The sequence below is a fragment of the Paenibacillus sp. FSL H3-0469 genome (genome assembly GCF_038051945.1).
Lineage (GTDB): Bacteria > Bacillota > Bacilli > Paenibacillales > Paenibacillaceae > Paenibacillus_AQ.
On the sequence record NZ_CP150302.1, the window covers coordinates 3,632,130 to 3,686,455 of the forward strand.

At 48.2% G+C, this 54,326-nt stretch carries 79 protein-coding genes, 1 pseudogene and 1 other annotated feature (2 of these 81 cut by a window edge); of the genes and pseudogenes, 8 read left to right on the forward strand and 72 right to left on the reverse strand.

The genetic code is table 11. From position 1 onward, the window contains the following. The 3 genes from NSS83_RS15840 to NSS83_RS15850 form a co-directional block, all read right to left on the reverse strand. A protein-coding gene (locus NSS83_RS15840; protein ID WP_341348609.1) for a phage terminase small subunit P27 family crosses the window boundary here: on the reverse strand, positions 1–353 show its 5' portion. 184 nt of this gene lie to the left of the window's left edge; the window shows 353 of its 537 coding nt (coding positions 1–353); its start codon is at positions 351–353; its stop codon lies beyond the left edge, outside the window. A 142-nt stretch (positions 354–495) separates the two neighbouring features. Further along, on the reverse strand, positions 496–795 hold the full coding sequence (locus NSS83_RS15845; RefSeq protein ID WP_341348610.1) for an HNH endonuclease: 300 nt from the start codon (positions 793–795) through the stop codon (positions 496–498). A gap of 50 nt (positions 796–845) precedes the next feature. Then, positions 846–1,121: a hypothetical protein gene (locus NSS83_RS15850; protein WP_341348611.1), complete on the reverse strand. Its 276-nt coding sequence runs from the start codon at positions 1,119–1,121 to the stop codon at positions 846–848. Positions 1,122–1,594: 473 nt separating this feature from the next. On the opposite strand from NSS83_RS15850, the gene NSS83_RS15855 reads away from it, so the two are divergent. The 3 genes from NSS83_RS15855 (at position 1,595) to NSS83_RS15865 (ending at position 2,568) form a co-directional block, all read left to right on the forward strand. Next, positions 1,595–1,816: a helix-turn-helix domain-containing protein gene (locus NSS83_RS15855; RefSeq protein WP_341348612.1), complete on the forward strand. Its 222-nt coding sequence runs from the start codon at positions 1,595–1,597 to the stop codon at positions 1,814–1,816. A 151-nt stretch (positions 1,817–1,967) separates the two neighbouring features. Further along, entirely contained in the window at positions 1,968–2,102 is a 135-nt protein-coding gene (locus tag NSS83_RS15860) for a hypothetical protein (RefSeq protein WP_341348613.1), read from the forward strand. Positions 2,103–2,319: 217 nt separating this feature from the next. Beyond that, positions 2,320–2,568, forward strand: a complete 249-nt coding sequence (locus NSS83_RS15865) for a helix-turn-helix domain-containing protein (RefSeq protein WP_341348614.1) — start codon at positions 2,320–2,322, stop codon at positions 2,566–2,568. An 845-nt stretch (positions 2,569–3,413) separates the two neighbouring features. On the opposite strand, the gene NSS83_RS15870 is transcribed toward NSS83_RS15865, so the two are convergent. The 12 genes from NSS83_RS15870 to NSS83_RS15925 all read right to left on the reverse strand — a co-directional run bounded on the left by NSS83_RS15870 (position 3,414) and on the right by NSS83_RS15925 (position 8,724). Next, entirely contained in the window at positions 3,414–3,929 is a 516-nt protein-coding gene (locus tag NSS83_RS15870; RefSeq protein ID WP_341348615.1) for a sigma factor-like helix-turn-helix DNA-binding protein, read from the reverse strand. A 55-nt stretch (positions 3,930–3,984) separates the two neighbouring features. Next, positions 3,985–4,194, reverse strand: a complete 210-nt coding sequence (locus NSS83_RS15875; RefSeq protein WP_341348616.1) for a hypothetical protein — start codon at positions 4,192–4,194, stop codon at positions 3,985–3,987. Positions 4,195–4,313: 119 nt separating this feature from the next. Then, complete coding sequence (locus NSS83_RS15880) at positions 4,314–4,577, reverse strand: hypothetical protein (protein WP_341348617.1); 264 nt, start codon at positions 4,575–4,577, stop codon at positions 4,314–4,316. Between the two features lie 42 nt (positions 4,578–4,619). Continuing rightward, positions 4,620–4,910 (reverse strand): hypothetical protein, encoded by a 291-nt coding sequence (locus tag NSS83_RS15885; RefSeq protein WP_341348618.1) that lies wholly within the window; start codon positions 4,908–4,910, stop codon positions 4,620–4,622. A 536-nt stretch (positions 4,911–5,446) separates the two neighbouring features. Continuing rightward, positions 5,447–6,379, reverse strand: coding sequence for a DnaD domain protein (locus NSS83_RS15890; protein ID WP_341348619.1), 933 nt, complete (start codon positions 6,377–6,379; stop codon positions 5,447–5,449). Next, positions 6,372–6,758: a hypothetical protein gene (locus NSS83_RS15895; protein WP_341348620.1), complete on the reverse strand. Its 387-nt coding sequence runs from the start codon at positions 6,756–6,758 to the stop codon at positions 6,372–6,374. The genes NSS83_RS15890 and NSS83_RS15895 overlap by 8 nt, the downstream gene beginning before the upstream one ends. Continuing rightward, complete coding sequence (locus tag NSS83_RS15900; RefSeq protein ID WP_341348621.1) at positions 6,751–6,918, reverse strand: hypothetical protein; 168 nt, start codon at positions 6,916–6,918, stop codon at positions 6,751–6,753. Before NSS83_RS15900 ends, NSS83_RS15895 begins: the two co-directional genes overlap by 8 nt. 103 nt (positions 6,919–7,021) lie before the next feature. After that, positions 7,022–7,201, reverse strand: coding sequence for a hypothetical protein (locus NSS83_RS15905; protein WP_341348622.1), 180 nt, complete (start codon positions 7,199–7,201; stop codon positions 7,022–7,024). Between the two features lie 2 nt (positions 7,202–7,203). After that, complete coding sequence (locus NSS83_RS15910) at positions 7,204–7,899, reverse strand: ORF6N domain-containing protein (RefSeq protein WP_341348623.1); 696 nt, start codon at positions 7,897–7,899, stop codon at positions 7,204–7,206. Continuing rightward, entirely contained in the window at positions 7,896–8,150 is a 255-nt protein-coding gene (locus NSS83_RS15915; RefSeq protein ID WP_341348624.1) for a hypothetical protein, read from the reverse strand. Before NSS83_RS15915 ends, NSS83_RS15910 begins: the two co-directional genes overlap by 4 nt. A gap of 36 nt (positions 8,151–8,186) precedes the next feature. Beyond that, complete coding sequence (locus NSS83_RS15920) at positions 8,187–8,504, reverse strand: DUF771 domain-containing protein (RefSeq protein WP_341348625.1); 318 nt, start codon at positions 8,502–8,504, stop codon at positions 8,187–8,189. Continuing rightward, positions 8,473–8,724 (reverse strand): helix-turn-helix transcriptional regulator, encoded by a 252-nt coding sequence (locus NSS83_RS15925; RefSeq protein WP_341348626.1) that lies wholly within the window; start codon positions 8,722–8,724, stop codon positions 8,473–8,475. Before NSS83_RS15925 ends, NSS83_RS15920 begins: the two co-directional genes overlap by 32 nt. Positions 8,725–8,922: 198 nt before the next feature. Between NSS83_RS15925 and NSS83_RS15930 the strand changes: the two are divergent. The 3 genes and pseudogenes from NSS83_RS15930 to NSS83_RS15940 form a co-directional block, all read left to right on the forward strand. Continuing rightward, positions 8,923–9,111, forward strand: a pseudogene (locus NSS83_RS15930) (helix-turn-helix transcriptional regulator); the annotation flags it as partial. 285 nt (positions 9,112–9,396) lie between these two features. After that, positions 9,397–10,281 (forward strand): ImmA/IrrE family metallo-endopeptidase, encoded by an 885-nt coding sequence (locus NSS83_RS15935; RefSeq protein WP_341348627.1) that lies wholly within the window; start codon positions 9,397–9,399, stop codon positions 10,279–10,281. A 12-nt stretch (positions 10,282–10,293) separates the two neighbouring features. Then, positions 10,294–11,505, forward strand: a complete 1,212-nt coding sequence (locus NSS83_RS15940) for a site-specific integrase (RefSeq protein WP_341348628.1) — start codon at positions 10,294–10,296, stop codon at positions 11,503–11,505. Between the two features lie 100 nt (positions 11,506–11,605). Here NSS83_RS15940 and rpsI read toward each other — a convergent pair whose 3' ends face one another. The 35 genes from rpsI to NSS83_RS16115 all read right to left on the reverse strand — a co-directional run bounded on the left by rpsI (position 11,606) and on the right by NSS83_RS16115 (position 29,759). Beyond that, positions 11,606–11,998: a 30S ribosomal protein S9 gene (gene rpsI, locus NSS83_RS15945; RefSeq protein ID WP_036692433.1), complete on the reverse strand. Its 393-nt coding sequence runs from the start codon at positions 11,996–11,998 to the stop codon at positions 11,606–11,608. A gap of 20 nt (positions 11,999–12,018) precedes the next feature. Continuing rightward, a complete protein-coding gene (gene rplM / locus NSS83_RS15950; RefSeq protein WP_341348629.1) occupies positions 12,019–12,456 on the reverse strand; it encodes a 50S ribosomal protein L13 in 438 nt (145 codons plus the stop codon). 232 nt (positions 12,457–12,688) lie between these two features. Then, positions 12,689–13,468, reverse strand: coding sequence for a tRNA pseudouridine(38-40) synthase TruA (truA, locus tag NSS83_RS15955; RefSeq protein WP_341183742.1), 780 nt, complete (start codon positions 13,466–13,468; stop codon positions 12,689–12,691). 157 nt (positions 13,469–13,625) lie between these two features. After that, entirely contained in the window at positions 13,626–13,991 is a 366-nt protein-coding gene (gene rplQ, locus NSS83_RS15960; protein ID WP_019908254.1) for a 50S ribosomal protein L17, read from the reverse strand. Positions 13,992–14,033: 42 nt separating this feature from the next. Next, positions 14,034–14,978, reverse strand: a complete 945-nt coding sequence (locus tag NSS83_RS15965) for a DNA-directed RNA polymerase subunit alpha (protein WP_036692422.1) — start codon at positions 14,976–14,978, stop codon at positions 14,034–14,036. Between the two features lie 131 nt (positions 14,979–15,109). Beyond that, complete coding sequence (rpsK, locus tag NSS83_RS15970; protein ID WP_020427052.1) at positions 15,110–15,505, reverse strand: 30S ribosomal protein S11; 396 nt, start codon at positions 15,503–15,505, stop codon at positions 15,110–15,112. A 19-nt stretch (positions 15,506–15,524) separates the two neighbouring features. Next, positions 15,525–15,893 (reverse strand): 30S ribosomal protein S13, encoded by a 369-nt coding sequence (rpsM, locus tag NSS83_RS15975; protein WP_036721817.1) that lies wholly within the window; start codon positions 15,891–15,893, stop codon positions 15,525–15,527. 19 nt (positions 15,894–15,912) lie between these two features. After that, positions 15,913–16,026, reverse strand: coding sequence for a 50S ribosomal protein L36 (rpmJ, locus tag NSS83_RS15980; protein WP_003322638.1), 114 nt, complete (start codon positions 16,024–16,026; stop codon positions 15,913–15,915). 53 nt (positions 16,027–16,079) lie between these two features. Then, complete coding sequence (gene infA / locus NSS83_RS15985; protein WP_018753971.1) at positions 16,080–16,295, reverse strand: translation initiation factor IF-1; 216 nt, start codon at positions 16,293–16,295, stop codon at positions 16,080–16,082. A gap of 2 nt (positions 16,296–16,297) precedes the next feature. Beyond that, complete coding sequence (locus tag NSS83_RS15990) at positions 16,298–16,606, reverse strand: KOW domain-containing RNA-binding protein (RefSeq protein WP_341183741.1); 309 nt, start codon at positions 16,604–16,606, stop codon at positions 16,298–16,300. Positions 16,607–16,617: 11 nt separating this feature from the next. Beyond that, positions 16,618–17,370, reverse strand: a complete 753-nt coding sequence (gene map, locus NSS83_RS15995) for a type I methionyl aminopeptidase (RefSeq protein ID WP_341183740.1) — start codon at positions 17,368–17,370, stop codon at positions 16,618–16,620. Positions 17,371–17,374: 4 nt separating this feature from the next. Then, on the reverse strand, positions 17,375–18,019 hold the full coding sequence (locus tag NSS83_RS16000; protein WP_341016393.1) for an adenylate kinase: 645 nt from the start codon (positions 18,017–18,019) through the stop codon (positions 17,375–17,377). 98 nt (positions 18,020–18,117) lie between these two features. Further along, on the reverse strand, positions 18,118–19,416 hold the full coding sequence (gene secY, locus NSS83_RS16005) for a preprotein translocase subunit SecY (protein WP_341183739.1): 1,299 nt from the start codon (positions 19,414–19,416) through the stop codon (positions 18,118–18,120). Then, positions 19,416–19,856: a 50S ribosomal protein L15 gene (rplO, locus tag NSS83_RS16010; RefSeq protein ID WP_036692409.1), complete on the reverse strand. Its 441-nt coding sequence runs from the start codon at positions 19,854–19,856 to the stop codon at positions 19,416–19,418. The genes secY and rplO overlap by 1 nt, the downstream gene beginning before the upstream one ends. A gap of 41 nt (positions 19,857–19,897) precedes the next feature. Continuing rightward, positions 19,898–20,083: a 50S ribosomal protein L30 gene (gene rpmD / locus NSS83_RS16015; RefSeq protein WP_019908243.1), complete on the reverse strand. Its 186-nt coding sequence runs from the start codon at positions 20,081–20,083 to the stop codon at positions 19,898–19,900. A 14-nt stretch (positions 20,084–20,097) separates the two neighbouring features. After that, positions 20,098–20,595, reverse strand: a complete 498-nt coding sequence (gene rpsE, locus NSS83_RS16020) for a 30S ribosomal protein S5 (protein WP_036652980.1) — start codon at positions 20,593–20,595, stop codon at positions 20,098–20,100. Positions 20,596–20,621: 26 nt separating this feature from the next. Next, the gene (gene rplR / locus NSS83_RS16025) at positions 20,622–20,990 is read right to left on the reverse strand and encodes a 50S ribosomal protein L18 (RefSeq protein WP_036692407.1); all 369 of its coding nucleotides are present in this window, start codon (positions 20,988–20,990) and stop codon (positions 20,622–20,624) included. Positions 20,991–21,074: 84 nt separating this feature from the next. Next, the gene (gene rplF, locus NSS83_RS16030) at positions 21,075–21,617 is read right to left on the reverse strand and encodes a 50S ribosomal protein L6 (protein ID WP_036721827.1); all 543 of its coding nucleotides are present in this window, start codon (positions 21,615–21,617) and stop codon (positions 21,075–21,077) included. A 30-nt stretch (positions 21,618–21,647) separates the two neighbouring features. Beyond that, entirely contained in the window at positions 21,648–22,046 is a 399-nt protein-coding gene (gene rpsH / locus NSS83_RS16035; protein WP_036692403.1) for a 30S ribosomal protein S8, read from the reverse strand. Positions 22,047–22,078: 32 nt separating this feature from the next. Further along, a complete protein-coding gene (locus tag NSS83_RS16040; RefSeq protein ID WP_036589425.1) occupies positions 22,079–22,264 on the reverse strand; it encodes a type Z 30S ribosomal protein S14 in 186 nt (61 codons plus the stop codon). A 44-nt stretch (positions 22,265–22,308) separates the two neighbouring features. Further along, entirely contained in the window at positions 22,309–22,851 is a 543-nt protein-coding gene (gene rplE, locus NSS83_RS16045; protein ID WP_209878863.1) for a 50S ribosomal protein L5, read from the reverse strand. Between the two features lie 30 nt (positions 22,852–22,881). Continuing rightward, the gene (rplX, locus tag NSS83_RS16050; RefSeq protein ID WP_019908235.1) at positions 22,882–23,235 is read right to left on the reverse strand and encodes a 50S ribosomal protein L24; all 354 of its coding nucleotides are present in this window, start codon (positions 23,233–23,235) and stop codon (positions 22,882–22,884) included. A 55-nt stretch (positions 23,236–23,290) separates the two neighbouring features. Next, positions 23,291–23,659: a 50S ribosomal protein L14 gene (rplN, locus tag NSS83_RS16055; RefSeq protein ID WP_036680556.1), complete on the reverse strand. Its 369-nt coding sequence runs from the start codon at positions 23,657–23,659 to the stop codon at positions 23,291–23,293. Between the two features lie 40 nt (positions 23,660–23,699). Next, the gene (gene rpsQ, locus NSS83_RS16060) at positions 23,700–23,966 is read right to left on the reverse strand and encodes a 30S ribosomal protein S17 (RefSeq protein ID WP_036692400.1); all 267 of its coding nucleotides are present in this window, start codon (positions 23,964–23,966) and stop codon (positions 23,700–23,702) included. 43 nt (positions 23,967–24,009) lie between these two features. Next, entirely contained in the window at positions 24,010–24,207 is a 198-nt protein-coding gene (rpmC, locus tag NSS83_RS16065; protein ID WP_019908232.1) for a 50S ribosomal protein L29, read from the reverse strand. Then, complete coding sequence (gene rplP / locus NSS83_RS16070) at positions 24,197–24,631, reverse strand: 50S ribosomal protein L16 (RefSeq protein ID WP_020427064.1); 435 nt, start codon at positions 24,629–24,631, stop codon at positions 24,197–24,199. Before rplP ends, rpmC begins: the two co-directional genes overlap by 11 nt. A gap of 2 nt (positions 24,632–24,633) precedes the next feature. Further along, positions 24,634–25,299 (reverse strand): 30S ribosomal protein S3, encoded by a 666-nt coding sequence (gene rpsC / locus NSS83_RS16075; protein ID WP_341016387.1) that lies wholly within the window; start codon positions 25,297–25,299, stop codon positions 24,634–24,636. Between the two features lie 13 nt (positions 25,300–25,312). After that, positions 25,313–25,645 (reverse strand): 50S ribosomal protein L22, encoded by a 333-nt coding sequence (rplV, locus tag NSS83_RS16080; RefSeq protein ID WP_019908228.1) that lies wholly within the window; start codon positions 25,643–25,645, stop codon positions 25,313–25,315. Positions 25,646–25,676: 31 nt separating this feature from the next. Further along, a complete protein-coding gene (rpsS, locus tag NSS83_RS16085; protein WP_036692395.1) occupies positions 25,677–25,955 on the reverse strand; it encodes a 30S ribosomal protein S19 in 279 nt (92 codons plus the stop codon). A gap of 77 nt (positions 25,956–26,032) precedes the next feature. Then, positions 26,033–26,863, reverse strand: coding sequence for a 50S ribosomal protein L2 (gene rplB, locus NSS83_RS16090; protein WP_036692392.1), 831 nt, complete (start codon positions 26,861–26,863; stop codon positions 26,033–26,035). 27 nt (positions 26,864–26,890) lie between these two features. Next, positions 26,891–27,184, reverse strand: coding sequence for a 50S ribosomal protein L23 (gene rplW, locus NSS83_RS16095; protein WP_019908225.1), 294 nt, complete (start codon positions 27,182–27,184; stop codon positions 26,891–26,893). Then, positions 27,184–27,807, reverse strand: coding sequence for a 50S ribosomal protein L4 (gene rplD / locus NSS83_RS16100; protein WP_036721837.1), 624 nt, complete (start codon positions 27,805–27,807; stop codon positions 27,184–27,186). Before rplD ends, rplW begins: the two co-directional genes overlap by 1 nt. A 25-nt stretch (positions 27,808–27,832) precedes the next feature. After that, positions 27,833–28,456: a 50S ribosomal protein L3 gene (gene rplC, locus NSS83_RS16105; protein WP_341016383.1), complete on the reverse strand. Its 624-nt coding sequence runs from the start codon at positions 28,454–28,456 to the stop codon at positions 27,833–27,835. A gap of 38 nt (positions 28,457–28,494) precedes the next feature. Next, entirely contained in the window at positions 28,495–28,803 is a 309-nt protein-coding gene (gene rpsJ, locus NSS83_RS16110; RefSeq protein WP_017692074.1) for a 30S ribosomal protein S10, read from the reverse strand. A 236-nt stretch (positions 28,804–29,039) separates the two neighbouring features. Further along, complete coding sequence (locus tag NSS83_RS16115) at positions 29,040–29,759, reverse strand: Crp/Fnr family transcriptional regulator (RefSeq protein ID WP_341183738.1); 720 nt, start codon at positions 29,757–29,759, stop codon at positions 29,040–29,042. A gap of 155 nt (positions 29,760–29,914) precedes the next feature. On the opposite strand from NSS83_RS16115, the gene NSS83_RS16120 reads away from it, so the two are divergent. Together NSS83_RS16120 and NSS83_RS16125 are read left to right on the forward strand one after the other, a co-directional pair. Further along, entirely contained in the window at positions 29,915–30,370 is a 456-nt protein-coding gene (locus NSS83_RS16120) for a V4R domain-containing protein (protein ID WP_341183737.1), read from the forward strand. A gap of 30 nt (positions 30,371–30,400) precedes the next feature. Then, positions 30,401–30,742 (forward strand): cupin domain-containing protein, encoded by a 342-nt coding sequence (locus NSS83_RS16125; protein ID WP_341183736.1) that lies wholly within the window; start codon positions 30,401–30,403, stop codon positions 30,740–30,742. A 92-nt stretch (positions 30,743–30,834) separates the two neighbouring features. Here the strand turns inward: NSS83_RS16125 and tuf are convergent, their stop codons facing one another. The 22 genes from tuf to gltX all read right to left on the reverse strand — a co-directional run. Next, positions 30,835–32,025, reverse strand: a complete 1,191-nt coding sequence (gene tuf, locus NSS83_RS16130; RefSeq protein WP_173140462.1) for an elongation factor Tu — start codon at positions 32,023–32,025, stop codon at positions 30,835–30,837. Between the two features lie 108 nt (positions 32,026–32,133). Further along, complete coding sequence (gene fusA, locus NSS83_RS16135) at positions 32,134–34,212, reverse strand: elongation factor G (protein WP_341183735.1); 2,079 nt, start codon at positions 34,210–34,212, stop codon at positions 32,134–32,136. Between the two features lie 47 nt (positions 34,213–34,259). Then, positions 34,260–34,730, reverse strand: coding sequence for a 30S ribosomal protein S7 (rpsG, locus tag NSS83_RS16140; protein WP_020427074.1), 471 nt, complete (start codon positions 34,728–34,730; stop codon positions 34,260–34,262). A gap of 45 nt (positions 34,731–34,775) precedes the next feature. After that, positions 34,776–35,195 (reverse strand): 30S ribosomal protein S12, encoded by a 420-nt coding sequence (gene rpsL, locus NSS83_RS16145; RefSeq protein WP_036721853.1) that lies wholly within the window; start codon positions 35,193–35,195, stop codon positions 34,776–34,778. Positions 35,196–35,329: 134 nt separating this feature from the next. Further along, a complete protein-coding gene (locus tag NSS83_RS16150; protein ID WP_036692367.1) occupies positions 35,330–35,581 on the reverse strand; it encodes a ribosomal L7Ae/L30e/S12e/Gadd45 family protein in 252 nt (83 codons plus the stop codon). 177 nt (positions 35,582–35,758) lie between these two features. Beyond that, positions 35,759–39,370: a DNA-directed RNA polymerase subunit beta' gene (gene rpoC, locus NSS83_RS16155; RefSeq protein WP_076081733.1), complete on the reverse strand. Its 3,612-nt coding sequence runs from the start codon at positions 39,368–39,370 to the stop codon at positions 35,759–35,761. A 113-nt stretch (positions 39,371–39,483) separates the two neighbouring features. After that, positions 39,484–43,029, reverse strand: coding sequence for a DNA-directed RNA polymerase subunit beta (gene rpoB / locus NSS83_RS16160; protein ID WP_341183734.1), 3,546 nt, complete (start codon positions 43,027–43,029; stop codon positions 39,484–39,486). Between the two features lie 425 nt (positions 43,030–43,454). Beyond that, positions 43,455–44,051: a class I SAM-dependent methyltransferase gene (locus NSS83_RS16165; RefSeq protein ID WP_341183733.1), complete on the reverse strand. Its 597-nt coding sequence runs from the start codon at positions 44,049–44,051 to the stop codon at positions 43,455–43,457. Positions 44,052–44,187: 136 nt separating this feature from the next. After that, positions 44,188–44,547 carry a 50S ribosomal protein L7/L12 gene (rplL, locus tag NSS83_RS16170; RefSeq protein WP_036721862.1) on the reverse strand — a complete coding sequence of 120 codons (360 nt, stop codon included), beginning with the start codon at positions 44,545–44,547 and terminating at the stop codon, positions 44,188–44,190. 63 nt (positions 44,548–44,610) lie between these two features. Next, the gene (gene rplJ, locus NSS83_RS16175; RefSeq protein ID WP_341183732.1) at positions 44,611–45,114 is read right to left on the reverse strand and encodes a 50S ribosomal protein L10; all 504 of its coding nucleotides are present in this window, start codon (positions 45,112–45,114) and stop codon (positions 44,611–44,613) included. Positions 45,115–45,178: 64 nt separating this feature from the next. After that, positions 45,179–45,332, reverse strand: a sequence feature (ribosomal protein L10 leader region). A gap of 68 nt (positions 45,333–45,400) precedes the next feature. Next, positions 45,401–46,093, reverse strand: coding sequence for a 50S ribosomal protein L1 (rplA, locus tag NSS83_RS16180; protein WP_036692357.1), 693 nt, complete (start codon positions 46,091–46,093; stop codon positions 45,401–45,403). A gap of 80 nt (positions 46,094–46,173) precedes the next feature. Beyond that, the gene (gene rplK, locus NSS83_RS16185; protein ID WP_019908208.1) at positions 46,174–46,599 is read right to left on the reverse strand and encodes a 50S ribosomal protein L11; all 426 of its coding nucleotides are present in this window, start codon (positions 46,597–46,599) and stop codon (positions 46,174–46,176) included. A 75-nt stretch (positions 46,600–46,674) separates the two neighbouring features. Beyond that, the gene (nusG, locus tag NSS83_RS16190) at positions 46,675–47,208 is read right to left on the reverse strand and encodes a transcription termination/antitermination protein NusG (protein WP_020427084.1); all 534 of its coding nucleotides are present in this window, start codon (positions 47,206–47,208) and stop codon (positions 46,675–46,677) included. A 21-nt stretch (positions 47,209–47,229) separates the two neighbouring features. Next, the gene (secE, locus tag NSS83_RS16195; RefSeq protein ID WP_036692354.1) at positions 47,230–47,421 is read right to left on the reverse strand and encodes a preprotein translocase subunit SecE; all 192 of its coding nucleotides are present in this window, start codon (positions 47,419–47,421) and stop codon (positions 47,230–47,232) included. A gap of 21 nt (positions 47,422–47,442) precedes the next feature. Continuing rightward, positions 47,443–47,592, reverse strand: a complete 150-nt coding sequence (gene rpmG / locus NSS83_RS16200) for a 50S ribosomal protein L33 (RefSeq protein WP_074086515.1) — start codon at positions 47,590–47,592, stop codon at positions 47,443–47,445. A 362-nt stretch (positions 47,593–47,954) separates the two neighbouring features. Next, positions 47,955–48,599, reverse strand: a complete 645-nt coding sequence (gene sigH, locus NSS83_RS16205; RefSeq protein WP_036692348.1) for an RNA polymerase sporulation sigma factor SigH — start codon at positions 48,597–48,599, stop codon at positions 47,955–47,957. A gap of 161 nt (positions 48,600–48,760) precedes the next feature. Continuing rightward, positions 48,761–49,282 (reverse strand): NYN domain-containing protein, encoded by a 522-nt coding sequence (locus NSS83_RS16210; protein ID WP_341016373.1) that lies wholly within the window; start codon positions 49,280–49,282, stop codon positions 48,761–48,763. A 2-nt stretch (positions 49,283–49,284) separates the two neighbouring features. After that, positions 49,285–50,046, reverse strand: coding sequence for a 23S rRNA (guanosine(2251)-2'-O)-methyltransferase RlmB (gene rlmB / locus NSS83_RS16215; RefSeq protein WP_341183731.1), 762 nt, complete (start codon positions 50,044–50,046; stop codon positions 49,285–49,287). A gap of 24 nt (positions 50,047–50,070) precedes the next feature. After that, positions 50,071–50,508 carry a Mini-ribonuclease 3 gene (locus NSS83_RS16220; RefSeq protein WP_341183730.1) on the reverse strand — a complete coding sequence of 146 codons (438 nt, stop codon included), beginning with the start codon at positions 50,506–50,508 and terminating at the stop codon, positions 50,071–50,073. Beyond that, entirely contained in the window at positions 50,505–51,911 is a 1,407-nt protein-coding gene (gene cysS, locus NSS83_RS16225; protein ID WP_341183729.1) for a cysteine--tRNA ligase, read from the reverse strand. The genes NSS83_RS16220 and cysS overlap by 4 nt, the downstream gene beginning before the upstream one ends. Positions 51,912–51,962: 51 nt before the next feature. Next, a complete protein-coding gene (gene cysE / locus NSS83_RS16230) occupies positions 51,963–52,655 on the reverse strand; it encodes a serine O-acetyltransferase (RefSeq protein WP_341183728.1) in 693 nt (230 codons plus the stop codon). 418 nt (positions 52,656–53,073) lie between these two features. Next, on the reverse strand, positions 53,074–54,326 hold the 3' portion of the coding sequence (gltX, locus tag NSS83_RS16235) for a glutamate--tRNA ligase (protein WP_341183727.1). 211 nt of this gene lie beyond the right edge of the window; the window shows 1,253 of its 1,464 coding nt (coding positions 212–1,464); the start codon falls outside the window, past its right edge; its stop codon occupies positions 53,074–53,076.

The following is a 54,326-nucleotide window of genomic DNA, read 5'->3' on the forward strand; positions in this document are numbered from 1 at the left end:
GTCGTCGTGTTCGGGATCAGCTCGCCGTCCACATCGTCGTTTTCCTTGACCTCGTATTGCATGATAGGCTTCCGGTTCAGCAGCGCGGCCGTCACATCCAGATACATCTGCCGGGATATGATGTACCGGGCCAGTGCGTCCACATCCAGATTCGACATGATGCCGATCCGTTCCAGCTCCTTCGCGATTTTGTTAAAATCCCGCTTGTGCTCCTTGGACAAATAAGAAGGCGCCCGGATTTTATCGGCGGGCGCCTTCACTTCTTGCTTTTTTCTTGTCTCGATCTCCTGTTTGGTCAGGTTCTTTTTTCCCTTGTACAGCAGCAGGTCAATTGGTTGCCTTTTTCCAGACATTTACAGAATCCTCCTTCCCGAAATTTTCTGTGGGGAACTTTATACGCATTAAGGGGGGCGACGGTCTACGCTATTTTAATTTTAAAAGTTTTTTTCAGGCCCCCCGGGTCTGAAAATTTTTCCAAATAAAAAAGTTTAAAGTTTATCGTCCAAATCCGCCGTCTTCCCTGACCGTCTTCTCGCTATGGTGCGGCGCGCACAGCCCTTGCCAGTTCGCACGATTCCAGAACAGCGCCGGGTCTCCCTTGTGGGCGATGATGTGGTCTACATGTGACGCTGCCCCTGCTAGTCCCAGCCTTGTACACTCCACACACAACGGATGCTGCATCAAGTATTCTTCCCGAGCTGTCCTCCACTTGTGGCCATAGCCGCGGCTTGCTGCCGTACCCCTGCGCTGCTCCCGCTCCTGCCGGTGCTTGTCACAGTACCCGCCCTTACTCACCAGTTCCCTGCATCCTGGCTTCCCACAGGGCCGCATAGGCTTGCTGGGCATTACCTATCCTTCTCCTGACCAATAAGCCGCCATGTCCGGTTATTCATCCGCTCCCGTGACTCGCGCATACGTTCGGCCACATCTCTGTATTCCTGTTCAAACTCATCATGTGTCGGAAGCTTCCACGGGATGGCATCGAATCGTTCCTGATACTGCGCGCGAATCTCGACCGGAATACGATCATCATTCACAATTTCCTGCATGATCTCCACGGCATCCTTAACAGACTGCATGTTCAATATGTCTACCTGTATCGTTGCTTTAAGTGACTCCATTCTCTTCACCCTTTCCTGTTAGTGAACAGCAAAAAAGCCCGATCAAATAACCGGACTTCAAGAAGAAATACTTTGACTATGGTAAAAGAATATGCTATAATGTATATATAAGGAGGTGATAATGATGAAGAAACGAAGAGAAAGACGGAAAGAGGATAGAGAGTTAAACCTCAAGTTGACGATTGCAGTCGTCACCCTGATAAACTCCATCCTCACCCTCATCATCCTGCTCACCAAGTAGGAAGACCCGAAACCTTGGCCCCGCAAGGGGCTAAGGCGTAGGGGATGAAAATAAAGGGCCGTCTTTCCTTCAGTATATCACAAGCGTAAAATATAATTAAGGAGTGATGAGACATGAGCGCACAAGCAAAGATTACCTCATTTGCCACGTATGCCGCGTTAGTAATCAGTATTGTGAATCTCATCATCCTGATGGTCAAATGGTGATGAATCCATTTAAAGACCAGCAGGAAATGAATGATTGGATTTCTGAGAATATCCTCTTCACCTCGGAAGCCATGGAGATCATGAACTGCACACGGCAGAATCTGCACCACTTCGTACAGAAGGGCCGGCTTGTCCCCGTGAAGACTGTCGGCCGTGACCGCCTATTCCTTCGCTCTGATGTGCTGGAGCTGCAGGAGTCGGTCAGTTCCTATAATCGCAAACCTAAAGTAGACAAGCCCGGTGAATGATGCCGGGCTTTCTTTATGCAAGGAAGCACTTTCAGCAACCTTGTAAACAAAAAAGCCCCGTCAATTGACAGGACAAATTCAAATATATTCTTTGACTATAGTAAAAATATATGGTATAATAAATACATAAAGAAGAGAGGGGGTGATAACATTGAAATCAAGAAGCGAAAGACGCTCTGAGGAAAGAGTTGAGCGCATCAAAGCGGTGACGGCAATCATCGTTTTGATCAACTCATTCCTAGCTTTGGTCCTCTCGATCATCGCCATTGTCAAAGTGCTACTCTAAGTAGCACAGCCCGAAACTCGGCCCCGCAAGGGGCTGAGAAGTAGGGAGACAATAAAGAGCGTCTTTCACTTCACATTATAGCATAGTTTAAATCTAAGGTTAAAGGAGCTGTCAATATGACCAAAAAGACGTATGAAACCCTTATTCTTACTGCCTTCGCCTTCAGTGTCATTGCCTTGCTGCTCACTATTATCACCCTGGTAAAGGTGGGTTGGTGATGTTCAACTTTTCCAGCAAGGAAGAATTGACGGAATGGATAGCCCGGGAAGTTGTCGGCACCTCTGAAGCAATGGAGATAATGAATTGTAGCCGTCAGAATCTCCATTATTTTGTTCAGAGTGGAAAGCTTGTGCCGATTAAGGACACCGGCCGCGAACGTCTATTCTACCGGACCGATGTGCTGGAACGGAGAGAAGCGGCCAGCATATATAACCGCAAATCTAAAGCAGACAAGCCCGGTGAATGATACCGGGCTTTCTTTATGCAATAAAAGAACCACTCTTCTGTGAGTTCAACTTCTATCTTCCTATTATTTTATAATAATTTATAGCTTATACCTATAAGTGGCAAGCGTATAGCACAATATCAATTGAGTATGATTTTATGTGTTTTTATATTAATTAATATCATATATAATATCTCTCGTGAGGGAGGGGTGAATCGTCCAGGTGAGTGTTGAGTTAGCATTAGAGAGTTGAAATATAGTTACAGTTCGCGCGCCACTATTACGTGGCTTAATAGTCTTTCGGCTACTGAGGATTCTTGAGCAATGGAAAGAGCTGATGAGCCGTTTTTAATTTCACGGGATAATATTAGAAAAAATCATCCAACCCAAAAAATATTCGATTCGCTTGACATCAGCAACAAAACGAATTAAAAAGACTTACTTTCGCAGTGTAAGTCGCCAACTTAGTATTTTTAAAGCTCCAAAAACCTCCCTCACACAATTTTGCTTTCCAGCAGAATTTCGCCACCCAACTTAATATAGTTCAATCTTCTAAAACCTGGGTGACACTGTGACGTGGAGCCCAGGAATTATAAATAGGAGGTTGCAATTATGCTAAGTCGGTTCTTATCTGCGAAATTTTTGTTGGAGGTGTCTCTATTCCTTATTGGGATTTTCGGCCCATCTATTTTCAAATGGATTCATGCTCAGATGAGTGCCATGAGAGGAAATTCATTCGGAGTAGGGATGACCGTGATAGTTGGTTTACTACTGTGCTGGCAAATGCAGAAACACAGGTAACCAATTAACACAGCAAAAAAACGAGAGAAGGGACGCCTTCTCTCGTTTTTTTATTCAAGCTACCATCAATATGCTTGTAAAAATAGGCTTGTTTTTTTGTTTTCATCCACTTTTGCCTTTGCCCTCAGTAAGTACGATTGGACTGCGCTTTTTTTCAAATTTAGTTCTAAACCAACTTGCCTTAATGAAAAACTGCAGCCGTAATGAAGCACATAGCACTGCCGCTCCCGCTCTGAGAGATTCCGCAGGGCATCCTCTATCATCCATTCCTCTTCCTGAGTTAATGGACGACCAACCTCGGCAGCTTCGAATTCAAATTCGTATGCCGTCAGGTACTCCATCCATTGCGGGTCCCATACCTTCGTCCGCTGAGATACGCTGCGCCGCTCCATGGGCCTGCGGTAGCCCGGCGGATATCCGGTCTCCATCCATTCGATGCTATATTGCAAATCGCTCACGATGGCCGCTATGGTGTTCTTCTCCAGCTTAATAGGTTCCATTTGCTTCCGCAGCTCGTCCCGCTCCTGTTTGGTCTCAGCTATCTTCAGCCGTTCTTTGAGTGGTTCCAATTCCTTCTCCAACTGAGCAAGCTTCCTGTTCAACCCCCGCTTAGTCTCTTCATAGCTCGCAAGCAGGTTAGTCATTACGTGTGCCGCGGCGGCGGCGTCCATCTGGTTCATCCTGCAGATCACTCAAAATGAACGCTGCGTTGCCCGGTACAAAGATGCCGCTGTGCTCCCCCAAGTTGATCCGGTATCCGTCCCGCTCCCGTTTGGCTCTAAAGGATACGCCAGATACGATGTGTCCTGTAGCCGCTGTAAGGCTCTGTGTGGTCTTTATAATCATAGGGGTATGTTCCTCCTTATAGGGATAAGTTCACAGGCTGGCGGCCCCCGCTGCGCTGGGTAATTCGGTCGGTCTCGGAGGCCTCCGGCCCTAATGCATCATTTTCTCGGACTGGGAAACTAAAAATCCATCTCTAGCTGCCCAGTTACTCCCTTGATATGGTCGCTCCATACAATGTGACTGCTACAACGGTTTGAATCTGCAGGAACAAAATATGCTTGTTTCAGGTTCTTACCGCACCCATTTGATCCGTACCAAACTGAAACTCGTTTCAATACTGTCCCTACTTTCCAACCATACATGGCTTCATAATTTGTACATGTATTAGCGATTAAAATATATTCCTCCTGTTCGGCTGGAGATAACATTTCAGAGGGTTTCACTCTTACACCTTCCTTCGCTATATGCGTCACTGCTGCAGCAATCTACTCTCCATGAATCACGACAGAAGCGATAACCGTCTGGATTCGTTCACCTTCAAAGGTTTCGATAGTGTAGGATGCTCTTTCATCAGGTTCACCGCTGTTATACCAGGAAGAGATTGAAAAAGAGAATTCAGGGCGCCGCTCCAAGTATCTCGCAACGGTATCCCAGGCTTGCTGTACTTCAGGCGGAATAGGGGTTGTATTCAATGCATTTCCTCCTTCAATGGTTAATTGCTCCGCTCCCCAGCCGCAGCAGGGGCAGCGGAATACGTTCTGTTTAATTTCCTGCATGTCCGCTGAACACTCCAAGCACACCAGAATCATGTTTCTAGCTCCACTTCGGCCCTCTCGGCGGCGGTCAGACGGCTAAGGTCAATCTGCTCCCTCCTCCGGGAGTACAGCGGGGCATAACTGTGCGGCGGGAATGCCTTCGGAACGTGGAGATAAGCTGCTGGCTGCTCCCATGCTGCAACGTGCGCCCCGAGCTCAGCGCAGCGGTAACGGGGAAGGAATATCCAACCCTCCGGCCGCGCCGGGCGCCATCCGGGACCACCGGTGATGTAAACGGGCAGCCCGCAGGCCGCAACCTCGGAGCGGGACAACCATCCGTTTTGATCAGCCATAGCCCAGCTCTCTCCGGAGGATCGGCCAGAGCGGTGTCAGATGGCGAATCCGGATGTAACGGCAACGATCTTGCTCTTGAAGTTTGCCTTTGTAATATTCAACTTGCTCCTGCATGATGATACCCCAACAGTGGTGACACACCGGGACGGTTGCCCATGTGGTTGTGGCATCGAGCTGGCATGTAGGTACTGAGCACATTTTTCTCAATGGTCCGGCTCCTCCTCTCTATCCTGCTTTTCTTGCCGGAGTTTCGCTTCCTTTTTGGCCTGGAGCTCCGTAAGCAGTTTCTGCTGTAGGGCGATATCCTCGGGAGTCGGGCCGTCCGTTGTCGGCTTGACGACCTCAATATGTGCCTTGCCACTGTATCCCCTGCTGCCCCCCTGCTCAGGCGGCTTGTCCTTTGTCCAAGGTTCGTCAATACCTCCGGACTTCCAGCGTTTGAGTATGCCCTGTACATAGCTCAGATTCCGCTTCCCGGCCAATACAGCCTTTTTCATTGCTTCACAAAGCCATTTTTCGGTGTAATCCTGGATAAATTCGTTGAGCTGGTCTTTCGTAATATCGCTTATGGTGCCAAACCCCTCATTTTCAAACATCCTGAATGCATCAGAGATTGAAGGAAGAGGACCACCACCATAAAGGTATTCGTCTTCGGCGGCATCGGGCGAAGCCGACATGCTGCCTTCTATTCCGTTCTGTTCTTGTTCTCTTCTCTTCTCTTCAGTTCTGTTCTCTTCAGTTCTGTTCAGTTCAGTTCCCTTCAGTTCAGAGGGAATTTCTTGGACATTCCCGGAATTTCCCGGAAAGTCGGGGAATTTAGAACGCGTTCGCTTATGCAATCCCTGCTGATGCTTCTCAAACTGCTGAATCTGGACGACTCTTTCGCCATCCACCTCGTACCATAAAATAAGCCCTTGATGATCCAAAACATGCAGGGATTCGCGTATATCCTTAATGGATTTTTCCAACATCGGAACCACCAATGCCTTGATCTTGCCCGGTGATCCCGCCAGGCGCCCAAAGTCATCCGCATGCGGGATCATCCAGGTGTATAGAAGCATATCGAAAATATCCGGCAGCTCGTTGACCTTCTCCGATATTGAAATCACTTTTGAGAGCATTCTTTTTTCAGCCATCGGCAGCGCCTTCCTTGTTGTTATGTGAATTTCCCGGAATTTCCGGGAAAGCTCGGGAATAGAATTCCTCCCGCTTGTTGATTGCCCACTGCTTCCCGCCGGCGGTATAGTCCACATAATGGTGACATGTCCCGCTGTTTACGCTGGGTCCGCAGAGCATGGCGACATCGTTGACGGTGGTTTCCCCCTCGATCTGCCAGCGACGCAGTAGGTGGGCGCATTGCAGACCTTTTGTGCTACCGCACTGCTCGCAGCAGCCGCCGGAACGCTCCAGTGCCGCCGCGTACACTTCTTTGCTGATAGCTCCTCGCTGCTTGGCGGTGGGCTTATTACGCTTATGCTTGGGCTTCGGTACAGGATGAAATCCGAAGCTAACCACGGCGCACCCCGCCGAACATGTACTGATTAAGACATGAATAGTTACAGCAAAGGGCATTACCGCAGCGAACCGCCGACTGCCCGGCCAGGATCACCCGGCGGCAATATGGGGCCGCGCAGGTTCCGACAATTACAATTTTCTCCTGATCTTCTGTTTTCATTGCTTTTTCCTCCATTCCCTGATAAACTGGCCGTAAATTCATTTATGCAAAGCTACAGTCCGCGGCTCCTACCCCGTCGGGCTGTTTTTCGTTTGTCCACAGATTATCCACATTGGGTGGTTTCTTCTGCTGGACTGCTCCAGATGGTGAGCAATTTATCCCGGTTCTTTCGGAACATATGGATAGCATGACGCTCATTCGCTTCATCTCCCCGGAGTTTGGCGTCTTTACTGGCTTCCAGCCAAAAACGCATTTCATAACGGTATTCTCTGGCGTCTTTCATGATTAATCCTCCCGCCGGATGGGCACCCAGGCCGCAACATAATTCATGACTTCCTGCAGATCATGCTTAAGTACATCTTTGTAGCTGCTCACGCTCCAGCGGTCCTTGATTTCCTTATGGAGCTGCCGGAACCATTCCCCGCGGGCTTCTTTGATTTGCTCAAGAGTACACACTCGCTGATTAATCGCCTTCTGCAGACGTCGCTGCTGCCCACTGTCCAGCGTGATTTGATTTTCAAGCTTGTGCTCGACATCCTCCAGCCGTTCGGTGATGATCTCCTGACCTGCAAGCAGGTTATGTGTAGCAGCCATTAAAGAACGCAACGAATCGTGAGAAGAGGCTTGCCCCCTGAAATAGCTATTGACTAACTGGCGTTGGACCTTCCAGGCAAGATCATCACTGAACGACTTGACTAACATCAGATATCCAGACTCCGTGATTACCGTCCCGCCGCGCGGGCTTGAAATTCCAAAGCGACGAATTTCGTCGGATTGGAAATGCTCCGGCGTAACATCGAAGTAATCCGTTCCGGAAATAAAACGCTCCCGATTTTCACGGAAATTACGGCTTGCTGTTCCTTCCGGACGCCGATGAAGCTCGTCAATATCCCGGAATGTTACAATACGCTGGCCTGAAATTTCACGAACTTGAAGATTCCTCGCCTGCTGATTGACTTGAATTTTTACAACTTGGGTCATGGTGCGTATCCCTCCAGTGATGTGATGTAACGTACCTCTACGTCATTGATTACAAATTGCATCTTTTTATCCCCTGCGTAATGCCGGCGGTACATGGCGATAATCTGCCGGAGAAGATCTAGCGGCGCCCCTGCATCCAAACAGGATTGCATGGTCACCTGAATGCTGTACATATCATGGCTCTGTTTCATATGCTGTTGGCTGTCGTTCAAAACGCATTGCTGTTGTACATGATTGGCTGTATTATCCATGGCACCGCACCTCCCCAGGTTTGATATGATGGCTGGTTAACGTATCAGCTTAGAGCGCGATTTATTTAACGCCTCAAAATTCTTATCCAGAAACCTGCTCATTTCAGAGGCCCGAAACATCCAGCGCCCACCTTCGCCACCGTTTGAGCAAAGGCGCATCTCCTGTTTGAAGGCTGGATTCAGTAAAATGTTTGCTAGAAGCCAATCACGTTTACGGCACGTTTCAGCTTCTAGCCGCTTCATATCCCACCAAATACCAGGCGCGTGCTCTTGCATTTGCCGTTTGATCTCAGCTTCAGCAAGTTGCCGCACATAATTAGGATCAATGACAACCTGAACGATTGGAGAATCCACCTGACTCATCTCCCTCCATTTCACTAGTTGAGAATAAATCTTCAATTCCACAATCTGAAAAGAATAATTGTTTGATTTTAAGAGCCTCATCATAGTGAAGTCTGAATTTCCCGTGAAGCTTATCACTTAAAGTTCCACGTCGCATGTTTAATTCACGAGACATAGAGGATATTGTTACTCCTCTCCTTTCCATTTCTGAACTCAGGTTCGTATAGATCATTTATACACCCTCCCACCGTGTGCGTAATTTCGTTCGGCCTGATTTGAACTATATACGCAATCACGTTCAAGGTCAAGAGGAAATAGGGTAATTTTTATACTAAATTTCGTCCAATTCGTATTTACAAAGCTTTTTGTATGCTGTAATATGTACCTATATACGAAATAACGTACAAAATACATTGGAGGTTTGGAGATTGTGGAGAGAGCTAAAATCATATCTCGGTTAATCGAAGAAAAGGGATACAGTCGTCGCGCCTTTGCGGAACGTATTGGTCTCCCTCCAACAACCTTGCAATCCATGTTAAACCGTGGTGTAGGTGGAGCAGCTATTGATAATGTGTTGAAGGTTACAAAGGGTTTAGGTATAACGGTTGATGAACTTGAGGAAATGGCTGCTACTGAAAATGGCTTAAAAGCTAACCTCGAACAACAGAATGCCCTTACCCCAACAGAATTGGCAGAATTCGAGGCCTTCATTAATGATCCCGAACATGGCGTCTTCTTCAAGAGCTATTTAGATGCTCCCGAAAAGCGTAAAAAGGATCTGCAAAAGGTTTGGGAAATTATCAAGCGCGCTTCCGAAGATGAATAACAATTTCTGTAGCTTCAGCTAGCAGGCTGATTCTACATACCCATACATACGAACATACGATCTAAATAGGGGGACGTTATGTACAAATATTACAAAAAAACTCATCTTGAACATTATGTCGAACAACTCTATATAAGCAATGGCATTATGGTTCCAGAGGATATAACTATAGATTTTATAGCAAATAAACTTGAAATTTCCGTTGTGTCATTTGATTCAGATAGCCTTTCTCATGAAACTAAATCCGGGAAAAGAATTATTTTTCTTAATCAACGCAAATCCGGTTCAGAGTTGAGGAAAGATTTCCTCCATGAGCTATGTCATTTACTACGGCATGCGGGAAACCAAACAACCTTACCTTCTCCTTTTGTTCAATATCAAGAAGAAGATGCAGAATTGTTTGTTCTCTACGCTTCCCTACCCTTTTTCATGATTAAGGAATTAAATCTTTCCCCGGATCATGGACAAGCTATTAAACAAATTTCTTCAACTTTTTCTGTAAGTATGGAACAAGCACGTAAACGGTATGAGCAAATCTTACGTCGAGAATTTGAAGCACTGATGTGTGCAGAGACATCAGCTACATACCAAGCAAGAAAGGAGGTGAAAACAGTCAGGAGTAAATCAGTGGAGTTTGCAGTTTACTATGACCCCTCCGGAATATCTGACGGTCCTTCACAGCTTGTTGTAACCTTAGACGAATGGACCCTTATGAACTGCCGGGATATTGAATTACCTATCGGGGAACGCCTTGCAGAGATTGATTTAGAGGAAATACAACAAATTGAATGTGTGCCGGCCCTCAGCAGTGACGTTATTTGTTTTGACGGTAAAGTTACACTGCAAGTCCATCAGCTTTTGTATAGGCATGGATTAAAGCAAAATTGTTTTATCATTCAAATGAACGATGTTGAAATGAAAATTGCCCGGGATCAGGCTATGACCCGAAACCTATCATGGTAAGGAGTGAATACAGTGGCCAGCTTTCAAAAGTACGACACCAAGGACGGCGCCCGCTGGATGTACAAGTATTACGGTCCTATAGATCCTGGGACTGGAAAGGCAAAGCCTTCAACGAAACGCAGTTTTAAAACCAAGAAAGAAGCTCAATTACACGCAGCTCAAACTGAAACAGATATTCACCAGGGAACATTTCTAACAGATAAAGAGTCTACATTTGAGGATGTTTACCTGTTATGGGAAAAAACAAATTCACCTAACTGGAAGCCGCCAACACGTAGAGCGGTAAAATCAAAATTTAAGAAGCAGCTTCTTCCTCACTTCGGCAAAATTAAGATGAAAGACATCACTAAAAAATACTGTCAGGAAGTAGTTATCAAGATGGCCGAAAAGATAAAGACTGTAGACAATATGAAGATGTATGCCAACCAAATATTTGAATTTGCAATTGAAAATGATGTTATAAAAACAAACCCAATGAAAAAAGTCAAAATTCCAAAAGCAGAAGAGCAACATTATGCACCTGAAGAAGAAGAGCGCAACTTTTGGGAAAAGCACGAGGTAAAGAAATTTCTTGCTATCGCAGCCGCTGAATGTTCTTTTCGAGATTACGTAATGTTTCACACACTGATATACAGAGGGCCGCGTAAAGGTGAAATGCTGGCGCTTGGAGAGCAAGACATCGATTACTCTCAAAAGCAAGTGGCTCTGAATAAAACGCTGTATTGGGAGGACGGGAAATATTACGTTCTAACCTCAAAGACGCCCGCTTCACGGCGCGTTCTACCGGCAGACAAGAAAACCCTTCAACTTTGGAAACGGCTCCTTACAATGCAAAAGAAACAGCAGTTAGCCGATGGTCGAAACGGACCGATTAAATTCCTGTTTACGCGGGAGGATGGTGTAACCCCGCTCAGACTGGCTTATTTAAATGATCTGCTGGAAGCATTGATAATAAAGCATAACCTCCACTCAGTAACGGTTCATGGCTTAAGGCATACCCACGCTTCATTGCAGTTTGAGGCTGGTGCAACCATTAAGGAAGTTCAATACATCTTAGGTCATTCAGATATCAATATGACCATGAACGTCTATACCCACGTAACCAAAGGCGTGCAGGAAAAAGGCTCAAATCGCTTTGAAGAATTCATGGATAATGACGATCCAATTACCGGTTCTAATGTGGTCACATTAGGGGGAGGGGACATTGATACTGAGGATTATTAATAAATATGGTCAGGATATGGTCACGGCCATTGCTGAAGGCAAAATTAAAGCCCTTGACCACGAGGGCCAAGGGCTGAAATTCGTTGAAGCTATGCGATTTTTAACGTTTCGAGAACTGTGGAGCGCGACGAGCAGCTTTGAGGCCGTATTTCTTACGTTCCTTCATACGTGGGTCACGTGTCAGGAAGCCGGCTTTCTTCAGCGTACCGCGATATTCAGGGTCTACTTTGAGCAATGCACGGGAGATCCCGTGACGGATTGCGCCAGCTTGACCGGAAATGCCACCACCATGTGCAAGCACGATTACATCGTAGCTGCCCAGAGTTTCAGTCAGGTTCAAAGGTTGTCTTACGATCATTTTCAGTGTTTCAACACCGAAATATTCGTCCATCTCACGTTTGTTAATGACAATGCGTCCTTCACCCGGTACAAGGCGAACACGTGCTACCGAATGTTTACGACGACCTGTCCCATAGTATTGTACTTGTGCCATGAAACTGTCCTCCTTTATTCTTATCCGCGAAGTTCGTAAACTTCAGGTTTTTGTGCTGCATGTGGATGTTCAGAGCCTGCATATACTTTGAGTCTCAGCTTCATGTGATTACCTTGACGAGTCTTAGGAATCATGCCATGAACTGCGAATTCAATCATACGCTCAGGTTTGGTCTTGATCAGGTCTTCTGCAACAGTAACCTTCAAGCCGCCTGGGTGCATCGAGTGACGGTAGTATTTCTTGTTTTGCATTTTCTTACCTGTGAGGTGAATCTTCTCAGCGTTGATAACAATTACGAAATCACCAGTATCAACGTGTGGAGTGAATTGCGGTTTGTGTTTGCCGCGGATTAGGGCAGCGGCTTCGCTTGCCAAACGGCCAAGTGTTTTGCCTTCGGCATCAATGATGTGCCAATTGCGTTCAACTTCGTTCGGCTTCGCCATGTAGGTGGTACGCATGAATGTTTCCTCCTTGTTCTCGTACGAAAATCATCTGTTTCGTATATCTTGTTTCGCGATTGAATTACAATTTAGTGAGTTAAAAATACTTATTTGTTGGCATTTCCTTGATCGGGGCTGTGGGATAGCCATCAAGAAAACACAACTTTTATATTACAGTATAAACATGACAAGCGCAAGCGATTTTTAAACATTCAGTACTAATTTTTATAAAAAATATAGTGCCGGCCGTTTAGTCCTCCATCTCGTCATATTCCACACTCCAGAGTGCCAGCCCCTTAGACACAGCCGTAGGTCCGGCCGCTGCACGATCACAAGCCGCAAGTATTAGAGGTATTCTATCTGCGCTGATTTTACCTTGGCCCACCTGCATAAGCGTCCCCATAATAATGCGTACCATATGCTGCAAAAAGCCACTGCCTGTAATATAGGTATGGATCACTCCCTGGTCAGAAGAGCCTGGGCGGCACATGCTGCGGTCTACTTCAAGATAAGCCTCATAAATGGTCCGCACATGCGAAGTCTTAGTGGACTTCCTGGAGGCAAACGAGGTGTAATCATGGGTACCCAGCAGCGCGCTTAGCCCCTGCTCCATCGCAGGAACGTTCAGCTTCATCGGATGATGATGCTGCCAGCGCCGCTGAAACGGGTCCGGGAACCGGTTGCCGTTAATCGTGTACCGGTAGGTTTTACGCTTCGCCCCTCTACGGGAGTGGAACGAGAGCGGAACCTCAGCGGCCTCTGTAACCACGATGTCCTGCGGCAGCCTGGCATTCAGAGCCAGACACCAGCGCTCCAGCGGAATCTGGGAGGAGGTTATGAAGTTAAAAGGTTGGCCATAAGCATGCACCCCCGCATCAGTCCGTCCTGAGCCCGTGATTTTGAGCGTCTCACCGGTCAGATGCTGAATAGCATGCTCCAGCTTGTCCTGAATCGTATTGCCCTGAGGCTGGGTCTGAAAGCCATCATAGTGGGTGCCGTCATAATTGACTTTCATCAATAGATTGCGCATTTCATTCTCCTCTTTCAAAAAAAAGAGCCCCGGCGGGAGCTCCTTCTACTCTATACAAGGTGATTCCCGCGGTTATTTGCACGGCAGGGTAATATGCCCTGCAGTACAATAACGTTAAATACGTAAAGCGTACATCCGGAAATCATAGCTTGTGAAACTACGCGCGGTCTACCAGTTCAAGATAAACCATAGGCGCAGCATCGCCACGGCGAGGTCCCAGCTTCAGGATACGAGTGTATCCGCCTGGACGCTCTGTGTAACGTGGAGCAATGTCAGAGAACAATTTTTGGATTGCATCTTGTTCACCATCTACAGTCTCACGACGAACAAATGCAGCTACTTGACGGCGAGCATGAAGATCGCCCTTTTTCGCTTTAGTGATCAGTTTCTCAGCGATGGAACGAACTTCCTTCGCTTTGGCTTCTGTTGTCTGAATACGTTCGTATAGGAACAGATCCGTTACCATATCGCGGAACAAAGCTTTACGCGCGCTGGAATCACGGCCCAATTTTTGGTATGCCATTTGTTTTCCCTCCTTCACTCAAGTCTCAAGAACTCCGGGGTCCTATTCTTCTGTACGAAGTCCCAAACCAAGTTCCTCAAGCTTCTCTTGAACCTCTTCCAAAGATTTGCGGCCCAAGTTACGAACCTTCATCATATCTTCTTCAGTTTTCGTAGTCAGCTCTTGCACAGTATTAATACCGGCACGTTTGAGGCAGTTGTAGGAACGGACAGAAAGATCAAGCTCCTCGATCGTCATCTCAAGTACTTTTTCTTTTTTGTCTTCTTCTTTTTCAACCATAATTTCGGCGTCTTTCGCTTCATCCGTAAGACCTACGAACAGAACGAGGTGCTCGTTCAAAATTTTGGCTCCAAGGCTAACGGCTTCTTCCGGTCGGATACTGCCATCTGTCCAAATTTCCAGCGTCAACTTGTCGTAGTTAGTCACTTGACCAACACGGGTATTATCAATACCGTAATTCACACGTGAAATAGGAGTGTAGATAGAGTCAACTGGAATTACACCAATTGGCTGATCGTCGCGTTTGTTCCGGTCCGCTTGGACGTAGCCGCGACCACGGCCTGCAAAAATGCGCATGTGCAGTCTCGCGCCAGGTCCCAGCGTTGCAATATGAAGATCCGGGTTCAGGATCTCAACATCGCTGTCCGCACGGATATCACCTGCGGTAACGATGCCTTCTCCTTCAGCATCAATCTCGAACACTTTCTCTTCATCCGAATGAATCTTCAGAGAAAGAGCTTTAAGGTTCAGGATGATTTCCGTCACATCTTCCATTACGCCGGGAACGGTCGAGAACTCATGCAGAACGCCGTCAATTTGGACCGAAGTCACTGCGGCTCCCGGAAGGGAGGAAAGCAGAATCCGGCGAAGCGAGTTCCCCAGAGTCGTGCCATATCCACGTTCCAGCGGTTCAACTACGAATTTCCCATAGGTCCCATCATCATTGGCTTCTACGGTCTCAATCTTCGGCTTTTCGATTTCTATCACGAGTGTACCCCTCCTTCAAACGTCGCTCCTATATGAAACAGTCACCCCATCAGGTGTATCATGTAGTATGCCTAAACACCTATTATTAGCAGATGCGTCAGAATTATACCACAATCACAATTCTGATTGTACTAAACGCGGCGACGCTTCGGCGGACGGCATCCATTGTGAGGAACTGGAGTAACGTCTTTAATGAGGTTTACTTCAAGACCAGCGGCCTGAAGGGAACGGATGGCTGCTTCGCGGCCCGCGCCCGGTCCTTTAACCATAACTTCAACGGACTTCATGCCGTGTTCCATAGCTGCCTTAGCAGCTGTTTCGGCTGCCATTTGCGCTGCAAATGGAGTCGATTTACGGGAACCTTTGAATCCTTGACCGCCGGAGCTTGCCCAGGAAATTGCATTTCCGTGAGGATCCGTGATCGTAACGATAGTGTTATTGAACGTGGAACGGATATGTGCCACGCCAGACTCGATATTTTTCCGGTCGCGACGTTTCGTACGTACGACTTTTTTCGGTTTAGCCATTGTCTCTTATCACCTCTTCTTATTTCTTTTTGTTTGCTACAGTACGACGCGGGCCTTTACGGGTACGAGCATTGGTTTTGGTACGTTGACCGCGAACAGGCAATCCACGACGGTGACGAACACCGCGGTAACAGCCGATCTCAGTAAGACGCTTAATATTCAAGGAAATTTCACGACGAAGGTCACCTTCAACCTTAACCTCTTTGTCGATCGTTTCACGCAGTTTGCTGACTTCATCTTCCGTCAAATCACGGACACGTGTGTTAACGTCAATGCCTGTTTCATTAAGAATTTTCTGGGAAGTCGTTTTACCGATTCCGAAAATATAAGTCAAGGCGATCTCAACGCGCTTATCACGTGGCAAATCCACTCCAGCTATACGAGCCATTTTACGCTACACCCCCTTCTTAACCTTGTTTTTGTTTGTGTTTCGGATTTTCGCAAATTACCATAACAGTCCCTTTGCGGCGGATGACTTTGCATTTTTCGCAAATGGGCTTTACAGAAGGTCTTACCTTCATGTTAATTACCTCCTCAAAGTTTTGCGAAGCAAAACTTTTGTTGTAGTTCCCATCTATTTACGGTAAGTTATACGGCCTTTTGATAAATCATAAGGCGATAACTGCACGACCACTTTGTCTCCGGTTAGGATACGGATAAAGTGCATCCGCAATTTCCCGGACACATGGGCAAGTATTTGATGACCGTTCTCAAGCTCAACCTTAAAAGTTGCGTTAGGCAACGGCTCAATGACCGTTCCTTCTACCTCAATGACGTCTTCCTTAGCCACAGTTAGTCTCCTTTCTCATTAGCACTTTGTCCAGCGGGCTGGCCATACTTCATCACTGCAAACCGCAGCTTTCCGTTGGTGACCCGGCCGGTTTCTTCCAAACTGTCTACAATCTCACTGCTGATGAAGGGTATGAGCTCCAAGTGCTGAATATTCTTCTTCTTTGGACTGTCAAACTTACGTTTGTCCCCATCAGCAATATATACAAATCTGCTATCTACAACTGCGATAACAACGGCAGCCTCTCCGGCATCCTTGCCTTTGAGAATTCTCACGATTTGACCAACCTGCGGGCTGCTCCCAGTATTCACGTGAAGATCACCTACGCATTCAGTTTTGTGAAAATCTCCATGCCGTCCGGTGTAACTGCTACTGTATGCTCGAAGTGAGCGCACAGTGAACCGTCTACCGTAACGACCGTCCAGTTATCATCCAGTGTTCTGACATAACGTTCTCCAGCGTTAACCATCGGCTCAATGGCGAGTACCATACCCGGCTTCAGACGTGGTCCGCGGTCCGCTATGCCATAGTTCGGAATTTGCGGTTCTTCATGCAGTTCTGCCCCAATGCCATGACCAACATACTCGCGGACAACGGAGAATCCGGCGTCTTCAATGTATGCTTGAATTGCATGGGAGATTGTAAACAAGCGCACATCCGGTTTGACTAACGCCAGTCCAGCGTACAGGGAGCCTTCCGTGACATCCAGCAAACGCTGAGCCTCTTCGGAAATGCTGCCCACCCCGTAGGTCCAGGCGGAATCACCGTGATAACCACGGTACTCTGCACCGATATCCAGCGTAACGATGTCGCCTTCTACCAGTTTGCGTTTCCCTGGAAATCCGTGCACCAATTGTTCGTTGACTGAAGCGCAAATGCTGGCAGGAAAACCGTTGTAGCCTTTGAAAGACGGCAAAGCACCCTGACTGCGAATGTACCCATCGGCGATTCTGTCGAGCTCACCTGTAGTAATGCCTGGCTGGATAGCTTCAGCAATAAGACGGTGACTCTCGGCAACAATTCGACCAGCTTCCCTCATAAAGACAAGTTCCTGTTCGGATTTGCAAATGATCATTACATTAACCCCGCAGCATAGATACGATTTCAGAAGAAACGACATTGATTTCGTTTTCTCCGTTGACCTGACGCACAAGACCTTTATCGTCATAAAATGCAAGCAGCGGCGCTGTCTTGTTATCATACTCATCCAGACGCTTGCCTACACTTTCTTCGTTGTCATCCGGACGCTGATACAATTCTCCGCCATCAATGTCGCAGATGCCATCTTGCTTCGGCGGGTTGAAAATTAAATGGTAGGATGTTCCGCATACTGAGCAGATCCGGCGTCCGGTAAGACGCGCCATCAGCAGTCCGCGGTCCACATTCAAGTTAACAACGTGATCCAGTGAAGTTCCAAGCCGGCTGAGGATTTCTCCCAGCGCTTCCGCTTGCGAAAGGGTTCTTGGAAAGCCATCCAATAAAAAACCTTTTTCGCAATCGGACTGCTGCAGCCGTTCTTCGACGATTCCAATAGTCACATCATCAGGTACAAGCAAACCTTGATCGATGTAAGATTTAGCCTTCAGCCCGATCGGCGTTCCCTGCTTGATTGCCAAGCGAAAAGCATCACCGGTCGAAATATGCGGAATACCAAGTTCTTTAACAACAACTGCGGCTTGTGTTCCCTTGCCTGCCCCAGGAGGGCCCATGAATAAAATGTTCACGATTCTCTTCTCCCCCCGAAAGTTCGCCACCAAGCAAGAAACAGCACAATAGGTACCGGGAAGTTTAAAGCCTTAGGTACTTCTCCGGAACCTATCGCCTATTTATTGATGAAGCCTTTGTAATGGCGTTTGATCAATTGGCTCTCGATCTGCTTCATGGTATCCAGTGCAACACCGATAACGATCAACAGTGCCGTACCACCAATCTGCACTTGCTTCGGTAACCCGGATAACGATCCAAATAATACTGGCAATACAGAGATTAATGACAGGAACAGCGCACCGGACATGGTCAGACGCGACATTACTCTAGTCAGATACTTCTCAGTTGCCTTACCTGGACGTATACCTGGAATGTATCCGCCATTCTTTTTCATATTGTCAGCCATTTGCTGCGGGTTCATCTGGACAAACGTATAGAAGAATGTGAATCCGATGATCATGACTACATACAGCAGCATGCCGAGCGGCTTGGTATGATCCAGATTGGCCGAGACCCATTTAGCCCAAGTGTGGGTGGACCAGAAGCTCGATAAAACGATCGGGAATTGAAGCAGCGAAACGGCGAAGATAACAGGAATTACACCAGCCGCATTAATTTTAAGCGGAATGTGCGTATTCTGTCCACCGTACATTTTGTTACCGACTACGCGCTTGGCATATTGTACAGGGATTTTACGGATACCTTGTTGAACAAAGATCACCCCGACAATAATCGCAACAACCACGATCAGTACAATAACGACTTTAAGAATATTCAGGAACATCTGACCCGGCTGGATGAAGCTTGACTGCGCCGTAGTGGTGATATATCCCGGAAAGGCGGCGACGATTCCCGCAAAAATCAGGATCGAAATCCCGTTTCCTATACCCTTTTCAGTGATCTGCTCACCTAACCACATCAAGAACGATGTACCCGCCGTCAATATGATCGCAATAAGCAGGTAATCCGCAAAGGTTGCATTTGGAATCATCTCAGTGCCATAAATCCGGTTAAACCCGATAGATGTGGCAAACGCTTGAATCAAACCTAGCACTACTGTGCCGTAACGCGTAATTTGCGCCAGCTGCTTTTTCCCGTGTTCCCCTTGCTTAGCCCATTCGGCAAACTTAGGGACAACATCCATCGAAAGCAATTGAACTATGATGGATGCTGTGATATACGGGTAAATGCTGATCGCAAAAATCGAGAAGTTTTTGAGCGCTCCGCCCGAGAAGGTGTTCAAAAGACCCATCAAAGCGTCTCCGCCCTGATTTGTTGATTCCAGTACTTCTTTGTTCACACCGGGAACCGGTACAAACGAACCGATGCGGTAAATGATCAGAACGAACAGGGTAAACAGGATCTTTTTGCGCAAATCTTCAACATGCCATATATTCTTAAGCGTCTTGAACATTAGATCACCTCGGTTTTACCGCCGGCAGCTTCGATTTTCTCTACCGCAGATTGAGAGAACTTATTTGCTTTGACAGTCAATTTAACAGCCAGTTCACCGTTGCCGAGAATCTTGATGCCGCTCTTAGTGTTGCTGACAACACCAGTTTCAAGCAAAAGCTCAGGAGTTACTTCTGTTCCTTCTGCAAAGCTATTCAGATCTTCCAGGTTCACAATCGCGTACTCTTTACGGGTAGGATTGACGAAACCACGTTTAGGCAGACGACGATAGAGTGGGTTTTGTCCACCCTCGAAGCCTGGACGTACACCACCGCCGGAACGGGAGTTTTGACCTTTATGACCACGGCCCGAAGTTTTACCGTTACCGCTACTTGGTCCACGACCAACGCGGTTGCGTTCTTTCCGTGATCCAGGAGCTGGAGCAAGTTCATGTAACTTCATCGTTTGCACCTCCTTATGTTTGTTAATTTATGCGAGGCTGTTTAGCCTTCAATTTCAGTAACGGACAGCAAGTGGCTCACTTTGTTGATCATCCCGCGAATTGCAGGAGTGTCGTTGTGAACCACGGACGAGTTGGTTTTGCGCAGGCCGAGCGTCTTAACAGTAACACGTTGTGTTTCTGGACGTCCAATTACACTGCGTACGAGGGTAATTTGCAATTTAGCCATTGACGTTCCCCTCCTTAACCGCGTAATTCTTCGACAGATTTGCCGCGAAGCTTCGCGACCTCTTCAATGCGCTTCAGACGGGAAAGACCCTCTAAAGTAGCATTGACCATATTCATGGAATTCGAAGAACCCAAAGATTTTGTCAAGATATCGCCAACGCCTGCCAATTCAAGCACCGCACGAACCGGTCCACCAGCGATAACGCCGGTACCTTCGGATGCTGGTTTCAGCAGAACGCGTCCTGCGCCGAAATGTCCAGTAACCAGGTGAGGAATCGAAGTTCCTACGATTGGAATGTGGATCAGGTTTTTCTTGGCGTCTTCAATGCCTTTACGGATGGCATCCGGAACTTCGCCGGCTTTACCGATACCAGCACCAACGTAGCCGTTGCCGTCGCCCACAACAACAAGTGCACTAAAGCTGAAACGGCGTCCGCCTTTTACAACTTTTGCAACACGGTTGATGTGTACAACTCTTTCTGTCAGTTCTAAACTGTTCGGATCTACACGCAAGTCGTTAACCTCCTTTTAGAAATATTCTAGAATTCAAGACCAGCTTCGCGAGCTGCGCTAGCCAGAGCCTGAATCCGTCCATGGTACAAGTATCCACCGCGGTCAAATACAACCACTGCATAACCCTTTTCTTTAGCGCGCTCAGCGATCAGTTGACCCACTTTGCTTGCAGCTTCAACGCTGCCGCCATTTCCGATTGTAGCACTCAATTCCTTATCAAGTGTGGAGGCAGATACGATAGTAACGCCAGTCACATCATCGATCAGTTGAGCGTAGATGTGTTTCGAAGAACGGAACACATTCAAACGTGGACGCTCAGTAGTACCCTGGATCTTCTTACGAACACGCAGGTGTCTTTTGAGACGAGCCTTGTTTTTATCCTCTTTTGTAATCATGACTTCCCTTTCACTCCCTTCAGTTTGCCGTAAACAGCTTCACTTTAAGATGCACGGGGTATCTTACAATTAAGGTAGAGCTGGTTATTTCTTCTTACCAGCTTTACCTTCCTTGCGGATGATACGCTCGCCTTCATATTTGATACCTTTACCTTTGTATGGCTCAGGTTCACGTACGGAACGGATTTTGGCAGCGTAAGCGCCAACGCGTTCTTTGTCAATCCCTCTAACGATGATCTTCGTGTTCGCAGGAACATCGAACTCGATACCCGCTTCCGGTGTAATTTCAACCGGGTGGGAGTAACCAACGTTCAATACGATTTTATCTCCGGATTTGCTTGCACGATATCCGACCCCAACCAGTTCCAGAGATTTCGAGAAACCTTCAGTCACACCACTCACCATGTTGTTGACAACGGAGCGGGTTGTGCCGTGAAGTGAACGATGCAATTTGTTGTCCGACGGGCGAACAACAGTGATTTCGTTATTTTCAACTGTAATCTTCATGTCTTTATGAAGCTCACGAGTCAAAGTGCCTTTAGGACCTTTTACTGTAATAACGGCGTTGTCCAAAGTGACATCTACACCGCTAGGTACTGCGATTGGTTTGCGACCAATACGAGACATGTGTTGCACCTCCTTATCTTGTGACGTTTATTACCAAATGTAGCAGACAACTTCTCCGCCGGATTTAGATTGACGAGCTTCTTTGTCGGTCATAACTCCCTTAGATGTGGAGATAATCGCGATTCCAAGGCCACCGAGTACACGAGGTACTTCATTGCTCTTGGTGTATACGCGAAGACCTGGTTTACTGATTCTTTTCAGACCAGTGATAACGCGTTCCTGGCTTGGGCCGTATTTCAGGAAAATACGGATAATCCCTTGTTTGCTATCTTCAACGAATTCAGCATCACGGATGAAGCCCTCACGCTTCAAGATGTCCGCGATTTGTTTTTTCATAGTAGAAGCAGGCATTTCTACTGTCTCGTGACGCACAGTGTTGGCGTTACGAATACGAGTAAGCATATCTGCAATAGGATCAGACATAGTCATGTGTGTAAACCTCCTTCCCGTTTATAAACTTCTTACCAACTTGCTTTTTTCACGCCAGGAATCTGGCCTTTATAAGCTAATTCACGGAAACAAATTCTGCAAATTTTGAACTTTTGCAGTACCGAATGTGGACGACCGCAACGCTCGCAACGTGTATATGCACGTACTTTGAACTTAGGCTCGCGTTGTTGTTTAACTTTCATTGAAGTCTTTGCCACTTAGACTGACACCTCCTAAACATTTTCGGAGAAATGGATGATTCTTATTTTGTGAAAGGCATTCCCAGCTGATTCAGCAGCTCACGGGATTCCTCGTCCGTCTTAGCAGTCGTTACAATAACGATGTCCATACCGCGAACCTTATCCACTTTGTCATACTCGATTTCAGGGAAGATCAATTGTTCTTTAAGACCCAGTGTGTAGTTACCGCGGCCATCGAAGGCTTTGCTGGAAACACCACGGAAGTCACGAACGCGTGGAAGCGTTACGTTGATCAATTTATCCAGGAAGTAGTACATACGCTCGCCGCGCAGTGTTACTTTAACCCCGATCGGCATATTTTCGCGCAGTTTGAAACCGGCGATGGATTTCTTTGCTTTAGTGATAACCGGCTTTTGACCAGAAATCAGTTGCATATCGTTAACTGCAGCGTCAAGCACTTTGGAGTTTTGAACAGCGTCACCTACACCCATGTTGATGACGATCTTCTCGATCTTAGGCACTTGCATAACTGTTGTGTAGTTAAACTTCTGCATCAAAGATGGTGTAATTTCATTCAGATAACGTTCTTTCATTCTTGCTGCCATGAAGATTTACCTCCTTTCATTAGGACTGTATTAGTCGATAATCTCTCCGGATCTTTTTGCTACCCGAACCTTCTTACCGTTATCTAGTACTTTATAGCCGATGCGCGTAACTTTCCCGCTCTTCGGATCAATGTGCATTACGTTGGACACATGGATCGAAGCTTCCTGCTCGATGATTCCGCCTTGCGGATTCAGCTGGTTAGGCTTCTGGTGTTTCTTCACCATGTTCACGCCTTCTACCAGGACGCGGTTTTCACGAGGATAAGCAGCGATGACACGGCCTTTTTTACCTTTGTCTTTCCCGCTGATCACAAGCACCACATCATCTTTTTTCACGTGCAGTTTATTGTTATGGGATTCCAGAACTTTTTTAACTCTAGGCATTGATTACACCTCCTATAACTACCTTTTCAAGTACAACCGAGTATCACTCGGATTTTTAGATTACTTCCGGTGCCAAGGAAACGATCTTCATGTAGTCCTTGTCGCGAAGTTCGCGAGCAACTGGTCCGAAGATACGTGTTCCGCGCGGGCTTCTGTCGTCTTTGACAACAACAGCTGCATTTTCGTCGAATGCGATGTAAGATCCATCTTTACGGCGTACCGAACGTTTTGTACGAACAACTACCGCTCTAACAACATCACCTTTTTTGACAACGCCGCCTGGTGTTGCTTGTTTAACGGAACAAACGATCAGATCGCCGATTGCTGCTGTACGGCGTCCAGTACCACCCAGTACGCGGATACACATCAGTTCCTTCGCACCAGAGTTGTCAGCCACATGCAAACGTGTAAATGGTTGAATCATTATTATTTTCCTCCTTCCGGAAAGGGATCTGCTTCATGTTTTAGATGATTACCGCTTTTTCAACCACTTCAACCAGTCTCCACCGTTTGTCCTTCGACAATGGACGAGTTTCCATGACTTTCACGACATCACCAATTTTAGCTACATTCTCTTCATCATGTGCCTTGAATTTCTTCGTGGACTTGATGCGTTTGTGATACAGATTGTGCTTTTTATAGGTTTCAACAGCAATTACGATGGTTTTATCCATTTTGTCGCTGACTACTTTACCGATCAGCACTTTACGTGCATTACGCTCTTCGCTCATAATTAGCCTCCTTCCTGATTACGGATTATGCATCCGCCGTCACTTAACTAATCCCAAGTACTCTTTGATGGATAACGGTTTTAGCACGAGCTATTTCCTTACGCACATCACGAATCCGAGTCGGGTTATCCAGTTGGCCTGTTGCCAATTGGAAACGGAGATTGAAAAGTTCTTCCTTGAATCCGGCGATTTTCTGTTCAATCTCAGCAGTGGTTAAGTTGCGAAGTTCATTAGCTTTCATTTGCTTCACCACCCAATTCTTCACGTTTCACAAACTTAGTCTTTACAGGCAGCTTGTGAGCGGCAAGACGCATCGCTTCACGAGCGATTTCTTCCGACACGCCTCCGAGTTCGAACATAATCTTACCCGGTTTAACTACAGCTACCCATTTCTCAACGTTACCTTTACCACTACCCATACGAACCTCGAGAGGCTTCTGAGTGATTGGCTTATCCGGGAAAATCTTGATCCAAACCTGACCGCCACGTTTGATGTAACGTGTCATTGCGATACGAGCAGCTTCGATCTGACGGTTAGTGATCCAAGATGGCTCCAGTGCCTGCAAACCGAATTCGCCGAAGTTAAGCTCGGTTCCGCCTTTTGCCATACCCTTCATGTGACCGCGTTGTTGCTTGCGGTGTTTAACGCGCTTTGGTACCAACATGATTAGTTGCCTCCTTCCTGAGCAGCTTGTTTCTTAGCTGGGGGAAGAACTTCTCCACGATAAATCCATACTTTTACGCCGATACGGCCGTAAGTTGTATGTGCTTCAGCTGTTCCGTAATCGATATCAGCACGAAGCGTATGAAGTGGAACTGTTCCTTCGCTATAACCTTCTGAACGGGCAATCTCAGCGCCGCCAAGACGTCCGCCAACCTGAGTTTTAATACCCTTTGCGCCGGAACGCATAGTTCTTTGAATCGCTTGTTTCAGAGCACGACGGAACGATACGCGACGTTCCAGCTGTTGTGCAATGCTTTCAGCAACAAGAATAGCATCCAGTTCAGGGTGTTTGATTTCATTGATGTTGATGTGTACTTTCTTACCGCCGGCGATAGCTGTAACTGCGCTGCGAAGTACTTCTACTTCTGCTCCGCCTTTACCAATTACCATACCTGGCTTGGCAGTGTGAATTGTAACGTTCACTCGGCTTGCCGCTCTTTCGATCTCGATGCGGGAAACAGAGGAATCTTTCAACTTGCCTTTAAGGTATTCCCGGATTTTGACGTCTTCCATTAAAAGAGTACCGAAATCTTTGCCTGCATACCATTTTGATTCCCAATCGCGAATAATACCGACTCGGAGTCCGACTGGATTTACCTTTTGACCCACGTGTTATCCCTCCTTATTTCTCAGATACCACCAAAGTAATGTGGCTGGTACGTTTATTGATCCGACTTGCGCGGCCCATGGCGCGCGGGCGGAAACGTTTCATTGTAGGACCCTGGTTAACGAAAACTTCGCTTACGAATAAGCTGTTAACGTCCATAGAGTAGTTATGCTCAGCGTTCGCAATCGCCGAGTTCAGTAGCTTCTCAACAACCGGAGAAGCGGACTTCGGAGTGTGGCGAAGAATTGCAATTGCTTCCCCCACTTGCTTGCCGCGAATCAAGTCAACAACCAGTTTCGCTTTACGAGCGGAAATCCGCACCGATCTTGCATGTGCTTTTGCTTCCATTGTTTTCCCTCCTCTCAAACGAAGACGTTAATTATCTTCTGGTTTTCTTATCGTCACCCGCGTGGCCTTTGTAAGTACGTGTTGGCGCGAACTCGCCCAACTTGTGACCTACCATATCTTCCGTTACGTATACAGGCACGTGTTTGCGGCCGTCATATACACCAAACGTATGTCCGATAAACTGAGGGAAAATGGTTGAGCGACGGGACCAGGTTTTTACTACGACTTTCTTGTCTGTCTCGTTCAAATCCTCAACTTTTTTCAGCAGGTAGCCATCGATGAACGGCCCCTTCTTTAAACTGCGACCCATGTGTGAATCCTCCCTTCATCCGGTTCTTCAAAACCGCGAATCGACGCTTCGCGCTTAACTAACTTGCCTGAAGCGTCTTATTTTGTGCGGCGACGAACGATATATTTATCAGATGCTTTGTTTTTCTTACGCGTTTTGTAGCCGAGGGTTGGTTTGCCCCAAGGTGACATTGGCGATTTCCGTCCGATTGGAGCGCGGCCTTCACCACCACCGTGTGGGTGATCGTTAGGGTTCATGACAACACCGCGTACTTCAGGACGACGTCCGAGCCAGCGGCTGCGTCCGGCTTTACCAATCTTGATCAGTTCGTGATCTCCGTTACCTACGGCTCCGATAGTCGCACGGCAAACGCTGAGGATTCTGCGAACCTCACCCGAGTTCAAACGAACAGATACGTATTTGTCTTCTTTACCCAGCAACTGAGCTTCAGTACCGGCAGCACGAACCAATTGTCCGCCTTTGCCTGGTTTCAACTCGATGTTGTGGATAACTGTACCTACCGGGATGTTGATCAACGGAAGGCTGTTACCAATTTTGATATCCGCAGCAGGGCCGGACTCAACTTTATCCCCAACTTTAAGGCCTTTAGGAGCGATGATATAACGTTTCTCTCCATCAGCATAGTGGATCAAAGCAATATTGGAAGTACGGTTCGGGTCATACTCAATTGTAGCAACGCTACCTGGTATGCCGTCTTTAGTCCGTTTGAAGTCGATGATACGGTATTTACGTTTGTGTCCGCCGCCATGGTGACGAACCGTAATTTTACCTTGGTTGTTGCGTCCAGCATGCTTGAACAGCGGGGACAGCAACGATTTCTCTGGCTGGTTTGTTGTGATTTCTTCAAACGTAGACACAGACATGTTGCGTCTTGCCGGAGAGGTCGGTTTGTACTTTTTGATTGGCACTATAGTTTCCTCCTTACTTTAAGAGTATTATTCTACCGCTTCAAAGAACTCAAGCGGCTTGCTGTCCGGGCTAAGCTTCACGATGGCTTTTTTCCACTCCGGAGTATAACCGGAATATTTGCCATAACGTTTCAGTTTACCAGGTACGCGCATTGTGTTCACACTAACGACTTTTACTTTAAAAATAGCCTCGACAGCTTTTTTGATTTCGGTCTTGTTAGCACGGATATCCACTTCAAAAGCGTACTTCAGTTCGCTCATGTATTCGGATGTGCGTTCCGTAATCACTGGACGCTTAATTATATCACGAGGATCTTTCATTACGCGAACACCTCCTCTACCTTCAGAACTGCTTCTTTAGTGATGATCAGTTTGTCGTACGTCAGTACGTCAAGAACATTGATGCCGTCAGCCGCTACGAATTTCACCCCAGGGATGTTACGAGCGGAAAGTGCTACATTGTCATCATAGCTAGGAGCTACGATCAGGGCTTTGCTGCCCACTTTAAGGTTGTTTAGAATCGCTGCGAATTCTTTCGTCTTCGGAGCATTCAGAGTCAAGCTATCCAATACGATAATGTCATTCTCAAGTACTTTTGAGGACAACGCGGATTTGATGGCCAACCGGCGAACCTTCTTAGGCAATTTCCAGGAATAGCTGCGTGGTGTTGGTCCGAAGACTACGCCGCCGCCTTTCCATTGTGGAGAACGAATGGAGCCTTGACGAGCACGACCTGTACCTTTTTGTTTCCAAGGTTTACGACCGCCGCCACGCACTTCAGAGCGTCCTTTTACTTTGTGTGTACCGCGACGAAGGGAAGCTCTTTGCATAAGTGCAGCTTCATGCAGCACATGTACATTCGGTTCGATACCGAAAACTGAATCACTCAGTTCAACTTCGCCAACTTCGTTACCACTAGTATTGAAAAGTGTTACTTTTGGCATTTCATGTTCCTCCTTTCTTCAGTAATTATTTCTTAACGGTTTCTTTAACTTTCACGAAGCTGTTTTTCGGGCCCGGAATAGCGCCTTTAACCAGCAGTACATTACGTTCTACGTCAACCCGGATGATTTCAAGCTTTTGAACCGTTACGGTCGTGTGACCCATATGTCCTGGCAGGCGTTTGCCCTTAGGAACACGGTTAGCCTGGATGGAACCCATCGAGCCTGGTCTTCTGTGGTAACGCGATCCGTGTGCCATTGGTCCGCGGCTTTGTCCCCAGCGTTTGATGTTACCCTGGAAGCCTTTACCCTTCGAAGTACCTGTTACGTCAACAAACTCGCCTTCAGCGAAGATGTCAGCCTTAAGCTCTTGTCCAACCTCGAGTGACCCGAGGTCAACACCGCGAATTTCGCGAACGTAGCGCTTAGGTGTTGCATTTGCCTTTTTGGCGTGACCCTGTTCAGGCTTGTTGGAGCGACTTTCCTTTTTATCGGAAAAGCCCAACTGCACTGCTTCATATCCGTCGATATTCAGGTCTTTCTTTTGCAGTACCACACAAGGTCCAGCTTCGATAACAGAAACCGCGATTACGTTACCTTCTGGAGTAAACACTTGAGTCATACCGAGTTTTTTTCCTAAGATACCTTTCAATGTTGACACCTCTTTTCTTTTCCTGGTTACTTAATGAATTACAATTTGATTTCGATATCTACACCGGACGGTAGATCCAAGCGCATCAAGGCATCCACAGTTTGTGGTGTTGGGTTCACAATATCGATCAAACGTTTGTGAGTCCGTTGCTCAAACTGTTCACGGGAATCCTTGTACTTGTGTACCGCACGGAGAATGGTAATGATTTGCTTCTCAGTTGGCAGCGGAATCGGCCCGGATACACCAGCACCCGAACGTTTTGCTGTTTCAACGATTTTCTCTGCGGATTGATCAAGAATTCTGTGGTCGTATGCTTTCAAGCGAATACGAATTTTTTGCTTTGCCATTTTAGTCCCTCCTTCTATCGCCCAATTTATTATCGGACATACTCCGTGAAAATTTTCCGACGTCGACCTCATGGCAAAGGGGCCGGGTGTGTCAGTAACCTCTCACATCATCGCAACGTCTCAGAACAACATTTATTATTATATCTAATAGGCGGCTATATTGCAAGAGCCTTTGCAAAACAAATCACCTTTTCCAGAAAAAAAGTTAAAAAAAACAGGGTTTTATCTGAAAATTATTAATCACTGATTTCAGCGAGCTGAATTAGAGCCTCCATCTCCAGAATATTCACGGTTCTTTTGTGCATAGCGATGATCTTCAACGCTTCCAGCTTGTTCAGTTTACGGCTTAGGGTCTCGGCAGTAGTGCCGATCATCGCTGCCACTTCTTTTTGCGCCGACGGGAGATCTACGGAATATCTCAGGTTTTGCATGGTCACTGCTGGTTCTGGTAGATTCCTCGTATATAAGTAGACCAGCAGCCGGGCTAACCGCTTTTCCACTTCAAACATATGCAGTGCCCCTGCTGATTCTTCGGCCAGATGCAGCTGCTCGCTAACAGACATCAGGAAGCTGAACGCGAGGCCCGCATTCTGCTCCAGCAGAGGAATAAAATCCTTCCGGTGCATCTGGCAGACCACTCCGCTCTCAATAATCTCCGCCGTTACATCATTATTTTTATTGTGAAGCAGGGCAAACTGCCCGAAATAATCTCCGGGAAAAAGAAAGCGGACAATATGCTGCTTGCCTTCTTTACTGTTCTTCGTCAATTTGATCAGACCGCTCTTCACCACATACAAAGCTTCAGAAGGCTCGCCTTCTCTGCAGACCTGGCTGCCCTTTTTATAGGAATGGGATTCTGTAATTGATTCAATGATAACCAATTCTTCATCGGATAAACTCCTGAATACCGGAACCTGGCGCACACAGGCATGAGAGCTGCACTTATTACAATCCATACATCATTCCTCCTCTACTGTCGCTTATCCCACCATATCAATGATCGAGGCACTATCGGGTGACTGGACGCACAGTTTTTCATTAAACTTGATCTATATCAAGGATTAATGTGCCGGCTGTCTATACAATAGGTTCATAGAGAGAAAAGGAGTTGATGGGCTTGCAGCAATACACTTTTGATGATATGCGCCAGATGGATCGGACAACTCTGGGCAACATGGTACCCCTTGAGCTATTCCGGACCATCCGCCTTATTGGAATGAACCAGGGATTGCCGTTAGGCGGAAAGGGAACGACTGTTACTATTGGCAGAAAGATTGGCGAGAGCCTGCCTGTCCATTCCGTGGAAGAGCTGCTGCAGTTCTTTGAAGAGCTCAAAATCGGAATTCCCCGGATTGTTCATTCCGATGAGCACAGAATTAATATTGCAGTTGACGATTGCTTCTGCAAAGGACTACCTTCGCTTGAAGATGAAAGAATGGTCTGTGATCTAGAGGGAGCTATCATTGAAGGTGCTCTGTGCCGAATTCTCGGCCGCAAGGTTTCAGTGAAGGAGATCAAATGTAATGTCACCGGTCATGAACACTGCGAGTATGAAGTTAAGCTTTAAACAATATTTTAATGAAAGCAGGGATTTATAATGGAAAAGAAAACATTAGCTGAGGCAGTGCAGTATCAAGAGGAGCGCTTTACCAAAAAAATCATTTTCCAAAAAGGGGATAGTGTTGTATTCGTGCTAAACTTCATGCCTGGGCAAAAGCTGCCTGTTCACAAGCACCCCGGAGCAGATGTATATATCCTCGCCTTACACGGTGACGGTACAATCCATGTTAATGAGGAAGAATTCTCCTTCATCCAAGGAGAGACCATCTACATTGCAGGTGACGAGTCATTCGCTTATACGAATAATAGTTCATCCCCGTCCAGTCTGCATGTCGTTCTGTCCAAGCTGCCTAATGCTGAGTATGCGAAAGAAATCTAATTCAAAATCTTTGTGATAACAACAAAACAGGCCCCCTTCAAATGAAGGGGGCCTGCCTTATGTTCAGTCTATCCTAACGGATAGAGCCTGAATTATTTCTGGATGGAAGCTACGGAACCGGCACCAACTGTACGTCCGCCTTCGCGAATGGAGAATTTAGTACCTTCTTCAATAGCGATTGGGGAGATCAGTTGAACAGTTACGGTGATGTTGTCACCAGGCATAACCATTTCAGTACCTTCTGGCAGGTTGATGATGCCAGTTACGTCAGTTGTACGGAAGTAGAACTGTGGACGGTAACCAGTGAAGAATGGTTTGTGACGTCCGCCTTCTTCTTTAGTCAGAACGTAGATCTGAGCAGTGAACTCAGTGTGTGGCTTAACAGAGTTCGGCTTAGCCAATACTTGGCCACGCTCGATCATGTTACGGTCTACACCACGCAGCAGTGCGCCGATGTTGTCGCCCGCTTGTGCGGAATCAAGCAATTTACGGAACATTTCCACGCCAGTAACTACAGACTTCTTAGTTTCTTCGTGAATACCAACGATTTCGATTTCTTCTCCGACTTTAACTGTTCCGCGTTCTACGCGACCAGTTGCCACAGTACCGCGGCCAGTGATGGAGAATACATCTTCGACAGGCATCAAGAAAGGCTTGTCAGTCTGACGTTCTGGAAGCGGGATGTATGTGTCGATCGTTTCGAACATTTCAACGATCTTCTGTGCATACTCGCCATCAGGGTTCTGCAGAGCTTCACGAGCAGATCCACGAACGATTGGAGTGTCATCGCCTGGGAAGTCGTATTCGCTAAGCAGATCGCGAACTTCCATTTCAACCAATTCAAGCAACTCTTCGTCCTCTACCATGTCGCATTTGTTCAGGAATACAACGATGTAAGGAACGCCTACTTGACGGGACAGCAGGATGTGTTCACGAGTCTGTGGCATAGGGCCGTCAGCTGCGGATACAACCAGGATTGCTCCGTCCATTTGCGCTGCGCCAGTGATCATGTTTTTAACATAGTCGGCGTGTCCAGGGCAGTCTACGTGAGCGTAGTGACGGTTAGGAGTTTCATATTCAACGTGAGCGGTGGAGATAGTGATACCGCGTTCGCGTTCTTCAGGAGCCTTATCGATTTGGTCGAATGCTACAGCAGCACCACCGTATTTTTTGGACAATACAGTTGTGATTGCAGCAGTCAGAGTTGTTTTACCATGGTCGACGTGACCAATAGTACCAATGTTAACGTGCGGTTTGTTACGTTCAAACTTTGCCTTTGCCATTTGAACAGTTCCTCCTTATTGTGGGGTCCATATATTTGAGCCGTCCGCCTATTTGCAGTTCTAAGGTGACTTAAGTGTTATACCCGGACGGCAAGTTAAAAATTAAGCTTATTCTCCGCCTTTGTTCTTGGCTACGATTTCTTCAGCAATGGATTTAGGTACTTCTTCATAATGAGAAAGTTCCATTGAGAATACGCCGCGTCCTTGAGTACCGGAACGGAGTGTTGTGGAGTATCCGAACATTTCGGAAAGAGGCACCTTTGCACGGATAATCTGCGCACCACCACGGGAATCCATACCTTCGATCCGACCGCGACGGGAGTTCAGCATACCCATTACATCGCCCATGTATTCCTCAGGAACAGTTACTTCCACTTTCATGATTGGCTCAAGCAGGACAGGCTTACACTTGTCTTTAGCTGCTTTGAGGGCCATCGAGCCGGCAATTTTGAACGCCATTTCGTTGGAGTCAACATCATGATAGGAACCATCTACGATGGTAGCTTTAACGTCTACAAGCGGGAAGCCTGCAATAACGCCGTTTTTCATTTGCTCTTCAATACCGGCAAGTGCAGGAGCGATGTATTCTCTAGGTACAGAACCACCGACAACTTTACTTTCGAATTTGCTGCCAGTACCCGGCTCGAGAGGTTCAAATTCAACCCATACGTGACCATACTGACCGCGACCGCCGGATTGGCGAACGAATTTACCTTCAACGCGTGCTGGTGCTTTGAATGTCTCACGGTAAGCAACCTGTGGTTTACCCACGTTGGTTTCTACCTTGAATTCGCGGCGCATACGGTCGATGATAATATCCAGGTGAAGCTCACCCATACCTGCCAGGATTGTTTGGCCTGTTTCTTCATCAGTGTGAGCACGAAGAGTAGGATCCTCTTCAGTCAACTTTCCGAGAGCAACACCCAATTTATCTTGGTCAGCTTTGGTTTTTGGTTCAACTGCGATTTCGATAACCGGATCAGGGAAGTTCATGGATTCCAGGATAACCGGATGTTTCTCATCACAGAGTGTATCGCCAGTACTTGTGTCTTTCAGGCCAACGGCTGCCGCGATATCACCGGAATATACAATGGAGATTTCTTGGCGGCTGTTCGCATGCATCTGCAGAATACGGCCGATACGTTCACGTTTGTTCTTAGTAGCGTTAACTACATAAGAACCGGATTCCAGGATACCGGAGTATACACGGAAGAACGTGAGTTTACCCACATAAGGGTCTGTCATGATTTTAAATGCCAGTGCAGCAAATGGTTCTTCATCCGAAGAGTGGCGAACCGCTTCTGTACCGTCCTCCAGATGACCTTGAATAGCCGGTACATCCAGTGGGGATGGCAAGTAATCAACAACAGCATCCATCATGAGCTGAACGCCTTTGTTACGGTAGGAGGATCCGACAATTACAGGGAAAACCTTAACTTCACATACGCCTTTGCGCAGTGCAGCTTTGATCTCGGCCACAGTGATTTCTTCGCCTTCCAGATACTTCATAGTCAGATCTTCGTCAAGTTCTGCAACCTTCTCGATCAGTTCAGTACGCAGAGTCTCAACTTGCTCCAAGAATTCAGCAGGAATATCAGTAACTTCGATGTTCTGACCCAGGTCATCCTTGAAGATGTGAGCTTTCTGCTCAACAAGGTCAATGATTCCTGTGAAGTCGTTCTCGGCACCAATAGGCAGTTGAATGGCAACTGCATTGGCTTGCAGGCGGTCACGCATGCTGTCGATAACGTTCAGGAAGTCTGCACCGATGATATCCATTTTGTTCACATATGCGATCCGGGGAACGCCGTAACGGTCAGCCTGTCTCCATACGGTTTCGGACTGAGGCTCAACGCCCTCTTTCGCACTAAATACACCAACTGCTCCATCCAATACACGAAGGGAACGTTCAACTTCAACAGTGAAGTCAACGTGCCCAGGGGTATCAATGATATTGATGCGGTGACCCTTCCAAGCAGCGGTTGTAGCAGCGGAAGTAATCGTGATTCCGCGCTCTTGCTCCTGTTCCATCCAGTCCATTGTAGCAGCGCCCTCGTGAACTTCACCGATTTTGTGCGTACGGCCTGTGTAGAAAAGAATCCGCTCTGTGGTAGTAGTCTTACCAGCATCAATATGTGCCATGATCCCGATATTACGTGTATTTTTTAAGGAGAACTCTCTTGACATGAAATGGATCTCCTTCCAAAATAGAAGTTATTTGAACGACTGCAATCCTACCAGCGGTAGTGAGCAAACGCTTTGTTCGCTTCAGCCATTTTGTGTGTATCTTCACGTTTCTTAACGGAAGCGCCTGTGTTGTTGGAAGCATCGATAATCTCAGCCGCCAAACGCTCTTCCATAGTCTTCTCACCGCGGTTGCGTGAGTAGTTTACAAGCCAACGTAATCCCAAAGCAGTACGTCTTTCAGGTTTAACCTCAATAGGTACTTGGTAGTTAGCACCGCCGACACGACGAGCTTTAACTTCCAATACAGGCATGATATTCTTGATGGCTGCTTCGAAAACTTCCATCGGCTCTTTACCTGTACGTTCTTGAATCAACTTGAACGAATTGTACAAAATGCTTTGAGCGACACCTCTTTTACCACCCAGCATAATACGGTTGATCAAACGAGTAACCAACTTGCTATTATACAATGGATCTGGCAATACATCTCTTTTAGTAACTGGACCTTTGCGTGGCATGGATATCCCCCTTTCTTATATGGTTATTATTCTGATAAGCTCATCTTATTTCTTGACTTTAGGACGTTTCGCACCATACTTGGAGCGAGCCTGCATCCGGTTAGCAACACCTGCAGTATCCAGTGCACCACGAACGATGTGATAACGAACTCCTGCAAGGTCCTTAACTTTACCTCCGCGCAGCAATACTACACTGTGCTCTTGAAGGTTATGTCCGATACCCGGAATGTAAGCAGTCACCTCAAGACGGTTCGTCAAACGAACACGGGCATACTTACGAAGTGCTGAGTTTGGTTTACGTGGAGTCATTGTGCCTACACGAGTGCATACACCGCGTTTCTGCGGAGCGCTCAAATTTGTAGCCTCACGCTTGAGGGCGTTGAACCCTTTTTGAAGAGCGGGAGATTTGGATTTTTCGATTTTGGCTTGACGGCCTTTACGAACCAATTGATTGATAGTTGGCATGTTGTGCCACCCCCTTCCTGAAATGATAGTCAATTTACAAACATTAAGTCCACAGACCCAGGTGGTTCATAAAAAGACAAATGAAAAGTCCTTGCTGCCGAAGTGTACCCCGGTACAAAAACGTTCTCTTGCTGCTATTGTTTTAAGACGGCTGCCATCGCAGCACCAACTTCTATACCGCAGGCCTTGCCCAAATTCAGCATCGTGTCCACATACGTGACCTTCACACCTTGTTTGTTGCAAAGCATTACAATTCTGGAAGTAAGCCGTTGATCTCCGTCCTCTGCCACATAGACTTCTGCGGCTTGGCCCAACTCCACCGCCTTGACGGTTTGCTTGGAACCGATCTTGACCTGAGCATCCTGTAACCCTCTGTCATCAGTCATGAATCATTACCTCCACTGAATAAGAATGACAAGACTACTCACGCACCTTAGACATATTAGCATCCTGAGCACATGATGTCAAGAAAAACGACAATAAATTTATTAATAATCACAGCAGACAGCCGCGTCACACCCGATTTCTGCGTGACGCGGATACTGCTTGCCATGAGTATTCAATTATTCAGCGGGTACCGGCTCCAAAGCTTCTTCATTGCTTTCAGCATTCGGGTCGCTCAGCTTCACATTACGGTAACGATTCATGCCTGTACCTGCAGGAATCAGCTTACCGATGATTACATTCTCTTTCAGACCGAGCAGTTTATCCACTTTACCCTTAATAGCTGCATCTGTTAAGACGCGGGTAGTTTCCTGGAAAGATGCCGCAGACAGGAATGAATCAGTTTCCAGGGAGGCCTTGGTGATCCCGAGCAGAACCGGTTTGGCAACTGCTGGTTCATTTCCGGCAAGAATAGCTTCCTTGTTGGCTGCTTCATATTCATGAATATCCGCAAATGCACCCGGCAGGAGACTGGTATCTCCGGCATCGATAATACGGATTTTGCGCAGCATCTGCTTGATCATAACTTCAATGTGCTTATCATTGATTTCAACGCCCTGGTTACGGTATACACGCTGTACTTCTTGCAGAATGTAGTTCTGTACCCCGCGGATTCCTTTGATACGCAGCATTTCTTTAGGGTCAATAGAACCGTCTGTTAACTCATCGCCGGCCTCAATCTCCTGGCCTTCGCTGACACGCAGACGGGAGCCGTAAGTGATGGAATACGTCTTGGACTCTGCTTCACCCTGGACTTCGATTTCGCGGCGGTCCTTGGTTTCACGAATTTCCTTAACTACCCCGTCAATCTCACTGATTGTAGCCTGCCCTTTAGGGTTACGGGCTTCAAATAGCTCCTGGATACGCGGCAAACCTTGCGTGATATCGTCTCCGGCTACACCACCGGTATGGAATGTACGCATAGTAAGCTGTGTTCCTGGTTCACCGATGGATTGTGCGGCAATAATACCGACAGCTTCCCCGATTTCCACGAATTTACCTGTTGCCAGGTTACGTCCGTAGCACTTCTTGCAGACACCGTGACGGGCACGGCAGCTGAGTACAGAGCGGATCTGCAGCTTGGTAACACCAGCATTCACGATCTCTTCAGCCTTATCCGAGTCAATCAGATCGTTACGGTGAACGATGATTTCCTTCGTCTCCGGATGACGGACGGTCTCGAAGGAATAACGGCCTTCAATACGGTCGTAGAGATCCTCAATGACTTCCTTACCATCCTGAATCCGGCTAACCATGAAGCCTTTATCAGTACCGCAATCTTCTTCACGGACAATAACATCCTGCGCTACGTCAACCAGACGGCGTGTCAGGTACCCGGAATCCGCTGTACGCAGCGCTGTATCGGCCAGACCTTTACGCGCTCCGTGAGTAGAGATAAAGTACTCGAGGACGGTTAGGCCTTCACGGAAGTTCGCTTTGATTGGCAATTCAAAGATCCGGCCCGAAGGTGTTGCCATCAGACCACGCATACCACCAAGCTGGGTGATCTGCGATTTGTTACCACGCGCCTTGGAGTCGACCATGAGCATGATGGAGTTGAAGCGGTCCATCGATTTAAGCAATACGTTAGTCAGATCATCCTTGGTCTTCGACCAAATCTCGATAACGCGGTCATACCGCTCATCATTGGTAATCAGACCGCGGCGGTATTGATTCGCAACCACATCAACCTTAGCTTCGGATTCCTTAAGAATGGTAGCTTTTTCCTCAGGCACGATAACATCCGATACGGCAACCGTAACACCGGAACGTGTAGAGTACGTAAAGCCTAGTTGCTTAATTTTATCCAGAATCACTGAAGTCTTGGTGGTGTGATACGTCTCAAAGCAGCGGGCGATAATGAGGCCCAGATATTCTTTACCTACAGCACTGGCCTCCGGAGCAGCCATGATCAGTTCGCGGACATCCGCACCCTTTTCATAGATAAAGTACTTCTCAGGAGTTCCCTGCAGCAGGTTAGTTTTGGTAGCTTCGTTGATATACGGGAAGCTGCTTGGATAGATTTCGTTGAAGATAATCTTACCCACAGTCGTGATCAGCAATGCATTCTGCTGCGCTTCTGTGAAGCTGGTTTTTCCCAGAGCCTTAACAGGAATGGCAACACGTGCATGCAGACCAGCAGTTCCGCGCTGATAAGCAGAGACTGCTTCATTCACGTTACGCAGGATCATCCCGGTACCCTTTTCTTCCTTGTTGTCCATGGTCAGGTAGAACGTACCAAGGACCATATCCTGAGAAGGGGTAACGACAGGTTTGCCGTCTTTAGGGTTGAGGATGTTACCGGACGCCAGCATGAGAATACGGGCTTCTGCTTGAGCCTCAGCGGACAGAGGAACGTGTACCGCCATCTGGTCACCGTCAAAGTCGGCATTGTAAGCCGTACATACGAGCGGGTGAAGACGGATTGCGTGACCTTCTACCAGAATCGGTTCGAACGCCTGGATACCCAGTCTATGCAGCGTAGGGGCACGGTTCAGCAGAACCGGATGCTCTCTGATTACCTCTTCAAGCACATCCCATACTTCAGGACTTACGCGCTCAACCTTACGCTTCGCGCTCTTTATGTTGTGGGCAAGCCCTTTGTTAACCAATTCTTTCATTACAAACGGTTTGAACAGCTCCAGTGCCATCTTCTTAGGAAGACCGCATTGGTACATCTTCAGGTAAGGTCCTACGACGATAACCGAACGGCCGGAGTAGTCAACACGTTTACCGAGCAAGTTCTGGCGGAAACGTCCCTGTTTCCCCTTCAGCATATGGCTAAGCGATTTGAGCGGACGGTTACCTGGTCCTGTTACAGGACGGCCGCGGCGGCCGTTGTCAATCAGCGCATCTACAGCTTCCTGAAGCATACGTTTCTCATTCTGAACGATAATGTCAGGAGCGCCGAGGTCCAGCAGTCTTTTCAGACGGTTGTTCCGGTTAATTACACGGCGGTACAGGTCATTAAGGTCAGACGTAGCAAAACGGCCGCCATCGAGCTGAACCATTGGACGAAGCTCCGGAGGGATAACCGGGAGTACATCCATGATCATCCAGTCAGGCTTGTTGCCGGAGTTGCGGAAGGCCTCAATGACTTCCAGACGTTTGATCGCCCGGTTGCGGCGCTGGCCCTGAGCGGTACGCAGCTCTTCTTTGAGGAATTCCAGTTCTTTATCGATGTCGATATCCTGAAGCAGCTTTTTGACGGCTTCTGCACCCATGCCGGCCTGGAATCCGTAGCCGTATTTCTCACGGTAGCTGCGGTATTCTTTCTCGGACAACAGCTGCTTCTTCTCCAGCGGAGTTTCCCCTGGATCAGTTACAACATAAGATGCAAAGTAGATAATCTCTTCGAGCGATCTAGGAGACATATCCAGCGCCAGACCCATACGGCTTGGAATACCTTTGAAATACCAGATATGAGATACAGGAGCTGCCAGTTCAATGTGGCCCATACGTTCGCGGCGGACTTTAGCGCGGGTAACTTCCACGCCGCAGCGGTCGCATACTACGCCCTTATACCGGACGCGTTTGTATTTACCACAGTGACATTCCCAGTCCTTTTGCGGTCCAAAAATACGTTCGCAAAAGAGACCCTCTTTTTCCGGTTTCAATGTACGATAGTTAATGGTTTCCGGTTTTTTAACTTCTCCGCGGGACCAAGAACGAATTTTTTCCGGGGAAGCGAGCCCGATTTTCATAAATTCAAAATTGTTAACGTCCAACAAGGAGCAACCCTCCTTAACCTATATCCTGATTTAGTCCCACAGCCCTCTCTTGACACTGAAGTCAACAGAGGGCATGGTCCTTTGTGTAATCAAATTAGTGACTTGCTGGTGAACTACTCTATGCCGACTTCTGCGCCCTCCAAATTGAGGCTCAGCTTATCGCTTGACGTCTCGTCCTCATCGTCCAGTTCCTTCATCTCGATCTCCTGCTCGTCGCCGCTGAGGATTTTGACATCCATACCGAGCGACTGCAGTTCCTTGATCAATACCTTGAACGATTCCGGCACACCCGGTTCTGGAACATTTTCACCTTTGACAATGGATTCGTACGTTTTCACACGGCCGACCACATCATCGGATTTCACGGTCAAAATCTCTTGCAGTGTATACGCCGCGCCGTAAGCTTCAAGCGCCCACACTTCCATCTCCCCGAAACGCTGTCCGCCGAACTGAGCTTTACCGCCCAGTGGCTGTTGTGTAACGAGTGAGTAAGGACCTGTAGAACGGGCATGAATCTTATCGTCAACCATGTGCGCGAGCTTGATCATGTGCATGACACCGACAGTAACCTCGCGCTCGAAGCGCTCGCCTGTACGTCCGTCATACAAAACAGTCTTACCATTACGCTGCATTCCGGCTTCTTCCATCGTATCGAACACGTCATACTCACGGGCTCCGTCGAATACCGGAGTAGCCACGTGGATACCCAGACGCAGTGCAGCCATACCAATATGGACTTCAAGCACCTGTCCGATGTTCATACGGGAAGGAACGCCCAGCGGGTTCAGGACAACCTGTACCGGCGTACCGTCCGGAAGGAACGGCATATCTTCTTCTGGCAGGATACGGGCAACGACACCCTTGTTACCGTGACGTCCGGCCATCTTGTCACCTTCAGAAATCTTACGCTTCTGGGCGATATAGACACGAACCAGTTGATTCACGCCAGGAGGCAGCTCATCGCCGTTTTCGCGTGTGAATACTTTGACGTCAACGATAATACCATCACTACCATGCGGAACGCGCAGGGAGGTATCACGAACCTCACGGGCCTTCTCACCGAAGATCGCATGCAGCAGGCGTTCCTCAGCAGTCAGCTCAGTTACACCCTTCGGAGTAACCTTACCTACCAGAATATCGCCGGCATTGATTTCCGCACCGATACGGATAATTCCGCGCTCATCCAAGTTGCGGAGCGCCTCTTCACCGACGTTAGGAATATCACGTGTGATCTCTTCAGGTCCGAGCTTCGTATCACGGGCTTCGGATTCGTATTCCTCGATGTGGATCGAAGTGTATACATCTTCCTTCACCAGCTTCTCACTCAGCAGGATCGCATCCTCGTAGTTGTAGCCCTCCCAAGTCATGAACGCAACGACTACGTTGCGGCCAAGCGCAAGTTCGCCCATTTCTGTGGAAGGTCCATCTGCCAGGATATCACCTTTTTTGACGATATCCCCACGTTTCGCCAGTGGACGCTGGTTAATACAGGTACCCTGGTTCGAACGCATGAATTTGTGTAATTTATATTTAACGATATCGCCTTTAACTTCCTTGCCCTCAACTGCCTCAACACGGCGCAGCCAGATTTCATTGGCAGAGGAGCGTTCGATAATACCGTCATATTTGGAGACAATACATACGCCGGAGTCTTTAGCAGACTTGTGCTCCATCCCTGTCCCTACAAGCGGAGCCTTAGGAATAAGAAGCGGAACGGCCTGACGCTGCATGTTCGATCCCATCAGTGCGCGGTTGGAGTCATCGTTCTCAAGGAACGGAATGAGCGCCGTTGCGACGGATACGACCTGTTTTGGCGAAACATCCATGTAGTCTACACGGTTGCTAGGCATAGTAGTAATGTTGTCTGAATCTTTGTTGTATCGAACGATAACCTGGTCTTCCTTGAAAGAGCCATCCTCATCGATCAGTACATTCGCCTGTGCAACTACATAGTTATCTTCTTCATCGGCAGTCAGATAATCGATTTGCTCAGTTACCTTGCCTGTCTTCGGATCTACCCAACGATACGGAGCCTCGATAAAGCCGTATTCATTGATGCGGGCGAAGGTGGACAAGGAGTTAATCAGACCGATATTCGGACCTTCCGGAGTCTCGATAGGACACATACGGCCATAGTGACTGTGATGGACGTCGCGGACTTCAAAGCCTGCGCGTTCACGGGTCAGACCACCAGGTCCAAGTGCAGACAGACGGCGCTTATGCGTAAGCTCGGCAAGCGGGTTCGTCTGATCCATGAACTGGGACAGCTGAGAGCTGCCGAAGAACTCTTTGATGGACGCGATAACCGGACGGATGTTGATCAGTGCCTGCGGCGTAATTGCATTGGCATCCTGAATCGACATTCTCTCGCGGACTACGCGTTCCATACGGGACAGACCGATACGGAACTGATTCTGCAGAAGCTCACCTACAGAACGCAGACGGCGGTTACCCAGATGGTCAATATCATCCGTGTTGCCGATACCATGCAGCAAATTAATAAAGTAGCTGATTGAGGATATAATATCAGCCTGAGTAATATGCTTAACCGATTTATCAATGTTGCCATTGGCGATCAGTTTGATGATACGGCCTTCTTCGATTGGCGAGAATACGTCAATGGTCTGAAGCGGAATATCTTCGCTGTCCATTACACCGCCGGTTACACGGTAGTTTTTGGCAGCCATACTCTTCTCGAAATAAGGAATCAGCTCATCAAGCAGGCGGCGGTCCACCATTTGGCCGGATTCTGCCAGGATTTCTCCGGTAGACTCATCAACCAAAGGCTGTGCCAGACGCTGATTGAACAGACGATTCTTAATATGCAGCTTTTTATTGATTTTGTAACGGCCTACATTGGCCAAATCATAACGTTTCGGGTCAAAGAAACGTGCGACGAGCAAGCTCTTGGCATTATCAAGTGTAGGTGGTTCGCCCGGACGCAGACGCTCGTAGATTTCAATAAGCGCCTTCTCCGTGGAATCCGTGTTGTCTTTATCCAGCGTGTTGCGAATATATTCATCATTGCCAAGCAGTTCCAGAATTTCAGCATCACTGCCGAAGCCCAGAGCACGCAAGAGGACTGTTACCGGGATCTTACGAGTCCGGTCGATACGGACATACATGATGTCCTTAGCGTCGGTCTCAAGCTCCAGCCAGGCTCCGCGATTCGGAATTACTGTGGCGGTGTAAGTTTTTTTGCCGTTCTTATCCACTTTTGTGCTGAAATAGACGCTTGGAGAGCGAACCAACTGGCTGACAATAACCCGTTCCGCACCATTGATAATAAAAGTGCCGGTTTCCGTCATCAGAGGGAAATCTCCCATGAACACTTCCTGCTCTTTTACCTCACCGGTCTCCTTATTGATGAGACGCACCTTCACACGCAGAGGAGCTGCATATGTTACGTCCCGCTCTTTAGCGTCGTCAACCGTGTACTTCGGTTCACCCAGGCTGTAATCAATGAACTCTAGCACCAAATTCCCTGTGAAATCCTGGATCGGCGAGATGTCCTGGAACATTTCCCGCAATCCTTCCTCCAAAAACCAATCATAAGATTTTTGTTGGATCTCGATCAGGTTCGGGACCTCGAGTACCTCGTTAATTCTCGCATAGCTCCGCCGAGTGCGTCGACCATACTGAACAAGATGTCCTGCCAACTTTACTCACCCCTCATGTCTACTCACTTAAAAATTGATTGCGAACCCTTGTTTGGACCCGTATAATGGAACCATATCACAAGGATTCAGCCATAAATACAGAAAAGCCCCTTATCGAAATCTTTCGAAAAAAGAGCACATCTATCCACGGCCAAAATACTCCTTATCCAGTAGATTTGCCCAAAACGTGCGTATTATACGTCACCAGGCTACAGTTCATGCGCTATTATCTATTGCCCCGGCGACCTTCGCCGTGACAGGAACATAGAGAACGGAATTCGCAAAAACCTGCCGTGCGGCATGCGCTTACCGGGCGACAATATATCACTTGACATTTCAGCAAACTAAAGACATGGAGCCTAGCTTAATACTGACATTTTATAATAATACCACTGCGGACATCGCATGTCAATGAGTATTATTATTTATTTCTGAGCTTTTAAGATTCTATAGCCCTTGTCTTTCCCCACTTCTTCTACCACCGGAAACATACTCTCCAGCTTGGCAACCGCCGACGGCGCACCCTGCTTCTTCTGAATGACAACCCACAGACAACCGCCCTCATTCAAATGCTCATACGCCTGTTCAAAAATCGCATGCACTACGGCCTTACCGGCGCGGATCGGCGGGTTGGTTAGAATCACATCGAAGGTCTGCCCCTCTACTACCGATAGCACATCACTTTCCATCACCGTAACATTGCGGATTCCATTATGCTGCGCATTCTCGCGGGCAAGCTCTACCGCACGGCTGTTGATATCAATCATCGTCACATGTCCCTTGGAAGCGAGATACGCCGCACTAATCCCTATAGGCCCGTAACCACAGCCCACGTCCAGTACCTTCGCATCCTCCGGAATTTCCATCGCCTCAATCAGAACACGACTGCCATGATCAATATCCCCTTTAGAAAACACACCGGCGTCGCTGGTAAAGCGGAGGCGTTTGCCTCTCAGCTCCGTATCGATGCTCCGTCTGTCATGACGCGCTTCCGGCTGCTGCGAGTAATAATGCTGCGACATACCATCCTCCCTTTCACGTTGAACTACAAATACCTGCAAGGCTCCCTTATAGAGCAACCCCCTTGAACAAGTTCAAGGGGGTTGCAGGAACCGGAGAGAATAACTTCTGCTCCGGGGCAGTACCTATTGAATCAACTTATTTTACTTCTACAGCTGCGCCTGCTTCTTCCAATTTTGCTTTGGTAGCTTCGGCTTCTTCTTTGCTTACTTTTTCTTTGATTGCTTTTGGAGCGTTATCTACAACTTCTTTAGCTTCTTTCAAGCCAAGACCTGTGATTTCGCGAACGATTTTGATTACGTTGATTTTGGAAGCGCCAGCGCTTGTCAAAATTACGTCGAATTCGGACTGTTCAGCTTCAACAGCTGCTACAGCGCCGCCAGCTGCTACTGGAGCTGCTGCAGTTACGCCGAATTCTTCTTCGATTGCTTTTACCAGGTCGTTCAGTTCCAGTACGCTCATGCCTTTAATTTCTTCTAAGATTGTTTCTTTGCTCATGATTGAACCTCCATTATATTTGAATTGGTTTGTGGTCTTGATTATGAAACCAGAAGCAAAGGCTTACGCGCTTTGTTCTTCTTTCTCAGCAACAGCTTTAACTGCAAGCGCGAAGTTGCGCATTGGAGCTTGAAGCACGCTAAGCAGCATGGAGAGCAAACCATCGCGGGATGGCAGTTCAGCCAGTGCTTTCAGTTGGTCCGCATCGATAACTTTACCTTCTACAACGCCGCCTTTCAGTTTCAAAGCGTCGTTCTTCTTAGCGAAGTCATTTAGAATCTTAGCTGCTACTACCGCATCAGTCTCGCTGAATGCGATCGCTGTAGGACCAGTTAGGACAGCGTCCAGATCAGTCAGCTCAGCTGCCGCAGTTGCACGGCGAAGCAATGTGTTCTTCAGGACTTGGAACTCAACGCCAGCTTCACGAAGCTGCTTACGCAGTTCAGTCACTTGCGATACGTTCAATCCGCGGTAGTCTGCAACAACAGTGGAGACACTGTTCTGCAGTTTGCTAGTAACAACATCAACCGCATCCTGTTTTGCTTGGATTACTTTTGCATTTGCCAATTGTATACACCTCCTGAAAATTTATGTCACGGCGATTCTTCCGGAGAAACCGCGCCGTTCCTACGCAGGCATTAGAAAAGCCTCCGCAGATTCACGAAGGCTTGATAAAACGGAAAGTTAATCAGGCGAGCCTGGCACTTTTTGTTTCTATCACAACACCTCGGTAGGAAATTAAGCCCTACGGCACCTACTGTCTACGGTAAGCATATTCACATTTAAGATTGATCACCTTAATGTTCACAACTGTTATAGACTATCAAAGATTACTCTAGGAGTCAACCTTTAATTATCTGAAAGCAGCTGCGTTCACACGAGCACTAGGTCCCATTGTGGACGAAATAGCGATGCCTTTAAGGTATACACCTTTGGCAGCAGCCGGTTTCGCACGGTTCAGAGCGTCCATAAGAGCTTTAAGGTTCTCGTTCAATTGTTCAGCGTTGAAAGACACTTTGCCGATTGGCGCGTGAATTTGGCCCGCTTTGTCAAGACGGTATTCGATCTTACCAGCTTTGATTTCTTGAACAGCCTTGGTAACGTCGAAAGTAACTGTACCTGCTTTAGGGTTAGGCATGAGACCTTTACCACCGAGCAGACGACCCAGTTTACCGACTTCACTCATCATGTCAGGTGTAGCTACGCAGACGTCGAATTCGAACCAGCCCTGTTGAATCTTGTTGATCATGTCAGCATCACCAACAAAATCAGCGCCAGCAGCTTCCGCTTCCTTCGCTTTTTCACCTTTTGCAAATACAAGCACGCGTTGTGTTTTGCCTGTGCCGTGAGGCAGGACAACAACACCACGAACTGCCTGGTCTTGTTTACGCGGGTCTACACCCAGACGAACTGCTGCTTCAACGGTTTCGTCGAATTTGGCAGTTGCCGCCTTTTTCACAAGCTCTACAGCTTCTGAAGGCTCGTAAGTCGCTTCGCTGTTGATCAGCTTCGCGGATTCTTGGTACTTCTTACCATGTTTAGCCATGAAATGTTCCTCCTTTGTGGTATTAGCGGAAATTCCTCCCACATATTGCGGTCATGAATGACCGGTTCATCGAATACATATTAGTCTTCGATTGTGATTCCCATACTGCGGGCAGTACCTTCAACCATACGCATTGCAGCTTCAACAGATGCAGCGTTCAGATCGGGCATTTTGGTTTCAGCGATTTCACGAACCGCTGCGCGGCCCAGCTTCGCTACCTTTTTCTTGTTTGGTTCGCCGGAGCCTTTTTCTACTTTTGCAGCGATGCGAAGCAGAACAGCAGCCGGAGGAGTTTTGGTGATGAAGGTAAACGAACGGTCTTCAAACACTGTAATTTCAACCGGGATGATTAGACCAGCCTGGTCGGCAGTACGAGCGTTGAATTCCTTACAGAATGCCATGATGTTGACACCCGCTTGACCTAACGCCGGACCTACTGGAGGCGCTGGATTCGCTTTCCCTGCAGGAATCTGCAGTTTCACCATTTTAATAACTTTTTTAGCCATGAGTGACACCTCCTTGCGTAAATAGTGGTATTCGAATGCTAAGCAGCATTCTCCCACAAGAAACCCTTGTGCTTGTTATATCTTCTCCACTTGAGTGAAATCCAACTCCAGCGGGGTTTCCCGTCCAAACATGTTGACATGCACCTTGATCTTGCTTTTGTCAGCCAAAATTTCTTCCACAGAGCCCACAAAATTCGCAAATGGACCGACCATAATACGTACGGATTCCTTAATTTCGAAATCAATCTTCGCTTTAGGTTCAACCATGCCCATATGCTTCAGAATCTGTTCAACCTCTTCGGGTAGCAGAGCGGTAGGCTTAGAGCCCGAACCAGTTGAACCGACAAATCCGGTAACGCCCGGCGTATTGCGGACAACATACCAAGAATCATCAGTCTGAACCATTTCCACCAAAACGTAACCAGGGTAAACTTTACGCATGACAGTTTTTTTCTTGCCATCCTTGTTTACCAGCTCTTCTTCCATAGGAACAAGAACGCGGAATATTTTGTCTTCCATGCCCATGGACTCAACGCGTTTTTCCAAATTGGCCTTGACCTTATTCTCATACCCGGAATAGGTATGAACAACATACCATCTTTTTTCCATATCAAGCCACCTGGGACCTCTCTAAATAATCGCTTCAATCACAGCGGAAATACCGATGTCCAGAACCCAGAAGTAAAGAGAAATAACTACAATTGTACCGAGAACGATCAATGTATAGTTCTTCAATTCTTTACGGCTAGGCCAGCGAACCTTTTTGAGTTCACTCCAGCTCTCAGTGAAAAAGGAAAACAAAGACTTGAAACTACGTTTCACGCCGACTACACCTCCAAAAGACTATCTGGTTTCGCGATGAGGAGTTTGCTCGTTACAGAACTTGCAAAATTTCTTCATCTCCAAGCGGTCGGGGTGATTTCGCTTGTTTTTGGTTGTTGCATAGTTTCTTTGTTTGCAACTTGTACAAGCCAAAGTGATAATTACCCGCATGATGTGCACCTCCCGAAGACGTACTTCTAATCATCAAATTAGAAGACGTAGATATTGATTCAAAAAAAAGCCGCGAATTTAGGCCTACCTAAAACACTTTAGCATAATATCAATGTCTGTGTCAACGAAAGTTTCCCCCATCGCACTGGGTAATTCCGGGTGCTGTAGCCTTATGCCATAAGTCATCTTTGATCCTGCTTCTTCCTTTGCCACTAGCTGTCTTCCATAATCATTATGCTGCAATTCGCTTGTGTATAAACCTGCCATCCACCAACGCTTCGCCTATCGCAAATTCGCCGTATCTAAATCTAGCGGACACTAAAAAAAGACTCGAGTTCCGAGCCTTCCTAGTCATTATATCATTAATTGTCACGCACTTCCAGATATCTTTCCAATTTACGTTTCACTCGCTGCAAAGCATTGTCAATGGACTTCACATGCCGCTTCAAATCCTCGGCAATCTCCTGATAGGAACGTCCGTCCAGATAGAGCATCAGAACCTTGCGCTCCAGATCACTCAGAATCTCGGCCATCTTATCTTCCAGTCCGATGAACTCCTCCTGGTTGATAATCAGCTCTTCCGGGTCCAGCACCTGACTTCCGCATATCACATCCATCAATGTCCGGTCGGAGTCCTCATCATAGATGGGCTTGTCTAACGAGACATATGAATTAAGCGGGATATGCTTCTGGCGGGTAGCGGTCTTAATGGCGGTTATAATCTGACGGGTAATGCACAGCTCGGCAAAGGCCTTGAACGATGACAGCTTGTCACCCTTGAAGTCACGGATGGCCTTGTATAAGCCAATCATGCCTTCCTGCACAATGTCTTCACGATCTGCCCCGATCAAAAAATAGGAACGAGCCTTGGCACGCACAAAATTACGGTACTTGTTAATTAAATGCTCCAATGCGCCACTGTCGCCACCACGGAAGATCTCGACAATTTCTTCATCACTTATGAAATCATACTCGGACAGCATTAATTCCTTGAGGTCGACACTCACCAAGAATCCCCCCGGCTGCAACGCAAGACACATCGTTACTTCTCGAAATATAGGAACAGTATATATTATGTTACCTTACACCGTCAACCGGATTTGTCCAAAAACAATCTTCAATAACATATTATGTCATTTTGTTGCAGGGGGCAACTGCTATTCCTGTCCTACTGTCTGCGCCAGTCCTCCAGCCGTTTACGCGTCTCCGGCGGCAGCTTGTCTTCCAGCGAGTGACGGGTCCCGCTCACGCTTCCCGGCTCAATGGCCTTCTTCACCTGCTTCTGGCTCTCCTCAATTTCAAGCCTAAGTTCCCTGGCCGAAATCCGGAGTGCGCCCTGGGCAAAAACGACATGCTGCTCCACAAAATCGCTGGTGGCTACCGAGATCTGTCTGCGGCGGTGCGTGAATTCCCCAACGAGCCGTTCGATGCATTCATCTGCCGTTTCCTTCTCCTTGGTGAAGAAGACCTGGATTTTCCCTTGTTCAAACGATCTGCCCAGTCCCGGCACACGGTAAGCATCGAACACAGCAATGACGCGCAGCCCGGAGAATGCCTGATAATCGGCCAGCATATCGAGCAGCCGGTCGCGTGCCCCCTGCATACCGGTCTGCGACAATGCCGCAAGCTCCGGCCAGCCGCCGATCATGTTGTATCCGTCCACGAGCAGGATATCGCGCCAGTCTGCCATAGTTATCCCTGTTCTTGGCGGCGGCGGAGTACCTCGTACATGATTACACCCGCTGCCACCGAAGCATTCAGAGAGTTGATTTTTCCGGCCATCGGCAGCTTAAGCAGCACATCGCATTTCTCACGGATCAGGCGGCCCATCCCTTTATTCTCATTGCCAATCACCACGGCTACCGGTCCGGTGACAATATCCGATCCGAACAGATTCTGATCGGTATCCACATCCGTGCCGACTACCCAGACTCCCAGCTCCTTCAGCCGGTCAATGGTCTGTCCGAGATTTGTTACGCGGGCCACGGGCACATATTCGACTGCACCAGCCGAGGTCTTGGATACGGTGGCAGTAATCTGCGCGGAGCGGCGCTTCGGCACAATGACTCCGTGCACACCTGTGCAGTCAGCCGTACGCAGGATAGACCCGAGGTTATGCGGATCTTCAATTTCGTCCAGCAGGAGCAGAAACGGCGGTTCTCCCATGGCTTCAGCAATTGCCAGAATATCAGCAACCTCCGTGTAGGCAAAAGGCGCCGCTTGCGCCACCACTCCCTGATGCTGAACGCCCGGTGCGAGCTGATCCAGCTTGCGCTTGTCCACATGCTGAATGACAATGCCCGCCTTGCGCGCTTCCGCAACGATTGGTGCGGTCAGGTGCTTTTGCGCAGTCTCGGCGATCCAGATTTTGTTGAGTGTCCGTCCCGCTCTAAGGGCTTCAAGCACCGAATGTTTGCCGGCCAGTATTTCTTCTTCCGTTCTCAATTCTTCCATTGTTTTATCTCCTGTTCTGTATACTCACTTGGGGCGGTGCATCATATATTCGATACTGCTGTGAACAAGCTCCTGGATTCTCGCCTGCTGTCCGGTGTAATATAAATACCCGATCATGCATTCAAAAGCGGTGGCGTGGCGGTATTCCAGCACATCCGCATTTTTGGGAATGCTGCCGGATTTGGCGTTGCGTCCCCGCCGTACCACATCCTTCTCCTCCTCGGTGAGCACCGGGTCCAGAAAAGCAAGAATGGTGCTCTGCGCTTTGGCGGAGACCAGCCCGGTCGCTGACCGGTGCAGATGCTGGGGGCGCAGATTGGGCAGCGAGATCAGATACTGCCGGACTGCTACTTCGTAGATGGCATCTCCCGCATACGCAAGGACGATAGGCGGCAGCAAATGGGCCGGCTTGGAGGGTTCATACGGAAACCAGGCGCGGTTCAGATCAAACAGCCCGTTCATTTACGCCGCCACCGCATTCCCTGTGGAGTATCTTCCAGCAGAATCCCGAGCGCGTTCAGTTCATCGCGGATTTCATCCGACCGGCTCCAGTTCTTATTCTTGCGCGCTTCCGCACGCTCCGCAATCAGGCGTTCCACCTCTTCGCTCGCCACTTCTTCCTCTGCCTCTACCGTTAGGCGAAGCACCGCATTCATCTCGGCAAAAGCCTTCAGCAGCACGGCGAAATCAGCCGGATTCGCCTCAGGATCAGCAAGCGTAAGGTTCGCCAGGCTCACCCAGTCGAACACCGCCGTAATAGCATCCGGCGTATTGAAATCGTCCTGCATCCGGGCATGGAAGTTGCTAAGGATAGCGGTCAGCCGCTCCGTAACCTGCAGACTTGCCTCACCCTCTGTCCCCTCCGCCGCCAGCTCAAGGCGGTGCTTCACATTGCCTTCGGCCAGAGCGATCCGCTCTACGCTTTTCTCAGCAGACAGCAGTGCCTCCTCTGTGAAGTTCAGCGGATTACGGTAATGGCTGGATAGCATAAAGTAACGGATAGCCCCCTGCTTGAACCGCGCACGGATATCCTTCACGAGTAGACCGTTCCCGAGCGACTTTGACATTTTCTCATCGCCGATATTCAGAAAAGCATTATGCATCCAGTAATTCGACAACGGTTCACCCGTCAGCGCTTCAGTCTGGGCACATTCGCATTCATGATGCGGGAATTTCAGATCCTCTCCGCCGCCGTGAATGTCGATCGTCGTCCCCAAATATTCGCGCACCATCGCCGAGCATTCAATATGCCAGCCGGGACGGCCCTCTCCCCATGGACTGGACCAGTGTACTTCGCCCGGCTTGGCTGCCTTCCAGAGTACGAAATCCTCCTGGTTTTCCTTGCGCGAATCCACCTCGACACGGATACCGAAGCGCAGCTCCTCCAGATTCTGGCGGGACAGCTTGCCGTAATTGGCAAATTTGCCGGTACGGTAATACACATCTCCACCGTTCTCATACGCATAGCCTTTGTCTTCAAGCTCCTTAATGAACTCGATAATCGTATCCATGCTCTCCGTAACACGCGGATTCAACGTCGCCGGCTTCACGCCAAGCCCCGCCAGATCCTCCTGGTAGGCGGCAATGAACATTTCCGCAACCTCGGCTACGGTGATGTTCAGCTCCTCTGCTTTGCGGATCATTTTATCATCCACATCGGTGAAATTCGTCAGATAGCGGACCTCATTCCCAAGCGCCTCCAGGTAGTTGCGCACCATGTCAAAAACGATGACTGGTCTTGCATTCCCGATATGCATATAGCCGTAAACCGTGGGTCCGCAGACGTACATCTTCACCTTATCCGGCTCCTGCGGTACAAATTCTTCCTTCGTGCGCGTCATTGTATTGTAAATGTGCAAAGCCATTCTTGTCCCAACCCTTTCTATTGTCCCCGGATTCCTGAAATGCCGGTGCTCTTAAATTTCGTAATCGCCGATATATTGCTGGCTTTCGAGCCGCCGCTGTTCCTGCTTCTGCTTATCTTCAGCACCCATCTGTTCTCTTAGCTCCTCGATTTCCTTCTGCAGGAACTTGAGGGAATCAATCAGCGGGTCTGGCATCTTGGTATGATCCAGCCGGTCGGATACACGCTCCCCGTTACGTTTGACCACACGCCCGGGATTGCCGACTACCGTACTGTTGTTAGGCACTTCACGCAGCACGACTGCGTTAGAGCCGATATTAGAATTATCGCCGATTCGGAAGGAACCCAGTACTTTGGCACCAGAGCCGATGACTACATTATTGCCGACGGTAGGGTGACGCTTGCCCTTCTCTTTGCCGGTTCCCCCAAGTGTAACGCCCTGATAGATAATAACATCATCGCCAATCTCACAGGTCTCACCAATGACAATACCCATTCCGTGGTCAATAAACAACCGGCTGCCGATAACCGCGCCCGGATGAATCTCCACTCCCGTCATGAACCGGCTCATCTGCGAGACCATGCGTGCCAAGGTAAACCAGCGGCGTTTGTAAAAAGAGTGGGCCATCCGGTGTGCCCATATCGCGTGAAGCCCGGCGTAGGTGAAGACGACCTCGAACCTGCTGCGGGCGGCGGGATCATTGTCGAATACTGCCCGAATGTCCGACTTGATATGCTTAAACATCACGGCTCTCCTCTTCTCTGAGATGCTATATTTCAACAAAAAACGCCCCTGCAGCATGATAGCTGCAGAGACGTTTAACCGCGGTCCCACTCTGCTTGAACATTCGAATACGTGAGAGCTGTTAAACTTCGCAGCCCCTATATCCGGTGTTCCTCTTGGTGTCTGTAACGGCGACTGCCCGGCACAGTCTACAGCCCCGCACAGGGACATTCAACCATGCAGCTCACAGGTGCATTTTCAGCGGCAGACAAATGAATAACTCCCAGCCTTCAAGGGCATTCGCCCTTAAGCGGTTATTCTCTCTGGCAATTGTCCGGATACGCCTACTTTTCCTGATCCCAGCTATTCTTAATATTCTTCTATCTTAGCGAAAAGACACAGAACTGACAAGGGTCTTCTCCCCTTGTATGTCCCTGCTCTAAGCGCCTTTGATTTGTGATTTCAGGCGTTCTATCACCCGGCTGCGGCCGAGCAGCGCAATCGTTGCATTCAAGTCACGGCCATGCATCTGTCCGGTAAGAGCGACACGAATCGGCATAAACAGCGCTTTGCCTTTGTGTCCGGTCTCCTTCTGCACTTCCTTGATCAGAACAGCCATATGCGGAGCGCTGAAGTCTTCGGCAGCCTCCACTTTGGCCAAAAATGCGGACAGCACTTCGGGAACCTGGGCTTCGGCAAGCACCCCTGCCGCTTCGGTCTCCAGCTCCAAAGACTTGCGGAAGAATAGCTCGGAGAGCGCGACAATATCCGATGCGGCTGTCATTTGCTCCTGGTACAACGCAACCAGGCTCTCCGCCCAGCTCTGCTGCTCCTCACTGAGCGCCTCAGGCAGACGGCCCGCCTTCTGCAAATGAGGAATCGCGAGTGCCGCAATCCGCTTAGGATCGGCATGCTTGATATAGTGATTGTTCAGATGCGCCAGCTTGTTCGTATCGAACACTGCCGGGCTTTTCGACAAGCGGTCTGCCGTAAAGATCGAGATCAGCTCTTCCTTGGTGAAAATCTCTTCTTCTCCCTCAGGCGACCAGCCCAGCAGGGTGATGAAGTTGAACAGAGCTTCCGGCAGGTAGCCCAGCTGATCGTACTGTTCAATAAACTGAATGATCGATTCATTCCGTTTACTCAGCTTCTTATGGTCATCGCCGACAATCAGCGTCATATGGCCAAAGAGCGGAGCCTCCCAGCCCAGTGCCTCATAAATCATGAGCTGGCGCGGGGTATTGGAGATATGATCTTCTCCGCGCAGCACATGGGAGATAGCCATCAGATGGTCGTCCACCGCTACGGCGAAGTTATAGGTCGGAATACCGTCCTTCTTCACGATGACGAAGTCGCCCATTTCTTTGCTGTTGAACGAAATGCTGCCTTTTACGATATCATTGAAGGTATAAGTGCGGTCTTCCGGCACGAGAAAACGGATGCTGGCCACGCGGCCCTCCGCCTCAAAGGCCAGGCGCTGCTCCTCGGTCAGGTTACGGTGTTTGCCGGAATAACGCGGGGTTTCGCCGCGTGCCGTCTGCTCCTCGCGTTCGGCCTCCAGCTCTTCCTCTGTGCAATAGCAGCGGTAAGCCAGGCCGCGGTCCAGCATATCCTGCCAGTAGACACGGTATAGATCCAGACGCTCAGTCTGGCGGTAAGGCCCGTATTCGCCCCCAACATCCACACTTTCAT

Bases quoted from the DNA above. Each gene is read 5' to 3' on its own strand.
- rplE (WP_209878863.1), bottom strand. From the start codon at position 22,851: ATGGCAGCAAGAATGAAAGAACGTTATCTGAATGAAATTACACCATCT.
- rplA (WP_036692357.1), bottom strand. From the start codon at position 46,093: ATGGCTAAACATGGTAAGAAGTACCAAGAATCCGCGAAGCTGATCAAC.
- rpsS (WP_036692395.1), bottom strand. From the start codon at position 25,955: ATGGGTCGCAGTTTAAAGAAGGGGCCGTTCATCGATGGCTACCTGCTG.
- NSS83_RS16165 (WP_341183733.1), bottom strand. From the start codon at position 44,051: ATGTCGCAGCATTATTACTCGCAGCAGCCGGAAGCGCGTCATGACAGA.
- rplK (WP_019908208.1), bottom strand. From the start codon at position 46,599: ATGGCTAAAAAAGTTATTAAAATGGTGAAACTGCAGATTCCTGCAGGG.
- rpmC (WP_019908232.1), bottom strand. From the start codon at position 24,207: ATGAAAGCTAATGAACTTCGCAACTTAACCACTGCTGAGATTGAACAG.
- rpsK (WP_020427052.1), bottom strand. From the start codon at position 15,505: ATGGCTAAACCGAAAAAAGTCGTACGTACGAAACGTCGCGACCGGAAA.
- rplD (WP_036721837.1), bottom strand. From the start codon at position 27,807: ATGCCAAAAGTAACACTTTTCAATACTAGTGGTAACGAAGTTGGCGAA.
- cysE (WP_341183728.1), bottom strand. From the start codon at position 52,655: ATGTTTAAGCATATCAAGTCGGACATTCGGGCAGTATTCGACAATGAT.
- NSS83_RS15935 (WP_341348627.1), top strand. From the start codon at position 9,397: ATGTACAAATATTACAAAAAAACTCATCTTGAACATTATGTCGAACAA.
- rplL (WP_036721862.1), bottom strand. From the start codon at position 44,547: ATGAGCAAAGAAACAATCTTAGAAGAAATTAAAGGCATGAGCGTACTG.
- NSS83_RS16210 (WP_341016373.1), bottom strand. From the start codon at position 49,282: ATGGCAGACTGGCGCGATATCCTGCTCGTGGACGGATACAACATGATC.
- rplR (WP_036692407.1), bottom strand. From the start codon at position 20,990: ATGATTACAAAAGAGGATAAAAACAAGGCTCGTCTCAAAAGACACCTG.
- NSS83_RS15855 (WP_341348612.1), top strand. From the start codon at position 1,595: ATGAATGATTGGATTTCTGAGAATATCCTCTTCACCTCGGAAGCCATG.
- rpmG (WP_074086515.1), bottom strand. From the start codon at position 47,592: ATGCGGGTAATTATCACTTTGGCTTGTACAAGTTGCAAACAAAGAAAC.
- nusG (WP_020427084.1), bottom strand. From the start codon at position 47,208: ATGGAAAAAAGATGGTATGTTGTTCATACCTATTCCGGGTATGAGAAT.
- rpsH (WP_036692403.1), bottom strand. From the start codon at position 22,046: ATGACTATGTCTGATCCTATTGCAGATATGCTTACTCGTATTCGTAAC.
- tuf (WP_173140462.1), bottom strand. From the start codon at position 32,025: ATGGCAAAGGCAAAGTTTGAACGTAACAAACCGCACGTTAACATTGGT.
- rplF (WP_036721827.1), bottom strand. From the start codon at position 21,617: ATGTCTCGTATTGGTCGCAAACCAATCGCAGTACCTAGCGGTGTAGAT.
- NSS83_RS15875 (WP_341348616.1), bottom strand. From the start codon at position 4,194: ATGATTATAAAGACCACACAGAGCCTTACAGCGGCTACAGGACACATC.
- rpmJ (WP_003322638.1), bottom strand. From the start codon at position 16,026: ATGAAGGTAAGACCTTCTGTAAAGCCCATTTGCGAAAAATGCAAAGTC.
- rlmB (WP_341183731.1), bottom strand. From the start codon at position 50,046: ATGGAAGAATTGAGAACGGAAGAAGAAATACTGGCCGGCAAACATTCG.
- NSS83_RS15910 (WP_341348623.1), bottom strand. From the start codon at position 7,899: ATGACCCAAGTTGTAAAAATTCAAGTCAATCAGCAGGCGAGGAATCTT.
- rplO (WP_036692409.1), bottom strand. From the start codon at position 19,856: ATGAAGTTACATGAACTTGCTCCAGCTCCTGGATCACGGAAAGAACGC.
- rpsG (WP_020427074.1), bottom strand. From the start codon at position 34,730: ATGCCACGCAAAGGTCCAGTTACTAAAAGAGATGTATTGCCAGATCCA.
- truA (WP_341183742.1), bottom strand. From the start codon at position 13,468: ATGCGCAATCTATTGATGAAAGTCAATTATGACGGCACCCACTATGAT.
- NSS83_RS16125 (WP_341183736.1), top strand. From the start codon at position 30,401: ATGGAAAAGAAAACATTAGCTGAGGCAGTGCAGTATCAAGAGGAGCGC.
- rplQ (WP_019908254.1), bottom strand. From the start codon at position 13,991: ATGGCATACCAAAAATTGGGCCGTGATTCCAGCGCGCGTAAAGCTTTG.
- rplX (WP_019908235.1), bottom strand. From the start codon at position 23,235: ATGCCTAGAGTTAAAAAAGTTCTGGAATCCCATAACAATAAACTGCAC.
- map (WP_341183740.1), bottom strand. From the start codon at position 17,370: ATGATCATTTGCAAATCCGAACAGGAACTTGTCTTTATGAGGGAAGCT.
- NSS83_RS15925 (WP_341348626.1), bottom strand. From the start codon at position 8,724: ATGATCTATACGAACCTGAGTTCAGAAATGGAAAGGAGAGGAGTAACA.
- NSS83_RS16115 (WP_341183738.1), bottom strand. From the start codon at position 29,759: ATGGATTGTAATAAGTGCAGCTCTCATGCCTGTGTGCGCCAGGTTCCG.
- rplP (WP_020427064.1), bottom strand. From the start codon at position 24,631: ATGTTGGTACCAAAGCGCGTTAAACACCGCAAGCAACAACGCGGTCAC.
- cysS (WP_341183729.1), bottom strand. From the start codon at position 51,911: ATGGCTTTGCACATTTACAATACAATGACGCGCACGAAGGAAGAATTT.
- rpsQ (WP_036692400.1), bottom strand. From the start codon at position 23,966: ATGAGCGAAGAGCGTAATGCACGTAAAGTGCTGATCGGTAAAGTAGTC.
- NSS83_RS15900 (WP_341348621.1), bottom strand. From the start codon at position 6,918: ATGAAAACAGAAGATCAGGAGAAAATTGTAATTGTCGGAACCTGCGCG.
- NSS83_RS16220 (WP_341183730.1), bottom strand. From the start codon at position 50,508: ATGAACGGGCTGTTTGATCTGAACCGCGCCTGGTTTCCGTATGAACCC.
- rplW (WP_019908225.1), bottom strand. From the start codon at position 27,184: ATGAAAGATCCTCGTGATATAATTAAGCGTCCAGTGATTACGGAACGC.
- rpmD (WP_019908243.1), bottom strand. From the start codon at position 20,083: ATGGCTAAATTGCAAATTACCCTCGTACGCAGTGTAATTGGACGTCCA.
- rpsJ (WP_017692074.1), bottom strand. From the start codon at position 28,803: ATGGCAAAGCAAAAAATTCGTATTCGCTTGAAAGCATACGACCACAGA.
- NSS83_RS15865 (WP_341348614.1), top strand. From the start codon at position 2,320: ATGTTCAACTTTTCCAGCAAGGAAGAATTGACGGAATGGATAGCCCGG.
- NSS83_RS15885 (WP_341348618.1), bottom strand. From the start codon at position 4,910: ATGCAGGAAATTAAACAGAACGTATTCCGCTGCCCCTGCTGCGGCTGG.
- rplV (WP_019908228.1), bottom strand. From the start codon at position 25,645: ATGGAAGCAAAAGCACATGCAAGATCGGTGCGGATTTCCGCTCGTAAA.
- fusA (WP_341183735.1), bottom strand. From the start codon at position 34,212: ATGTCAAGAGAGTTCTCCTTAAAAAATACACGTAATATCGGGATCATG.
- rpsM (WP_036721817.1), bottom strand. From the start codon at position 15,893: ATGGCTCGTATAGCTGGAGTGGATTTGCCACGTGATAAGCGCGTTGAG.
- rpsL (WP_036721853.1), bottom strand. From the start codon at position 35,195: ATGCCAACTATCAATCAATTGGTTCGTAAAGGCCGTCAAGCCAAAATC.
- NSS83_RS15915 (WP_341348624.1), bottom strand. From the start codon at position 8,150: ATGGATAATACAGCCAATCATGTACAACAGCAATGCGTTTTGAACGAC.
- NSS83_RS16150 (WP_036692367.1), bottom strand. From the start codon at position 35,581: ATGACTGATGACAGAGGGTTACAGGATGCTCAGGTCAAGATCGGTTCC.
- NSS83_RS15850 (WP_341348611.1), bottom strand. From the start codon at position 1,121: ATGGAGTCACTTAAAGCAACGATACAGGTAGACATATTGAACATGCAG.
- rpsI (WP_036692433.1), bottom strand. From the start codon at position 11,998: ATGGCACAAGTACAATACTATGGGACAGGTCGTCGTAAACATTCGGTA.
- NSS83_RS15890 (WP_341348619.1), bottom strand. From the start codon at position 6,379: ATGGCTGAAAAAAGAATGCTCTCAAAAGTGATTTCAATATCGGAGAAG.
- NSS83_RS15905 (WP_341348622.1), bottom strand. From the start codon at position 7,201: ATGAAAGACGCCAGAGAATACCGTTATGAAATGCGTTTTTGGCTGGAA.
- NSS83_RS16120 (WP_341183737.1), top strand. From the start codon at position 29,915: ATGGGCTTGCAGCAATACACTTTTGATGATATGCGCCAGATGGATCGG.
- secY (WP_341183739.1), bottom strand. From the start codon at position 19,416: ATGTTCAAGACGCTTAAGAATATATGGCATGTTGAAGATTTGCGCAAA.
- rplM (WP_341348629.1), bottom strand. From the start codon at position 12,456: ATGCGTACCACCTACATGGCGAAGCCGAACGAAGTTGAACGCAATTGG.
- rplN (WP_036680556.1), bottom strand. From the start codon at position 23,659: ATGATTCAACCATTTACACGTTTGCATGTGGCTGACAACTCTGGTGCG.